Genomic DNA, 57,671 nt, shown 5'->3' with positions numbered 1-57,671 from the left:
CGCCACCCCCGCAAGTGTGACCGCGAGAATGCCGAACACTCCGACGACACCGAGCGCCCCGGAGACCAACCCGACGGCGGGTGGAATGAGGACGAGGCCGAGGCTGTTGCCCGTCAGTCGGATCGACAGCCACAGACCAACGGTCCCGGGCGGTGCCAGCAGCGATACGGTCGCCATGGTGAGCGGCTGTCCGATCCCGAGCGCAACGCCCGCCACGACAAGCACCATGCCCGCCACGAGGACATTCGTCGTGAATCCGAGAAGAAGCACCGCGATTCCCGCGATCAGCGTCGACGCGATGATCAACGTCGATCGTCCGAAGACTCGCACCATCGCGCCCAGACCGAGGCGGGAGAGCATCGTGGCGATCGAACGCACACTCAGCAGCACACCGACCATCGTTGCTGAGATACCCACCTCAACGCCCCACGCAGGCAGGTAGACCGTCAGCAGATCCACCGCCGCAAGAATGGCAATGCTCACCACGAGGGCGATCAGCAGCCTTCCTCGCGCGCGCGACGGCGCCCTCAGCGCCTCCCAGATGGACGGGCGTGAAGAAACATGACCGATCGAGCGATCGACCCTGCCGGGTGATCTCATCGCAATCGCGAGCACCAGCGCAACGACCGCGCAGCAGACTCCCACGACGAACAGCAATGTGGTGTCCGGAAACGCCGAGTGCCCACTGAACACGGTGATCGCCAACGGCCCGAGCGACTGTCCCAACGCGCCGACGAAGGTGAGAACGCCGAAATTGGAGTCGAGGGTCTTCGGGTCTCCTTGTGCGACAAGAGTCTGCTGGCTGACGACACAACAGATGAATCCCAACCCCAGGAGACTGTTCCAGGCCAGCAGGAGCATCAGGGAAGAAGACCAGAACACGAGTCCCCCCGCCGAAAGGACGGTCAACGAGGCGCCGAACACCAGTGTTCTGTGTTCATTGCCGCGATCGACGAAGTGCCCCACGAACGTGGCGATCAACGACGGCAAGAGCGAGAAGGCTGCCGCGAGAAAGCCGAGCCACGCGAAATCGATGCCCAGTTCCAATGCGCGATACGCAGAAGTCGGACGAATCAGGAATGTCGTTCCCTGCGCGAAGCCGGCCTGGAACAGGAGAGACCACGGCTGATGTCTCAATCTCCGGGTCCCTTCGCTCGGCTCTCCCTCAGCTCACTTCTCCCCCATCGCTCCGCTCACCCCACGCTCGTCGTCGCCTCGGTGTGAAGCATCCGCGACTCGTGTTCGTAGAGCGTGGACAGAATCCGAATAGCTCCCGCGAAGCCGGTGACCACGGGGATCCTCCACTCCCGCGCCTCAGACGTCAGCGAGCGGCGAAGCTCATCTGCCTCCGCGCTGCCGTCGGAGTTCAAAACGAGAACGGGGAGCGATTGGTCCCGATGCTCCCGCAGCATCGGGAGTGCCGCCGTCAGGAATCCTCGAAATCCTGCCAGATACACCGGTCCCTGCAGCATCGCTCCGAGGTTGAGGTGCACGACGATTCCGCCCGGCGCGTCGCGTTCCAACACCAGACGCAGCAAGGATTCACACAATGCCCCGCCCTCGCTCGCGAACACGCCCGCGGGAAGATCGATCGGATTCAGCACGCTTGCGCCTGGTGGAAACGGGATCGTCTCCGCCGCCCGGAGAAGCTCGTCGGACACGGGCGGCACGGCCAAGTCGGCGCGAGCGAACTGATCCGCTGCGAGAACGCTGACACCGCCACCGTTGCCCAGCAACACGACGTCCCGCGCGTTCGCCCTCGGGGCGCGCGCGAGGTCTTGAAACGCCAGCAGCGAATGCAGATACTCGTCCATCGTCTCCACGAGTGTGATCCCGAACTGCCGTGCCAACCCGCGCCACAACCGTTCATCGGTCGCGGCAGCACCCGTGTGCGAGGCAGCGGCCCGGTTCCCCTGCGCGGTCAGTCCTCCCTTGAGCACGACAATGGGCTTGGTCCCCGCGGATCGACGCAAGAGGTCGACAAATCGGCGACCGTCGGGGAGGTATTCGAGGTAGAGGCCAATCGCCGTGGTGCCGGGATCAGCGAGGTAGTATTCGGCGAGCTCGATCGGATCGACGTCGAGGGCGTTTCCGACGCTGACGACGCTGCGGAAGTCCAGGCCCAAAGATCGACCGCGACGGATCATGTCCACGCTCAGACCGCCGCTCTGCGATGCCACGGAGATGGTTCCGTCGGGTGCGGACGCGCCACCGACGAAGCTCATGCCACCGCGCGGCGAATGGGTGCCCAGCGAGTTCGGGCCAACGATGCGCGTTCCCGTTTCGCGCGCGACCCGCAGCAGCTCGTTCGCAAGATCGACGCCCACGCCATCCCCCTCGCCGAACCCACTCGAGATCACCTGCGCGAATCGTACGCGTCCCGCGCCCGAAGCGATGAGTGCCGGGACGCTGCGCGAAGGAACGGCCACATACGCGTAGTCAACCGTCTCGGGCACGTCTGCGAGCGACGGCACCGCGGCGTATCCGTCGACGCTCGTCGCCGAGGGATGGATGACGACGACAGTGCCGTCGAATCCTGCTTCCTCAAGTTGACGCAGGAACGTGTTGCCCTGCGCGTTCCCCGATGTCGACGCACCAGCGACCGCGATGACCCTGGGCGCAACGAGCGGCATGAATCTTTCCATCAGCTCGCTGTCGCTCGCTGAAATCGACGCGTGTTCGAACGTCGTCACAGTGCACCCCCGTCGGTCGGAACCACTCGAACGTCCACTGCGCAGGCTCCGTCGCGGCCAACGATCAGCGGATTGATGTCCAGCTCAGAGATCTCGCTCTGATGAGTCATGATGAGCCCGTTCTCGCCGCCGATCCTCACGATCGCGTCGACGAGGCCGCCGACGTCAACGGGATCCTGGCCGCGCGCCCCAAAGATCATGGGAGCGATCCGGAGCTCCTGCAGCATCTCGAGCGCGTCTGCGGCGGTGACGGGACAGACCCGGACCGCGACGTCGTCGAGGACATGGACGTAGATGCCCCCTGCGCCAACCATGATCATCGGACCGAATGATGGATCGACCTTCGCGCCGACGATGAGTTCTTGGCCGCTGGCCGCCATCTCCTCAATGAGGTATCCGCTCACGATGCCCGATGGAATGCGAGGCTCGTCCGTCATCTGTTGGATCGCGGCCACGACGTCAGCACTGCTATTCAGGCCGACCTTCACCCCGCCGACATCCGATTTGTGGATCGGCGTCCGCGATAAGAGCTTGACGACGAACGGCGGCTGCAGTCCGGCGACGGCACGCGACACCTCCTCGACCTGACTCACCCGTACTCCGCGGGGCACGGGCACGCCGAACGACGCGGCCAGCCCCTTGCTTTCCAGTTCGTCGACACCGACGACTGATGCGTCGTTCATTTCGTTCTCCTTTGGGGTCATGCTCGTCAGTAGCTGGTTGGCCAACCGGCCATCAAGTGCTCGCCGATGGGACTCGAGCGACGAAGTCTCAGCACGTTGCGCAGATAGGCGCGGGTCTCGCGCGGATCGATGACGTCGTCAATGGCAAAGCTCGCGGCGGCGTCGTACGCTGTCGTTTCGCGCGCGAGTTCGGCTGCCTTCGCGTCGACAGCCTCGGGATCCGACGCCTTCTCGCCGAGGAGCACGCGCGCGCCGAAGTCTGGGTTCATGAAGCTGAGCTCCGCGGTCGTCCACGCGCAGGTGTGGTCGGCGATGCCGCTGAGGCCCATGTTCCCGACCGCGGCCCCATATGACTTTCGCGCGACGATCGCCACGATCGGCACGGTGCAGAGAGTGAGCGCATGCATCCAGTTCATGACGCGTCCCGTGATGCCCTTGCGCTCGCCGTTGAGCCCGATGAGGAACCCCGGCTGATCGGCCAGGAAAACGAGTGGGATGTTGTACGAGTCGCACAGCACAAGGAAGCTGATCACCTTCGAGCACGCCTCAGCCGTGATCGCGCCGGCCACACTCATCGGGTTGCTGGCGACAATGCCGACCGACTGACCGTCGATCCGCGCGAGCGTCGTGATGACGGACTTGCCGTACGAGCGCTTGAGCGGGAACAGAGAGTCGCTGTCGACAATGCATTCGAGAACGGCATGCATGTCGTAGCTCTTGTTGAGTGACTCCGGCAGCACGTCGAGCAGCCTGGCCGCACGGCCCGCTTCGCCCTCGTCGTCGCGAGCATCGACAAGTGGAGGCGCTTCCTCGGAATTGGACGGCAGATAGGAGAGGAACTGCTTGACCATCGCGATAGCTTGTTCGTCAGTGTCCACCGCGACATCGGCGAGGCCGCTGACCTCGGTGTGCACGCGCCACCCACCGAGATCCTCGGAATCGACTGACTGACCGGTCGCGACCGAGATCAGACGGGCGCTCGCAACGCCGAGCGTCGCACCCTTCCGCATGACGGTGAAGTCTGAGATCGACGCATACCAGGCGGACGACCCGTAGCAGGATCCCAGAACGGCGGACACCCACGGCGATCGGCGGATCCGCTGGTACTGCAACCGGTCGGAGCCTCCGGCGATGCTCGTTGCGCCCATCGTGTCTGGCATCCTGCCGCCCGCCGACTCGCCGAGGAAGACGATCGGTGCGCCGACTTTTCCTGCCACGTCTTTGAGACGCCGCATCTTCCGGTTGTTGACGGGGCTGCTCGAGGCGCCGAGCACTGTGAAGTCGTTCGAGGCGACGGCGGTCGTCCGTCCATCGATCTCGCCGAGCCCGGTGATCTTCCCGTCAGCCGGAGCGTGCCGATCGGGCGCCGTGGCCAAGAGTCCCAACTCCGTGAACGTCCCGGTGTCGAGCAGCTGCTCAACGCGCTCCCGAGCATTGAGACGTCCCTGCGCGCGGAGATTCTCGAGCGCGGCAGTCGGCCCCCCAGCCAGGGCTCTGGCGCGCCGGTGCGCGAGATCGGTGTGTAGCGACTCGATTCCCATGTCAGTCCTTACTTCGATTGGCGTTGGGCCCAGCAGGCGCGTGCCTGATGGTGACAGCTGCGCTCGCGCTCACTTCATCTGCGAGCGCGTGAGCCGCGATGCTTTGGGCACTCGGGATATCGCGATCGTCCGCGTGGTCGGCTTCTTCATCCCGTGAGCGAGTGCAGATCGCTGCCGGCGACGGCGACGGCGGCCGAGGAGGAGGATGCTGATGCCCAGAGTCGACGTCACGATGCTCACCAACGCGCCCATCGCGGCCAACTGGCCGTATGTCCCTCCGTCTTTCAGATCCATCATCACGAATCCGACAACGGGAGAGCGTGGACTGCCGAGCATGACGGAGGCGGTGAGTTCACCCGCCGACAGCACGAACACGAGAATCCATCCGGCGATGAGTCCGGGCCTCATCAACGGCCCCACGATCTTGCGGAACGTTCGCCACGTTCCGGCCCTCGACATGTAACTCGCCTCCGACAGGACCGGTCCGACTTGGGACAACGCGTCGTTTGCGCTGATGCTCGCCTGCGGCATGAAGATGATGAGGTATGCGATCAGGATCAACAACACCGTTCCCTGCAGGCCGACCGGAGGGGCGGCGAGTGCGGCGAGGAGCGCCACGGCGATAACGACGTGAGAGATCGCCGCAGGCACTTTCATCGACCCGTCGATGAATCTTCCGATGAATGTGCGGCGTGCGCGCTGCGTCACGAACGCGATCACCGCACAGGCGAGGACGCCGATGGTCGCCGTAAGAACACCGAGCGTGAGACTGTTCGCGAGCGATTCCTGTGTGGTCGACCCGGGCTCGAAGATCTTCTGCCAATTGCTCAGCGTGAAGTTCTCGGCCGTGATGGCTCCAGACCAGTAGCTCTGGAAGGAAACCACGACGAGCGCCAGGATTGGCAGCATCACCATCAGAGCCATGTAGATGAGCATGATGAGGCGCGCGGGCCACTTCCACACGCCGAGAACCAGCTTGTTGCCGCCGGAGAACTTGCCTTCGATGGTCGCGTGGCGCGCGCGTCGGCTGGTGCGGCGCTCGAGAAGCCACGCTGACCCGATGACGGCGACGACGACGAGGCCGAGAACGAGTGCGCCAGACAGATCCGGCGGGTACTCGGCCGTCGTGAGCTGAACGATGCGCACGGTCAGCACATCGATTCCTGCTTGGTTGCCCATGAGGACCGGAATCGAGTACACGGCGAATCCGGCCGCCAATGCGAGGAGCACCCCGCTCAACATCGACGGACGGATCGCGGGAAGCGTCACCCGCAGATAGGTGCGCACGACACCGCTTCCGTTCACGCGCGATGCCTCTTCGAGAGCCGGATTCGCATTGCGCAGGGCCGCCGAGATCGGCAGGTAACAGAAGGGCACGAGCGTGACAACGTAGAGGAACACCATGCCCGGCCAGGTGTAGATGTCGAGCGGCCCCTCGACCGGAGGGGTGATGCCGACGGCGCTCATGGCATCGCGGATCACGACATTGAGAATTCCCGGGCCCGGAGTCGCGAGCATGACCCATCCGACCGCGCTTGCCATCGGTGGCACGAAGAGCGGCAGCACGGGCAGGCTGTCGGAGAGCCAGCCCATTCGTGCATTCGTACGTTCGGTGACCCAGGCGAAGAATGTGGCGACGGTGACCGCGCCGGCTGTGCTCAGCGAGATCAGAATCGCCGTGTCGATCAGGACCTTCCCCAGCCACGGCTTCTCCCAGATTCGCACGAAGGCTGCCGCGTTGAATCCGCCTTCCAGGAAGAAGAGACGAAAGATCGTCACGACGAGCGGCACCACGATGAGCGCGGCGATCACGACGCCCATGGCCCATCCGACGATGACGAACGCGCTGGTCTTCCTCCCCCGGCCATTCGCCGAGGAACCTGTCGCGGCGTTCATGATTCCCGCCCGAACGCGAGCAGGTCTGCAGGCGTCTGCGAGATCGTGACCTCAGCACCCTGCGAAATCTCCGCGCCGTGCGATGCCCACACGCGGATGATTCCCTCCGCAGTGCGAACGAGGTATTGCATCCGTGAACCGGCCAGATACATCGACGACACGACGATGCCGGTCAGCCGGTTGCGTCCCGGGTTCGAGCCTTCGGCGAGCGTCCAGCGTTCGGGCCGCGCCATCACGACGACGCTCTCCATCGCGTTGTCATGGATGGCGATGTCCCACTCTTGCTGCCCCGTCGTGCGTACACGCACATGGCCTGGTGAACGCTCGATCACGGAGCCCTTGAACTCGTCGACCGTTCCCACAAACGCGGCCACGTAGGCGGATGCCGGGCGCTCGTACACCGCACGAGGCGTGTCGATCTGCGCCACTACGCCCTCGTCGAGGACGGCGATTCGCGTCCCCAGCGTCATTGCTTCGTCCTGATCGTGGGTCACATACAGTGCCGTGAACCCGAGCTCACGCTGCATGCGGATGATCTCGAGGCGAAGCTTCTCTCGCACCTTCGCATCGATGTTCGACAAGGGCTCATCGAAAAGAATCACGTCCTGAGATGCGACGATCGCGCGCGCCAGTGATACTCGCTGCTGCTGACCGCCCGACAGCTGGTTCGGGAACTGCGCATGCAGGTGTCCGATACCAACGATCTCCAGGACGTCAGTCACCCGCTTCTGGACCCGGTCCCTCGCCACGCGTTGGCTGCGGAGCGGATAGGCGACGTTGTCGAATACTGTCATGTGCGGCCACAGAGCGTATGACTGAAACACCATGCTTGCGGGACGTCGTTCCGGCGGAAGATCGACGTGACGTTCGCTGTCGAAGACCGGCGAGCCGTTGAGGGAGATATGCCCGCGATCGGGCTTCTCCAGACCTGCGATCATGCGCAACAGAGTGGTCTTGCCGCATCCACTGGGCCCGAGCAGAACGAGAAACTCGCCGGGATCGACGTTGATCGACACATCGTCAACAGCCGCGACTGATGTCCCGTCCTCACGTTGAAAGCTCTTGGATATGCCTCGGATACTGATGCTCTGCGGCGCTGCGGATTCTGCGAGGTGTGAAGGTGATTCGTTCATGGTTCCCAAGTTTCATCGTTGAATCTTGCTCGCTGGACGGCACCGGCGCACGCACGTCGCGAGGTCTCGCGCGGCACGGAAAGTGTCAGGTCACTAGGGGCGGATCGTCGCGATCAATCCGTCCTCGTCGACGGAATCTCCCTCGCTGACGTGGAGTGCGTCGATGGTTCCGGCGGCACCGGCGAGCACCGGGATCTCCATCTTCATCGATTCGAGTACGACGACAACCGAATCTGGCTGCACCGCCTCCCCGATGCTGGCCGTGATCTTCCAGACGCTGGCCACCATTTCAGACCGAACTTCAATCATGCTGCTACTCCATTCAGATACATCAGGAACGTGCGCTCAGACGCGGAAAGTATGGGCGCGGGGACCGATCAGCTCGGGCAGAAGCCGATACGCTTCATCGCACCAGTTCCGCAGCACGCCGGGGGTGTCCGCGGGATCGATGATGTCGTTGATCCCGAATCGCTCCGCGGTTCGGAAAGGCGATTCGAACTGGCGGTAATGCTCGGTGAGTTCGGCGCGACGTGCATCGGGATCGTGGTGCGCGGCGATCTCACGCCGATGCGCGGCGTCCACCCCGCCCTCGATCGGAATCGAGCCCCAGTGTGCAGAGGGCCATGCAACACGCGTGCTTGCTCGCTTTGTCGGGGAGAGTATTCCGCCGCCCAGGCCGAACGCTCGGCGAAGCACGACGACACACCAGGGGACCGAACTCTGCTCGATCGCGAGCATCAGACGGAGTGCCTCTCGCGCCGTGCCTTGCTCTTCGGCCTGTTTGCCGACATAGAGCCCCGGCTGGTCGACGAGCGACACGATCGGGAGGTGGAACGTATCGCAGAGATCGACGAACCGGGTCGCTTTCTCGGCGGCGTCTGCGGTCAACGCACCGCCGACATGGAACGGGTCGCTCTGGAGGATCCCGACCGGTCGGCCACCGAGGCGACCGAGTGCGGTGATCATCGGCCTCCCCCAGTACTTGCCGATCTCGAAGACGGACCCGGGATCGAGCACCCGCTCGAGCACGCTCCGCGCCTGATACGGCTTCCGGCGGTCCCGCGGGATGATCGAGCGGAGCGCCTCGTCGCGCGCGTCGCCCGGCTCGGGTTCCGACTCGACTGGAGGAAGTTCGAAGACGCTCGACGGCATGTACGAAAGGAAGGTCTTTACCTGATCAAGTGCTTCTTCCTCCGTCGCAGCGTCGTTGTCGACGACCCCGGAACCGCGCGAGTGCACGCGGAAGCCCCCCAACGACTCCTTATCGACCGCCTGCCCGACTCCCGGCGCAACAACGAGCGGACCACCGCTGAAGACCTGACTGGATCCTTGCACCATGACCGAGAAATGAGAAAGGCACACCTTCATCGCTCCGAGCCCAGCGCACGGTCCGAGCGCGACACCGACGACGGGCACGGTGCCGAGAAGCTCCGACGTCTTCCACGCGGGGTATCCACCAAGTTTCGTCGACTGCGCCTTCTCGAGGAGTTTTATGCTTCCGCCCGCGGCATCCACCAGGCGGACCAGCGGCACGCGGTGCTCCGTCGCGTACGTCTCCGCGAAGATCCACTTATCCGGTATCGACGCTTCCGACGATCCCCCGCGAACCGTGAAATCATCGCCGGCCACCATGGTGCGGCATCCGCCGATGCGGCCCGTGCCGATGACCGAATTGGCCGGAGTCACCGTCGAGACGCGACCGTCCTCGCCGTACGCCGCAGCCCCCGTCAGCACGCCGACTTCTTCGAACGTGCCCTGATCCAGGAGATACTCGATTCGCTGGCGCACCGTCAGGTTGCCACGCTCGTTGTGTGAAACGACACGTTCTTCGCCACCGAGCGCGTACGCCATCTCCCTGCGCTCATGCAGCTCATCGATTTCGCTCTGCCACGGCGATGCAGGTGACATGGCTTCGCGGGTCGCGTGCGTTGCTGAATCGGGCGCATCGGCATCCGACTGACCTCGGTCTGCGCTCATGGCTATCCCTTTCACTACGACGTGCAAGATTCGCATTCTGGCGGGCAGGTCTCGCCAATCCCGCATCTCGATCCTCGCGGCGCCCGTCTCAACAGGGCGCCCGATTCAAGTCGACAGGATCGAGTATGCGAGGTTGCAGCGTCGCACGGAAGAGCGCCACACCGAGCGGGGCGATAAGGTACACCTATCACCTTCGATGCGCGACACCACGTACAGGCGCCCCCGTCGACGGGCACGCCGGCGACGCGTCACCAGCTGACGCCGCGGCGCGAAACGGCGAGTGTTCTGAGGATGTTCAGGAGCCCCAACGCCGGCGGAGATGGATACTCGTCGACGCGGCGAATCGCGGCGGTGATCGTCGCTGACAACGTGGCTTCGAGCGGAACGACGCGATACTTACCGCTCGCGACATCGTCCTCCGGAATCCCGATCTCGGGAAGGACAGCAAGCCCGACGCCGGCCGTCACCAACGCGCGCGCAGTGTCGATGCTCGCGGTGTGAAAGATCGCCGTGAGCCTGCCGTCGATGTTCATCTCATCGAAGATGCGTCGCAACAGGAAGCCGCGCTGGAACACGATCAGGGGCTCACCAACGAGATCTTCGGGGGTGATGACCTGTGCGTGCGCCAGCGGATGGTCTGTCGGCACGCACATGACCGTTTGGCTCGCGATCAGATCGACGGTGGTGACGGCGTTCAACGGGGCGTCCGACGCAACGCGCGAGATCAGTCCGAGATCGAAATCCCCGTTCGTGACGCCCTCCCACACCTGGTGGCTCCCCAGCTCAGTCACCTCGAACTCGATGTTCGGGTGTTCCTGACGAAACTGGTGCACGGCGGTCGGCAGGATCGTGCGGCACACCGTCGGCACCGCGCCGATGTACACGTGACCGACGCGTGCATCGCTGATCGAGCTCGCGGCCTGGCGCATCGTACGCTCGGCGCTGAGCATCGCGCGGATGTGTGGTTCCAGAAACGTCGCGGCTGACGTCGGGCTCACTCCGGTGGAACCACGCACGAAGAGGACGACGCCGAGGTCCTCCTCGAGCCGCTGGATCTGCTGACTCAGCGAGGGCTGGGTAATTCCGAGTGCTTGGGCTGCCTGGCGCATCGAGCGCGAAGACATCACTGCCGCGACGTAGCGAAGCTGGTCGATGCGCACGTTTGGATTCTCCTATCGCCGTTCAAGGCATCCTAGGCTTGCGCGGCGCCTGCGCGCTCATTGAGACTGACAAGGATTTCCCACCTGTACAGAGCTGTCCAGGATTTCTCTGGGCGGATCTACCCTTCGACAGCATGGCTGGAGGCCGCGGCGATGTTCAAACGAATCCTTATCGCCAATCGAGGTGAAATTGCATGTCGAATCATCCGAACGTGCCGTCGTCTCGGGATCGAGTCGGTAGCGGTGTACTCGGATGCCGACGTCGACGCCATGCATGTTCGAGAGGCTGACACAGCGGTGCGTTTGGGTCCCGCCCCCGCACAGTCGTCCTACCTCGACGCGGATCGGGTGCTCGTCGCGGCGCACGATTCTGGCAGCGACGCCATCCACCCCGGCTATGGCTTCCTCTCGGAGAGCTCCTCGTTTGCGCAGGCCGTTGTCGATGCCGGCCTGGGTTGGATCGGCCCGCCTCAGGACGCGATCGCAGCGATGGGTGACAAATCGGAGGCGAAGTCGACGGTCTCTGCCGCTGGCGTCCCGATTGCGCCTGGTGTCACGTTGCCACTGGTGGACGTGATGGACGCACTTCGGTACACGGCACAGGTCGGCTATCCGATCATGGTCAAGCCGAGCGGTGGCGGCGGCGGGATCGGCATGGGTATCGCAACCGACGACGCAGAGTTCGAGGCGGCATGGACGACCGCGGTCAATCGGAGCAGGTCCCTCTTTGGCGAGTCGAGCATCCTGCTGGAACGCTTCACGGAGCGCGCACGCCACATCGAGGTTCAAGTCCTCGGTCTCAACGATGGACGCATTCTGGTACTCGGAGAGCGCGACTGCTCCGTTCAGCGGCGCCATCAGAAGCTTGTCGAAGAGAGTCCGTCTCCCGGTCTCCCTACGAACGTCCGGGCCGAGATGTTCGCGGCCGCGGCGACGGTCGCAGACAACATCGACTATCGCGGCGCTGGCACCGTCGAATTCCTGCTTGATCGCGTCTCGGGAGAGTTCTTCTTCTTGGAGATGAACACTCGCCTGCAGGTTGAGCATCCCGTGACCGAGCTGGTCTTCGGAGTCGACCTCGTCGAAGCGCAGATCAGGATCGCGGCGGGAGAAGATTCGCCGGGGTTCGAGCCAGATGCGTTGGCGTCGAACGGCCACGCATTCGAGTTCCGTGTGTATGCCGAAGACCCGGACACCTACCGCCCCGGGCCCGGGCTCATCTCAGAATGGATTGAGCCTGAGGGCGATGTCCGCGTCGATTCCGGTTACGCGAAGGGCGACGTCGTCTCCCACTTCTATGATCCGCTCTTAGCCAAGGTCTGCGTGTGGGGCTCGACGCGCGAGGAAGCCCTCGACAAAGCCGAACTCGCCCTGTCGAGCTTCGTACTCGATGGGCCGAAGCAGAATCTTCCGCTCCTGCGCGAGCTGCTGCACTCGCGTGCGTTCCGAACGGGAGACTACGGGACCACACTTCTGTCTGAATTGAAGGACGAGAAGTCCTCGTCGCTATCGAAGGGAATGTCATCATGATTCGAACTCGTACGCAGGTGTCCCTCGCTGCTGTGCTCGCATCAGCCGTCGTCCTCACTGGCTGTGCAGGCGAGGACCCTGCTCCGAGTAGTGCGCCCGGACCATCGAACAGCGAGGTCGACGCGCTCTATGAGGCGGCACTCGAAGAGGGATCGGTCACGTGGTATTCGTCGGCTCCCAACGAGGCACCAGCCGCGTTCGAAGAGGCCTACCCCGGGATCACGGTCGACTTCGTCCGCCTCCCCGCCGGCCAGCTGGGCACGCGATACGCACAGGAGCGCGACGCAGGTGCCGCCCCCGGTGATGTGGTGACGATCGCCGACGAACAATTCATCAACGACGCCCGCGACGAAGGTTGGATCGACACCGACCTCTCGAACATTCCCGCGATGGCTGAGTGGCCAGAGGATGCCGTCGACGATGGCGTCGTCACGTTGGGCCGAGCGGCTTACGGCATCGTCTACAACACCGACCTCCTCTCGGATCCGCCCGCGACATGGGAAGACGTGTTGGACCCGCGGTTCGAAGGCGTCATTCAAAATGGCGACCCGGGAGTCGTTCCCGGCTACTTAGCGCTCATGCACGTGTTGCGTGAGGAATACGGCGACGAGTACCTCACGGAAGTGGCTGCGATGGGGACGACGTACGAGGCCAGCCAGGTGTCCGTGACGCAGGCTCTCGGTGCGGGCGCCGCGACGTTGGGAATGACGGGCTCATTCCAGCTGACGGAGATGCTCGCCCAAGAGGGAGCGCCTGTGAAGTTCCAGGACATGTCTCCGACGACCGGGAGCACCTTCTACACGATCGCTTCGACGGATTCGACTCATCCGAATGCCGCGAAGCTCTTGCTCAATTTCCTCACGTCCGCCGAAGGCCAGACGGCGTTCGCCGCGGACATCTCCTCACCGCTCGGCGTCGACGCCGTGCCGACGAGCGTTCCGCTGCCCGACGGATGGCAGGACTACTCGGTCGACGAGGTAGAGGCCGCAAAGTCAGAAATCCTCGCACTGCTCGAGTTGCAGTAGCCGCGGGACAGGGGCGGGAACGGTCTGGACCACCGTCTCGCCCCTTCGTGCGGTGCAGGAAAGCGACCTGAGAGCGTCCGCTCATCCACGCCCACTTGACGAAACCACTCACATATCAGGAATTGGCTGCCTCGACTTGTGCTTCGACAGCTTGCTCAGACAGCGAATGCTCGACCACGATCATGCTCGCCCCCTTGATCCCAGCATCGTTCCCCAGTCGAGCCGGCACAAGCTTGACGGCATCGGAGGCGCGGGGGAGCGCGTGGCTGAACAGCGATTCGCGCAGCCCGGCGAAGAGGTGCTCCTCGGGCTCGGCAAGATAACCCCATACCGTGATCACGTCGGGGTTGAGCAGGTTCACCGCCCCTGCGAGCACCTCGCCGATACGTCGACCCGAGTTGCGCACCTGTTCGATAGCTTCGGGGAGCCCCTGCTGGGCGAGCCGGGCCACATCACGTGCCGTCCCGGCCGCGTGCCCCTCGGCGCGGAGGTTCTCGGCCAGGGCCTTGCCCCCAGCGACGACATTGAGGCATCCGCGATTGCCGCAATTGCAGAGCCCGCCGCCGGACTGCACAGTAGTGTGTCCGATCTCACCAGTAAGGCCCTCTCGGCCCTTCACGACACTGCCGTGGATCAGCACGCCGGCGCTGAGGACGGTTCCCGCCTTCACACAGATGAGGGCACGAGAGTCGGGCCAGTGAACCCTCTGCTCTGCGAGGGCGAGCAGATTCACGTCCTGGTCGACGAATGCCGGCGCCGAGAATCGCTTCGTGAGGGTCGTGGAAACGAGTTCGGACCAGTCACTCATTGCACCGGGCTCCTCGTCGCTGCTCTCGGTGTTCAACCGAGTGAGCTCGATGACATTGGGCAGGCCGATCCCGATGCCGTGAAGTCGGCCCGTTCGGGTGTCGTTGCCGGCGAGCAGGGCCTCGAACGCATTCCCGAGCGCGGCAAGGACGGGCTCTGCGCCCAGGTCGACCCGGGTATCGACCATGACGCTGTCGATAATGTCGCCCTCGAGATCGGTGAGGGCAGCGCGCGACGCCGTGATGCCTACCTGCGCGGCGAGAATGATGCCGGCCGCGGGATTGAAGGTGTAAAGCGACGGCGCACGTCCTTTGCCGACTGGCGATGCCGATGCCGCCGCGATGAGCCCCAGGTCGAGTAGCCGGGCGATGCGGGTACCCACCGTTGATCGCGCGAGCCCCGTAGCGTCGCACAACTCGGAGATGGTGCGGGCCTCGCCGCGGTGGATCAGGCTGAATATCTCGCCAACGCGGTGAACGGGGGCTCGCGCTATGTCACGTGCGGCGAGTATGCGTCTGTCGTCGGCCATCGAACGCAGCCTAACCGGAACGAGCGGCGCTGATCCGCACCGCGGGGCGGCCGTCGTCCCTCATACCGCTGGGACTCACGAAATCACGCAGGTCTTGAGGGTGCGACGCGACAAGTTCGGTGCCGAGCGAAGCAGCTCCAGTCCATGCTGCGTGCACTCCCCGAGCACCCGCAGCACGGGCTGCGACGAGATCGGCGAGCGAGTCGCCGACGACGATCGCCTGGCTGGCGGCGACTCCTAGCCACGAGCAGGCGCGGTGGATGGCCTCGGGGTCCGACTTCGCAAGCCTCACGTCGTCAACGCTGACGATGGCGGTGAAGTAGGGCGCGAGGCCCGAACGCTCGAGAAGCGCTTCGGTGACCTCACGTCGGGCATTCGTGGCAACCGCGAGCGTGCAGTCGACCTGAAGCGATTGAAGGGCATCGACGACTCCGGGCAGCGGCTCCAGGTCAGCGTTTCGGATGCTGTGGAGGAGCACGTCGATGTCACCGCGGGCCCGGCGCACGGTCGTGATGGGGTCGCGGAGGTCGAGAAAGCTCCATGGCCGGGATTCTCCCGTGCCCCGGCAGGCATCGTCGAGGGCGGAGCGGATCATCTCCGCAGAGTTGAGGAGAGTGCCTTCGAGATCGAAGATGACAGCGAGCACGGCGTTGTATGCGCTCACTTCGCCTCTTTCGCTGCAGCGATCGAGGCTGCAAGTCCCAAATGCTCTTGCCGTCGGTGCTCGATAAGCCAGCGGCCCTCGCGCCGTGCATAGCGGTCGAAGCACAACCGCACGCCGGCAAGCTGACTCGAGTGCTCGCCCGGCCGAGCTTCGAACACGAGGAGCGCGTAATGCGCCTCGATGCACTGGTCGCGCGCGACCTCGACCGGGCTGAAGTTGACCACAGCGTGACAGGTGGTACGGCTCACATCGTTCTCACGTTCGGTGAAGAGCTGGAGGAGCTCGTCTCCGCCTACCGTCACGTCGCCGTAGCGATCGAGCACGGCGTCGTTCGTGAAGCACTCCACCGTGGCCGAGGCGATTCCCGTGTCGACGTAGCGGAAGCTGCGCAGCGTGACGTCATAGCACTCGGTTATGCCAGCGTTGTTGAGAACGCGCATGAACCGCACCACCTTTCTCGTGTGTTGAGTTTTACCCGAGGAGCGTCCGAAGAGTTCGCCGGAGATCGGCGACCTTACTCGGATCGGAGAGGGACTCGCCGTCGACCTCGAGCACCTTGACGTCGTCGAGCTCAGGCATCCCTTCGCTCGCGAACCCGGGCCGCACCGGATAGGAGAAATTGTCGGCGTAGAGATCCATGACCGCGTCGCTGAAGAGGAAATTCTCGAACAGGCGTGCCGCATTGGGATGCTCTGCTTCGGCGTTGATTCCCATGGCGCCGGCCATCGCCACGGAGCCTTCACTAGGCAAGACGAGTTCGATCGGGCGATCCTGAGCCATGTCGGCGTAGGTGCGGAAGTCGGTGACGACTCCGACCGGCGACGAGCCGGAAAGGATCGCAGCTTCGGTATCGCCGAAGCTCGACAGCAGCACGGGCTTATTCTCGCCGAGCTTTTGAACGTATTCTTCCCCGAAGTTCTCGAGCCATGCAGCGGCGGCACTGGTCGCAACTGTCAAGCTGGCGGGATCACCTGCGGTGATCTTTCCCTCCCACTTCGGGTCGACGAGGTCGGCCCACGAGTCGGGCGCGTCCGCCTCAGAGACGATGTCGGCGTTGTAGGCGAGGGCCACCAACGCCACGTAGCCTGTGCTCACCCAGTTTCCCTCCGGGTCCATGTAGTTGGAGTCGACTTCATCGGCATGCTCGGGATAGAAGGGCGCGAAAGCCCCCCTGTCGGCGAGCCGCTGAATGGTGAAGCTCGGCGTCACGTACGCAACGTCGGCCTCGAGACCGGGCCCCGAGAACTCGGCTTCGAGCTTGGCGGCGATCTTCTCGCCGGGCAGCCGCAAGAGCTCGACTTCGATGCCTGGGTAGGTGTCCTGGAACAGGTCGGCGATGGCAACCGCATTCTCGCGAGGCTCATTCGTGTACCAGACGACCGTTCCCTCTTTCGTGGCAGCGTCGACGAGACTTTCGGAGCTCGCCGTAGGGATCGGCCCCTCGCTTTCGGTCTGGTCGACCTTGTCTTGCGGCACGGCCGCGCCGACGGCGCAGCCCGACAGCAGTGCCACGGAGGCTACGGTCGCGCTCAGCACAGCCGCGCCGCTGCGGCCTCGAGTTCGTGATTTCATGGCTGGTTCCTCCTGTTTGTATTCGACACTCAAGCGAATGTCGGATCAGACGCGGGCGAGTGATGCTGTGTTGGGGGTGTAAGTCGTGTCGTCCCCCGGGTATGCCACGACATGGTCGTCATCGATCGCGACGGCGACCTTGGTGCCCTTCTGGCCCGAAGTCGATCCCGCGTCCATCACGGTCACGAGGTGTCCGCTTTCAAGGCGGACCCACAACTTGACGTCACCGTCGACGAACTCGTCTCGCTCCACTGTTCCCTCCAGGGACTGGTCGTCGGGGGTGCCGGCGATCCGCAGTCCCTGGTTGCGTACAAGCACTGTGACGTGCTCACCCACGACGAGCGGCTTCGGACACTGGCGCGGCGAGAGGGTGAGCGTTCGCGATGTGCCCTCCAGCAGCACGCCGGCGGCCTTGCCGCCTTCGACGGCGACCCCGGGCAGCTCCGCCGCCCAGTGGCTGAGGATCTCGGCGGCCGAACGCGTCGGCGGCGCTGCATAGAGGGCACGGGGTTCGCCTGAACAGAGCAGAGAACCATTCTCGAGCACGATGAGGTGGTCGGCGAGGCTCATCGCCTCGTCGCGATCGTGCGTGACGTAGACGAACGCGATCCCGGTGCTCCGCTGGAGCTCCTGAAGCTGGGTGCGAAGTCGCCCGCGCAGCGCCGCGTCGAGGTTGCTGAGGGGCTCGTCAAAGAGGATGAGTCCGGGGCGCAACGCGATGCTCCGTGCGAGGGCTACCCGTTGCTGCTGCCCGCCGCTCAGCTGAGCGGGGAGACGATCGGCGAGCTCGCCAAGACCCGTGATCTCCAATGTTTCGAGAATGCGTGTCTCACGTTCGCGCTTGCCGAGATTCTTGGCCTTGAGCGGCAACGCGACGTTCTGCGCGACAGTGAGGTGCGGCCAGAGTGCGTAGCTCTGGAACACGACGGCCAGATTTCTCTTCTGCGGTGGGACATACCGGGGACCGGCTACGACGCGGTCGTCGAGTTTGATGGTGCCATGTGAGGGGCGGATGAAGCCGGCGATGAGGCGCAACATTGTGGTCTTACCACTACCGCTTGCCCCGAGGATTGCGGTGATACCGCTTTCTCCGAGGTGTAGCGTGACGTCGTGGAGGCCACCGGCACCCACGGCATCGGAGTAGCTGAAACTAACGTTCTCAAACGATACTGACGACATTGTGTATCCCTAATCGATGTCTGCGAATGCTCGGCGGCCGGCCAGTTTGATGACGATCGTGTAGGCGAGGATGCTCAAAACAAACAGGACCGAGGACAGTGCGTACATCTGCCCGATGAGGCCTTCTTCCTTGTAGCTGAGGAGAACGGTGGCCGACACGACCGTGTCGCTCGTGATCAGCAGGATCGACGCCGACAGCTCGTTGAAGGCGAAGAAGAAGCAGATGATCGCGGCCGCGAGCACGGCCCGTTTTGTGAGGGGAAATACGACTTTCGCGAACGTCGTGCCCCCGGGAACACTATGGCTGTACGCCGCCAGTTCGAGATCACGGTCGATCTCGGCTACGGAACCGTGAACGTTCCTGCGCCCGAAGGGCAAGAAGCGGCCGATATAGGCGATGACGACGATGGCTGCCGTGTTGTAAAGCACGAGCGGCCCGCCACTGTAGGCGCTGATGAGGCCGAAGGCGAGCACGATTCCGGGGATCACGAACGCGAGGTCCGAGATGGCGTTCATGGTCTTGCCGAAGACAAAGCCGTGGCGTTCGAAGTACACCAGGGCGAGGGCGAGCAACAAGACGACAACGGTGGTGACGAGGGCAAACAGGGCGCTGTTGCCGATCGCGAGCACGGTCTGGCCAAGCTCGAAGAGCGCAACATAGGCGCTGAAATCGAGGTCGGCGAGTGAGATCGCATAGCTGCCCGTATTGGAGAGGCTGCCCAAGATAAGGGTGCTGCCGGGGATTATCAGGATGAGCAGGACGGCGATCGAGCTCCACACAGTCAGAGCGAAGTTGACACCTGTGGCGAGCCGCAGCTTCGTATGCCCTCCCGCCTTGCCGACAACCAGGGGGTGGCTGCTGCGCCGGACGTACCAGTTGGTGGCCGCGGTGAGGGCGATCGAGATGACGAGCAAGACGATGGCCATGGTCGCGGCGTGTACGAAGTCGACGGGGTATCCAAAATCCTGATAGATCGCGGTCGTGAGGAGCGGAATCCGCGCGGGAATCGCGATGACCGCCTGCACGCCGAAGATGTTGATTCCGGCGACGAACCCAAGGAAGCTGGCTGACACGAGCGCCGGCTTCATGAGTGGTGCGGTGATGCGCCAGACGACCCGAGAGGGCGAGAGGCCGTGTGCGTAGCCGGCGTCCTCGAGGTCGCTGCTCATGCTCGAGAGGGACACCGCCAGGCTGATGAAGATGATCGGGAACTCGTGGCAGGCCGTCATGAGGGCGAGCCCCCAGAAGCCATAGAGCGACGTGGGTGAGTCGAAGAGGTCGGTGAGCCATTGTGAGACGGGCATGTGAGGCCCGAGCGGGATCAGATAGGCGAGAGCAATGAGCATTCCGGGCGTGAGGAAGCTCAGGAACGACAAATGCATGAAGAGGCGGCGGCCCCAGAGTGTGGTGCGCACGACCCCCCACGCCATCGGGGCCGCGAAGAGAAGGGCGATGACGGTGGCGACGATGCCGATTGCCACCGTGTTGTAGGTGGCCTCCCACGTATACGGCATGCTCAGAACCGAGAGCATGCCCGAGAGGTCGAACATGCCGGTCGACGGCTGCGTCACGCCGGCGAGCACGACGCGGAAGATCGGGTAGACGACGGCGATGATGACGGACAGGATCGTGGCGGCCCAGGCGACGCGCGCCCATTTGCCATGCACACTGCGCCCGACAGGCGTGCGGAAACCACGGTGGCCGATGTCGACTCGCTGCCGAGGTGGGACGGGCCTCTTCAGGTCGGTGTCATTCATAGGACGTCTCAGACTGTGCTTTCGCGTCCCGGGCATAGCGCGGGTGGAGACGCTCACGACTCTGGAGGGCGTCCTTGCGCCGCGGCGGGGCGAGGACCTCGACATCGACATGCACGTCGAGCACGACGGGCTTGCTCGAGGCGAGTGCGTTCGTGTACGCGATCTCAAGCTCCTCGAGAGTGCGAACGGTTATGCCCGTCGCGCCCATGAGTTCGGCGATTGCCGCGAAATCGGGATTGTCGAGGTCGCAGGCGTAGAAGCGTCCCCCGAGGAATCCGAGTTGATTGGCTCGCTCGGCTGCAAGTGAACCGTTGTTGAGCACGACAGAGATGACGGGCGCGTCTTCGGCGACTGCGGTGAGCACCTCCTGAAGGCCCGTTCCCCACGCGCCGTCCCCGCTGATAGCGATGACGGGTCGTTCGGGTGCGGCGACCTTGGCTCCGATGGCGTTTGCGAACGCACCTCCCATCGAGCCGAAGGTGCCGGGCATCATGAGGCTGCGGCCGCGCGTGAATTCGAAGTAGGTGGTGACGAAGCTTGTCGCGTTTCCTGCGTCGGCTGTGACGATGGCATTGTTCGGGGTGAGCTCGGCGAGCCGCAAGAGCGCTGCCTTGGGCGAGAGCACCGAGGCCGGCCCGGACGCTTCATCGCTGAGGGTTCGCCACCAGGCATTCTTTCCCTCGGCGATCGCGCTCACGGTGGCTGTTTCCCGATCGGGGGCGATGCCCCGCGACTCCAGAGCGCTGACGAGAGCGTCGACGGTCAGCGCACAGTCGCCGACGAGGCCGACGTCGATGGGGTGGTTGGCCCCGATGTTCAAGGGGTCGGCGTCGTTGAGGATGAGGCGTGCGTCGGCAGGCCAGAAGTCGACGTCGTATTGCGGCGAGGTTCCCGTGGGGTTGAGCCGCGTCCCCAGGGCGAGAACAACATCAGCGTGCGACGAGTGCTCCATCGCGAACTTCGATCCGCTATAGCCGAGCGGTCCGACGTAGCGCGGGTGTGAGTTGTCGAAGGCGTCGTTGTGGTTGTATATCGTCGTCACTCCCGCGTCGACGAGGTCGGCGAGCTGTCCCACCTGCGGGAATGCCTCTGTCTGGGCGACCCCGAGTCCGCACACGATGAGGGGCCTCCGTGCGGTCGCAAGCAACTCGACCGCAGCGTCGATGTCGGACTGCGCCGGTTGGGTGAGCCCGGAGTGCCGGTAGCTTGCGGGCGCCTGTTCGTCCCAGTCGAGCTCGTCGTAGAAGAGGTCGCGCGGGATGTCGACCTGTGCGGGTCCGCGCTTTATGAGCGCGCTGCGGAACGCCGCACGCATGGCCCACGGGATGCGGTCGGCCCGCGCGACCTTATGCTGAAAAACGGTGACTCCCGACAGCAATGCCATCTGGTCGACCTCTTGCACGATGTGGCTGCCACTCTGCATCGTGGTCACGGACGGTGTGACCACGATCATCGGAGTGTGGTTGGCGTAAGCCATCGCCACACCGCTCACGAGGTTGGTGATACCGGGGCCATTCTGACCGATGCAGACCGTGATCTTTCCGGATGCCTGTGTGTAGCCGTCGGCCATTCCCCCGGCGTTCTGCTCGTTGCGCACCTGAATGAAGTCGATCCCCGCCGCCGTGAATAGGTCGAGCGGGTCAACGATGGCCGAGCCGTTGATCCCGAAGACAGTGGACACTCCTTCGAGTCGGAGGGATTCTACGAAGGCTTCACTTCCACGAACTCGCACTGGATGCACCTTTCCGGTTGCGTCTCTTCATTGAGCCCCGTCAGTCATTGAGGCCGCCAGACGTAGGTGGCGGTCAACCTTGCGGTGAGGCGTTTGTCACTCTAAACATATTTATTTCGACTGTCAACACATTTACGTTGATTGATGAATTAATAAGTAGGGATGGGAAGAACGAGCGGCAGACCAGGGAGAGTGAGTGCGCTACAGCATGTCTCCCCACGGAAGAAACCCCAGGTCACATGCCAGTGGATCCATCTGAAGCGCCCAACGTGAGCCGGGACGGCCCCCGCGACCCGACGCCAATGGCGTCTTACGCCGAGCGTCGCGCCCGTCGCCGCACGACGGCGCGGGAGATGAGCCACGCCAGCGCCACGACCCACGCGAGCACGAAGGATCCCGCGAGCACCGGGAACGGCGGCGGCAGGAACCGCACGGTCACCTCGTCCCCCACAGACGCCGAGGACACGTCGACGGTCACGAGATAGTCGCGCACCGGATCCGCGAACGCCGCGCCATCGACGGAGTAACCCGGGAACGGCAGGCGGCTGAGCACGACCCGCGGATCCGCCCCCACGGCATCCACGGAGAAGGTCACGGTGGTCTGCGTCTCACCCGAGACGGAGACGGACGTCCCCTCCCCCGTCCACGTCACGCCACCCGCGGACGGCAGCGGCTCGGTGCGCTCGAAGAACCAGTTCCACTCGCCCTCGTCGGCGAGCTGCCATCCGTCCGGCGAGGAAGGCTCAGACGGATACGTGTGCTTGGCCGCCACGATCGTCGACACACTCAACAGCGAAGCGACCTCGACCCCGGTGTCTTCGTCGGTGCTCCACAGCGTGCCGAGGGCATCGGCGCACGTCAGCCCGCGCAGGTCGGCGCACAGATCGCTGGCGTAGGCCGTGAACGGCAGCACGGTGTACACGCTCGAGACGTTCGTGTCACTGAGGTACCAGAGGTTCGCCATGAGGCGCTCGTCCCAGCTGTCGGGGTCGAGCGCGCCCTTCATGTAGTTGCCGACGACGATGGCGTCGCCCGGAGCGTCCGAGAGCACGTCTTCGAGCTCGTCAGTGCTCGTGGGGGCGCCGACCGACGGCAGCGGAGACTCGCGCCACTGCAGCATCTGCGCCGCGCCCACCCCGATCGTGACGAGCATCGAGCACAGCACAACGGCGGCGGTCTTCTTCGCCCACGGCGGCGTGCGGCCGGCCACGAACGCGTAGTCGCGCCCGCGCGCGATCAGCACGATCGCCACCAGTGCCACGATCTGCAGCAGCGCGCCGGCGAAGATCGACTTCCACGACCACATCTCGCCGACCCAGCTGATGTAGGCCATCGCCGCGATGACCGCGACCGATGCCCAGGCACGCCCCCGGGTGATGCGCTCCGGGTAGGCCCGCGTCGCGGCGACCGCGAGCACGATGATGACCGCGATCGCGAGGTACGGCATCATCCGGATCGGCCAGCGGATCGCCCCAAGATCACTCGGCGCCAGCACGAACACGGCCATCACGGATCCGTAGACCCAGACCGGGATGAGACGGCGCACGGCCTCGCGCGGGATCGGGAGGAACAGGGGGAACAGCGGCACGAGCCACGCGATGTAGACGAGCGGGCCATCGACGATGCCGTCCCACGCGCGGATCGACGCCGTCGACATCGGCGACGCGACCGAGAACAGGTCGGCGACGTCGGCGTTGAGGAAGCCGGTGTTCTCGTAGGGCGAGTCGCCGCGGACCGTGACGGAGGACGTCATGATCGCGGGGAGGTACACGACAATCGACCAGAACCCGCCCCACGCGCTGGCGGCGAGCGCGCGCACGATGCGGATCCGATCACGCGCGACGATCGCGCGTACGAGCGTCTCGACGAGCAGCACGACGAGCACGAGGACCCCGAAGACGTATCCGAACGTGATGAGGGTGAAGCTCGTGATGAGGTACGGGATCGGGGATCGGCCGGCTTCCACGCCGCGCCTGAGCGTCCACCACACGAGCGGCAGCAGGCACGCGTCGAAGAGGCCGGTGGACCACGAGGCGGCGTCCATGAAGACCGTGAACCCGGCGGCAGGGGCGAGCACCCCGGCGAGCGCGGCCCACGGACGGGACGCCCCGAAGTCGCGCGCGATGAGGTACATCCCCGCGGCGAACACGGCGAGGAACCCGATCTTCCACGCGGACACGTGCAGCACGGCGTCGGGCGTGACGTACGCGGTCAGGCCGATGAGCCACGTGACGGGGCTGAGGATCCCCCACTGGCCTTCCGCGAAGTAGTTGCCGCCTTGCCAGGCGGACGGATCCAGGATCGGCAGCGTGCCGTTCGCGAGGTACTCGCCGAGCGCCCACCACTGCCCGAAGGATCCGCGCTCGGTGTCGTCGGCGAAGTAGAAGCGCGGGGTGATCGCGAGGCGGCCCGCGGCGAGCGCGATCGTGACGAGCACCGACAGCAGCGGCCAGCGCAGCCTGGTCCACGTCGCCTCACGCGATTTCGTCATGCCGGTCGGTCCTCCCCGTCGTCGCCTCCGCAAGGCTAGCTTCCCGGTGCCTGACGGCCGCGCATGACACGATGGATCCCATGAAGGGCATCATTCTGGCGGGCGGCAGCGGAACGCGCCTGCACCCCATCACCCTCGGGGTGTCGAAGCAGCTCGTTCCGGTGTACGACAAGCCGATGATCTACTACCCCCTGTCGACGCTGATGCTCGCGGGAATCCGCGACATCCTCGTCATCACCACCCCGCACGATGCGCCCGGTTTCGAGCGCCTGCTGGGCGACGGGTCGCAGTTCGGGGTGTCGATCTCGTTCGCGCAGCAGCCCTCCCCCGACGGTCTCGCGCAGGCGTTCACGATCGGCGCCGACTTCATCGGCGATGACGCGGTGGCGCTCGTGCTCGGTGACAACCTGCTCTACGGCCCGGGGCTCGGTACGCAGCTGCAGCGCTTCACCGACGTCCAGGGTGGCGCGATCTTCGCGTACTGGGTGGCGGATCCGTCGGCGTACGGCGTCGTCGAGTTCGATGGCGACGGGCGCGCACTCTCGCTCGAGGAGAAGCCCGAGCACCCGAAGAGCAGCTTCGCGATTCCGGGGCTGTACTTCTACGACAACGACGTCATCGAGATCGCCCGCGGTCTCGCGCCGTCGGCGCGTGGCGAGTACGAGATCACCGACGTCAACCGCGCCTACCTCGAACTCGGATCTCTCAGCGTCGACGTGCTGCCCCGCGGCACGGCGTGGCTCGATACGGGCACGTTCGACGACATGATCGGTGCCGGCGACTTCGTGCGCACGATGGAGCACCGCACGGGCCAGAAGATCGGCGCGCCCGAGGAGATCGCGTGGCGGCGCGGCTTCATCGACGACGACGGTCTGCGCTCGCGCGCCGAGGGCCTCGTGAAGTCCGGCTACGGCCGTTACCTGCTCGACCTTCTGGAAAGGGGCCGCTGATGGCGCGCCTGCTCGTGACCGGCGGGGCCGGTTTCATCGGATCCAACTTCGTGCACCACGTGATCGAGAACACGGATCACGTGGTGACCGTGCTCGACAAGCTCACGTACGCGGGCAACAAGGACTCGCTCGCGGGGCTTCCCGAGGATCGCTTCGAGCTGGTCGTCGGTGACGTCGCGAACGCCGCGCTCGTGGACGAGCTGTTCGCCGACCACGATGCGGTCGTGCACTACGCGGCCGAGTCGCACAACGACAATTCGCTGGACGATCCGCGCCCGTTCCTCGACACGAACGTCATCGGCACGTACACGCTGCTCGAGGCGGCCCGCCGCCACGACATGCGGCTGCACCACATCTCGACCGACGAGGTGTACGGCGATCTCGCGCTCGACGATCCGGAGCGGTTCACCGAGACGACCCCCTACAACCCGTCGTCGCCGTACTCGTCGACGAAGGCGGCGAGCGACCTGCTCGTGCGCGCGTGGGTGCGCTCGTTCGGAGTGCGGGCGACGATCTCGAACTGCTCGAACAACTACGGCCCGTTCCAGCACGTCGAGAAGTTCATCCCGCGGCAGATCACGAACGTCATCCGCGGGATCCGCCCCAAGCTGTACGGCACGGGCGAGAACGTGCGCGACTGGATCCACGCCGACGACCACTCGTCGGCCGTGCTGACCGTGCTCGAGAAGGGCGAGATCGGCGAGACGTACCTGATCGGCGCCGACGGCGAGGAGAACAACCGCGACGTCGTCGAGATGATCCTCGAGCTGATGGGCGAGCCGCGCGACGCGTACGACCTCGTCACCGACCGCCCCGGCCACGACCTGCGGTACGCGATCGATTCGTCGCGCCTGCGCACGGAGCTCGGCTGGCGCCCGCAGTTCCCGGTCTTCCGCGAGGGACTCGAGGCGACGATCCGCTGGTATCGCGAGAACGAGTCGTGGTGGGCGCCGTCGAAGGACGGGGTCGAGGCGTTCTACGCGTCGAAGGGGCAGTGACGGTGCAGGTGCACGAGACCCCCATCGCGGGGATGCTGCTGTTCGATCTCGACGTGCACGGCGACAACCGGGGCTGGTTCAAGGAGAACTGGCAGCGCGAGAAGATGGCGGCGCTGGGCCTGCCCGACTTCGGCCCGGTGCAGAACAACATCTCGTTCAACGGATCCGCTGGCACGACGAGAGGGATCCACGCCGAGCCCTGGGACAAGTGGGTGTCGGTCGCGACCGGCCGCATCTTCGGAGCCTGGGTCGACCTGCGCGCGGGCGACGGCTTCGGGCGCGTGTTCACAGCCGAGATCGATCCGTCGACGGCGATCTTCGTGCCGCGCGGCGTCGGCAACGCGTTCCAGGTGCTCGAAGATGCGACGGCGTACACCTACCTCGTCAACGACCACTGGTCCCCCGACGCTTCGTATTCGTTCCTCAACCTCGCCGACGAGACCGTCGCGATCGACTGGCCCATCGCGCTCGAGGACGCCGAGCTGAGCCAGAAGGATCGGCAGCACCCGCGACTGGCGGACGTCACGCCGATCGCTCCGAAGAAGGTCCTCGTGCTCGGTGCGAGCGGGCAGCTCGGACGCGCATTGCGCGACGAGTTCGCGGACATGCCCTGGGCGGAATACGCCACGCGCGCAGACCTCGATCTCACCGCCGATCTCGCCTCGGCGCGACGGTGGCGCGACTACGGAGCGATCGTCAACGCCGCGGCCTACACCGCGGTCGACGCGGCCGAGACGGATCGGGCCGCCGCATGGGCCGCGAACGCGACGGCGGTCGGATCCCTCGCCCGCGTTGCGGCCGCGAACGGCATCACGCTGGTGCACGTCTCGAGCGACTACGTGTTCGACGGATCCGCGACCGCGCCGTATCGGGAGACCGACGCGTTCTCGCCGGTCGGTGTGTACGGGCAGTCGAAGGCCGCCGGCGACGTCGCCGCGGCGACCGCGCCACGGCACTACATCCTGCGCACGTCGTGGGTGATCGGCGACGGCGGCAACTTCGTGCGCACGATGGCGTCGCTCGCAGGCCGGCGCGTGGATCCGCAGGTCGTTGACGACCAGGTGGGCCGGCTGACGTTCACGAGCGAGATCGCGCGCGGCGTGCGCCACCTGCTCGACATGGGCGCACCGTTCGGCACGTACAACCTCACCGGATCCGGCCAGCCGCGCTCGTGGTTCGAGATCGCGCGACGCGTGTTCGAGCTGACCGGGCACTCTCCCGAGCGGGTGTCGCCGGTGTCAACGGCGGACTACTTCGCGGGCAAGGAGGGCATCGCGCCGCGCCCCGCCAACAGCGTGCTCGACCTGTCGAAGCTCGAGGCCGCAGGGTTCTCCCCCGCCGACCACGAGGCGTCGCTCGAGGAGTACCTGCGCGCGGAGTAACGGGCTCGGGCTTGCGGGCCGTTCACTTCCGGGTGAACACCGGCCACACGAAGGCCGCGTCGATCGGCTTCGAGCGCGAGGCGGCCCAGGCGATCGCCCACGGAACGACGAGCGCCGCCACCAGTGCGCCGCCGAACACGGGCCAGGGATCGAGGCCGGTAGTCGCCAACGCCTGAGCAGAGAGCGAAGCGACGGGCCAGTGCACGATGTAGAACACGATCGACTGCACGCCGACGTAACGCAACGGTGCGAACGCCGGCGTCGAAGCGAGGGGACGCACGACACCCGCGAGCCCCACGATGAACATCAACACGATCGGCAGGTTCCACGGCGCTTCGGGGAGGACGAGAATCCGCGTGGCGTGGCCCGTCGACAGGGCGACCGCGGTGATCAGCAGGGCGAGTGATGGCCAGAAGCGTCCGATCGCGCGGTCGAGTGCATCGCGATGCCCGGCGAGCACGACACCGGCGAAGAAGAAGGCCGCATGCCCCCAGAATCGCGTCCACTCCCCCTCGACCGGCAGTGCGGCGACGGCAATCACGGCGAGGAGGAGATGCGGGGCCGGGATCCATCGCATCAGCATCGCGAGAAGGAAGTACAGCAGCAGGTAGGCGAGGAACCAGAGGTGCTCGATCGGGGTGTAGAAGATGCGCCAGAACACCTCCCAGCCGAAACCGAAGCCGGTGAGGCGCTGATCGAGGTCGAAGACGACGATCAACAGCACGGACCAGAGCAGGTACGGCCACGCGATGCGCCGCAGCTTTCCGGCGACATGCGTGGCGGACCCCTTCGCGAGCGAGCGCGGCACGAACAGGCCCGAAAGGAGGAACATCGCGGGCAGTCGCAGCGGCGTGACGATGATCGATGCCGTGCCGAGTCGCGTGAACTCGTGCCCCGTGAACAGCTCCGTGCGCTGCATCACGTGCACGAGGATGACCAGCAATACGGCGCTGCCGCGGACAACGTCGATCCAGTCGAGACGTCGGGTTGCGGGCATCCCGCGATCCTAGGTCGGATGCGTCGGTGTCGCGAGTCAGCCCGTGGTGTCTCCCGGCACCAGCGCCGCCTTGAACGTCTTGAACAGGATCACGAGATCACTCATGACGCTCCAGTTCTCGACATACGAGAGGTCGAGGCGCACGCTGTCGTCCCACGACAGCGATGAACGGCCCGAAACCTGCCAGAGCCCCGTGATGCCGGGTTTGACGAGGAAGCGGCGATGCACGTGGTCATCGTATTGCTCGACCTCGCGCTGAATCGGCGGGCGCGGACCAACGAGACTCATGGAGCCGCCAAGCACGTTGAAGAGCTGCGGCAGTTCGTCGAGTGAGTATTTGCGCAAGACCCGTCCGATCGGCGTGATGCGCGGGTCATTCTTCATCTTGAATTGCACGCGATTGCCGTGGTCCTGGGCATCGAGCAACGACTGCAACATGCCTTCGGCATCGGGGATCATCGACCTGAACTTCCACATGCGGAACTCGCGGCCGTGGCGGCCTATGCGCGCCTGCTTATAGATGACAGGGCGGCCCGGCGTAAACAGGACGAGCAGAGATATCACCAGGAAGGCGGGGCTGAGGAGCAGAAGCATGAAGAGTGACCCGAAAATATCCATCATCCGCTTCACGAAACGTTGCGCTGGCGAAAAACGCGGCGTCTCCACATGCATGAGTGGGAGTCCGGCGACCGGACGGGTGTGGATGCGTGGGCCAGCGATGTCGGTGATGCTGGGCGCGAGCACGAGGTGTTGTTTCCCCGCTTCAAGCGTCCAGGAGATCTGTTTCACGCGCGTGGGGCCAAGCTCGTCGGTGCTCGTGATCACGACTGTGTCGGCGCCAGTCAGTTTCAACGCGCTCTCGACCGAGCTCACGCCACCCATAACTGGGATGTCCGAGCCGTCCAGAACCTCAGCCGACCGATGCGCCGGGATGCACGCACCCGCAACGATATATCCCGCCGAACGGCTGCGTCGCAACTCGTCAGCGGTGTGCTTCACCGACCTCTCGGAGCCGACAAGCAGAACCCGCGCGCTGTATTCGCCTTTCCTCCGCTTTGCGCGCAACCAGACGCGCCAGAGGTACCGTCCGAGCAACAACAGCAGCACGCCCGCTGGCAGTGCAATAAGTAGATAGCCTCGGGAAGCTTCAACCTGGAGGAGGAATGCCGCGATGGCGATAAGACCGAACAGCATGACGCTGCTGTTGAAAACGCGCTGATACTCGACCGGTCCGACGCCGATGACGCGAGCGGATCGCGTGTCCGCGACGGCTAGCGCGAGAAGCCAACTGAGGACGATCAAGCACGAGAGCGCGGTGTAGGACGAGACACCCGGCCAGGTCTGCACGGGCATCGCGACCTGCGTATGAAAACCGAGCCACCCAAGCTGGGTACCGAAAACCACCCCAACGATGATGACGAAGTCCGTGATCCGAAGAGCCCGCGCGTATCGCGCACGCCAGTTTCGCGCGCCGTTCGGGACCGCGCGCCCCGAGGGCACCGAGCCGGTCGCGGTTCGCACGACCGCTGGGAAATCGGCCGTCGACGCGCGCGACGTCCCTGCCGACACAGCTTCGACGACACCGCTGACGGTCCCTTCCGCCATCGGACCATGCGTCGTACCGCTCGACAAGCGCTGGCCTCCCCGTATTCGCCCTCACGTACAGGCACAGAGCATACCGCACAGAATTTGCGCACGACGAGGTATCGCCGGTTCTCGCACGGCGGGTCCGTGCAGGCTACACGAACGACGACAGCCTAGAATATGCGGATGCAGAGGTACGGAAATGACGCCGCCACACGTCCGTGGTGGAAACGACGTCCGCGGCTCAAACCGACACTGTGGTCCGCCGTTGCGGTCATTGCTTTCTGCATCGTCGTGATGGGCGTGAGTGCTTTCGTCGCGAAGTCTTCGGTGGACTCATTGACTGCGAATGCACGCCAGCTCGCCAAAAACTTCGGAGACCAAGAGAAGGTCGCCGAACACGCCGAGAACATGCAATCGTCTGCACGCAACGCGCACATCGCAACGGCGCATCCGGTCTGGCGCGCGAGCGAGGTCCTTCCGTTTATTGGGGATGACCTCCGCGCGGTGCGACTGCTCGCTGCCGCCGCGGACGAGCTTGTCAATGATGTCGCCGCACCATTGCTCGAATTCGACTTCAGCTCAATTGGGCCCATCGATGGCGCTCTCGACGTCGACGCCGTCGCGAAGTTGGGGACCAAGGTCGAACAAGTGGCACCTGCGGCACAAGAAGCCCGGATACGCCTCATCGCAGAAAACATCGATACGACCGCGCTCATCTCGCCGCTAGAGGGCCCCGTCAACCAGGTGCTCGAGACAGTTGATACCGCAGCCGAAATGCTGCGACGGGGGGCGATTCTCTCCCCGCAACTACCAACGATGCTCGGAGCCGATGAACCGCGCGATTATCTCGTGCTCGTGCAGAACACAGCCGAGATGCGCACGCTAGGCGGCAACCCGGGGAACATGCTCATGCTGACATTCGACAACGGTCGGATGAGCATCACGCAGCAGGCAAGCCGGTTCGACGTCAACACGAGACGAGACAGCCCGATCGTGCCACTGAACCCCTGGACCGAGGCTTTGTACACGGACCGCGTCGGGAAGTTCATCCAGGACACAACCATGACGCCGGACTTCGCGCAGACCGCTCACCTGGCGCGCGCTTTCTGGTCGGAAACGCTCGGCGATCCGGGCGCCTCGGTCCTCGCGATCGACCCGATTCTCTTGAGCCACCTCCTCAAAGCCACTGGCCCAGTGGAGGTGACGAGCGGAGAAACGCTCAAACCCGGGAACGTCGTCGACCAATTGCTCAGCCGCGTTTATTGGCGTTTTCCTGGTGGGACGGAAGAGTCTGCTCGTCAGCAGGACGATTTTTTCACGGACTCGGCAGCAGCAATCTTCAACGCCGTTACCAACGCTGATGGTGGCATTACCGCTCTTGCACCACAGCTTGTGAAGGGGTTCCAGGAAGGCCGTATTCTTTACGCGCCCACCGACCCGACGGAAGCGAAGGCGGTCGCGGGGACCCGCTTCAACGGCCCACTCTTTGAGGCTAACAATGCCGAGACCACAGCGCTTGGTGTCTTCGTCAATGACAACACCGAAGGCAAACTCGACTATTACACAGACATGAGCGTCAACGTCACAAGTGATGTCTGCGAAGCTGACGACGACGCGACCTTCACCACTAGCGCTACGTACAACTACAACCTCGATGCGGGAGAGGTCGCAGAGCTTCCCCAGTACGTGTCAACGGGCCGCTATTTCCCCAAGGGAATTAAATCGACGAATCTCGTTTTTTACGGCCCAGTGGGTAGCAGCTACGTCTCTGCGAAGGTCGACGGGCAGGACTTCGTGCCGCAGGCCGGCACGACCGACCTCGGAAGAGCCGCCGTGCTGATCAATTTCGAGAGTGAGCCGTCGAGCACGCACACCGTCGAAGTCACATTTTCCGCCCCAGCCGATGAAGATTACGGACCGCTGGCGATCAGGCACACACCGATGATTGAGAAGGTTCCCACCAAGATCGATGCGCCAGGTTGTGGGTAGCAGTGTCCGGCATCATCGTCCATGAATGGCTCTCCCCTGCGGGCGGCTCGGAGAACGTCTTCGAAGCGATTGCGCGAGCGTTTCCCGATGCCGAAAGATGGTGCCTTTGGAACGAGTCGGACCGGCTTCGTCCGATCCACGAGACGGTGCTCGCGCGAACGCCGCTCAAGGGGCGTAAGGCCCTCGCACTGCCGTTCATGTCGGCCGTCTGGCGGAACCTCCCCCGTCGCGACGCCGACTGGGTTCTGACAAGCACACACCTCTTCGCACACCACGCACGATTCAAAGGCGCCGCCCGTGATGCGCCGAAGCTCGTGTACGCGCACACCCCCGCCCGGTACATCTGGGTGCCCGAGCTGGACGTGCGTGGCGCCAGTCTTCCAGCGCGCCTCGCATCCCGCGCGCTGAAGCCGTTGGACCGCCGGCGCGCCCAGGAGCCCGTCGCGCTCGCGGCGAACAGCGAATACATCGCACAGCGGATCTCCGACGCGTGGGAGCGCGAGGCCGAGGTCATCTATCCGAACGTCGATGTCGAGCGGATCTTCGCCAAACCGGTCCTCTCCGCCGATGACGAGGAACGCCTCGCTCAACTGCCGTCGGAGTTCATCCTCGGCTTCTCGAGGTTCGTGCCGTACAAGCGACTGGACGCCGCGATCGATGCGGGCCGCGTCGCGGGCTTGCCCGTCGTACTGGCTGGCGGCGGAGATGGGGAATCCGAGTTGCGTGCGTACGGCGAGCGTGTGCATCCGGGCATGGTGCACTTCGCGATCAATCCATCCGACCAGCTCCTTTCGGCCATCCTGCGACGTGCCATGGCGCTGGTCTTCGCGCCGATCGAAGACTTCGGCATCATCCCCGTTGAGGCGATGGCGGCGGGAACGCCAGTTCTCGTCAATGCAACGGGCGGAGCCGTCGAGTCCGTCGTCGACGGTGTGACCGGCGCGCACGTACACGACTGGTCCGACGATGCCGAGCTCCGCGCCGCCGTCGATACCGCGGTCGGCTGCAGCGCCGATGCGTGCCGAGACCGCGCGCGCGATTTCGGAAGTGACGTCTTCGACCGCCGCATCCGTGAGTTCGTAGCGAGACACACGTGAGCACGGAGATTCTTCACGGCGACGTACGCGCGCGGGTTCAGTGGATCGACGCGGCCCGCGCACTGTGTGTACTCGCCGTCGTTGTCATGCACACGACGATTTCGCTGCTCGTCGTCGTGGAGCACACGCAGGTCGACGTCGTCTGGCGCCAGGTCGTCGATGCGATGACGCCGTTCCGCATGCCTGCGCTGTCGCTCCTGAGCGGCATGCTGCTAGCACGGCGGATTCGCGCCGGGTGGTCAGACAGATCGGTTCGCGCCTCGGCCGCGCTGTCTTATTGGATCTACGTCGTCTGGCTGTTGGTCTTCCTGTTGATCGCTGTTGGCGTGGGCTGGTCAATGTGGCTCGGACCGCTCGGAGCAGGAACCCCGTATCAAGGCGCGCGGGCGTTCGTTGACCAGCTCATATTGCCGACGAGCGTGCTGTGGTACGTCATGGCTTTGGCGATCTGGACGGTCGTACTGGCCGCCGTTCACAAGGTATCTCCCGCCGCCGTACTGATCGTGCTCGGCACGATCTCAGTGATGTCGTTCTATCTGCCAGGCGACGGCGGCGACCAGTACCGGAACGTTCTTCGATACTTCGTGTTCTTCGCAGTCGGCGTCTACGCTGCTTCCAGATTCCGCGGAGAGGTGTCCCACCGTCCGGTTCGCGCGGCAGGTATCGCTGTCGCGGTGTTCACCGGAGTGGCATTCATTGCAAAGTTCGGTGTCGATGGCAACGTCGGCAATATCCTGACCGTTCCGCGAGACATCTCGGGCGCCGTCATCGTCATGGTCTTGGCGCTCGCGCTCACGAAGGTGCCCGGCTTGGGGCGCGCACTCGCGTGGACGGGACGCCGCACTCTTCCGATCTACGTCATGCACGTTCCGCTCCTCGAGCTCCTGACGATGTTTCCCACGTGGTGGCTCGGAGCGCTCGACAACGGGATCGTGCACGCGCTCGCTCCCGTCGCCATCACACTTGCGATCACGGCAGCTTCGGTCGGCACCCATGCACTCGTTGTGCGTACGCCTGCGCGCGTTGTGTTTATGCTCCCGGAGGCATGGCGCCGCCGCATTCTGAGGGAGGGACGTTAATGGACCTGTGGGTCGACACGCGGTGGGAAGGGCGCCACGGGATCGGGCGCTACGCGCGTGAAGTAAGTTCACGACTCACCTTGCAGTGGCGCCCGCTCGACCTCAAGGGTTCCCCCGCGGCATCCACAGGGGCATTGAGTCGAGTCCCGAACGGCATTATCTACTCACCTGGTTACAACGCATTCCTACGCGCCAAGCGCCAAGTTATAACGATCCACGATCTCATCCACCTGCAGGCTCCATGGCCCGGACGTGCGAAATATCTGGCGTACTATAACGCCGTCTTGAAACCGATAGTGAAGCGCAACGGTGTTGTAATCACCGTGTCTGAAACTTCGCGCCAAGCAATCGCAACCTGGTTGAACGATCCGTCTGTCGACATCGTGAATGCCGGCCTCGGGGCGTCCGCCGCGTTCAGCGTCGAGATGAGCCCAATCGAATCGAGCACGCCGTATCTGCTTTACGTTGGAAATCTGCGTGCGCATAAGAACATCTGCGTGGCGCTCGAAGCGATGTCATTGCTCCCGAACGCTCGCATGCGAATGTTGGTACCTGCATCCGAGCATGCGGAAGTACTCCGGCGTTGCTCTGACCTAAATATCGCCGACCGTGTCGAACTACTTCCGGAGATGACCGATCCTGAACTGGCGCGTCAATACCGCGGTGCGGCGGCGACCGTCATGCCGTCGATTCTCGAAGGGTTCGGGCTCCCCGCACTCGAAAGCGTGATGAGCGGAACGCCGGTGCTGTTCTGGCAGGGATGTGCGGCAGTCGCAGAGACGGTCGGCGCGCGCGGTACTGCCGTTCAAGGCTCACACGACGCTGACGAATGGGCCTCGGTCATGAATGGCGCACTGAGCGACCCGCAACGGGTCGAGCCGCCGTCTGGTTCGTATGACTGGGCGACCACCGCAACCGCGGTGGAGCGCGTTCTATCGTCCGTCGGCCCCTGATTGCCCGCTCGATGAGACGTACCATCCCCGCGCAGCGTCCGCCACGCTCGAGCAGGATGTGTGGTGGAGCGTTGACGTATTCTGGGCCGGGCGATCGTTGACTAGAGGGGGAGCCAAGTGACCGCAGTAGGTGGGAAGATGCCTGCGCCCAGAACCCGAGCTGCACCTCGTTTGGACATCCAAGGGCTGCGGATGCTCGCCGTCGGCGTGGTAATTGCGGACCACCTCTTTCGCTGGCCCAGCGGCGGTTTCGTCGGCGTCGATGTCTTCTTCGTCATCTCGGGCTACCTCATCACAGGCTTACTGCTTCGCGAATGGGATCGTTCAGGCACGATCTCGTTCTGGGGCTTTTACCGCCGCCGCATCAAGCGCATCATGCCGGCAGCACTCCTGGTGGTGTTCGCGACCGTCATTGCCGCCTACTTCACATTCTCGACAGTTCGCTTCGCCCGCACCGTCGACGACGGCGTGTGGGCCACGTTCTTCGCCGCAAACTGGAATTTTGCGGTCGCGGGGACCGACTACTTCGCCGCAGACAATGCGGTCTCGCCGCTGCAGCACTACTGGTCGCTCGCCGTCGAAGAACAGTTCTACCTCGTCTGGCCGTGGCTGATGTTGCTTATCTTCTGGATCGTCGGACGTCGTCTCAAGGGCGCGCCGGCGGTCAAACGAGCTGCTCGACGTTCGGTCTTCGTTGCAATCGCGATTCTCACTGCAGCGTCGTTCGCATGGGCGCTATACGAATCATCTGCGAACCCGACGGTCGCCTACTTCTCTACCTTCTCTCGCGCCTGGGAAATGGGCGTTGGTGCTCTGCTGGCGTGCACGACTTCCGCCTTCAGGCGCATTCCCGATGTGTTACGCCCACTTCTAGCTTGGTTTGGCATCGCGGGCATCATCGTGAGCACGTTGGTGATCACTGGAGCGTCAACTTTTCCAGCTCCAGCTGCAGCGCTTCCCGTCCTCTCGACCGCTCTCGTCATCATCGCAGGAAGCGGGACCAACCAGACGCGATTCCTCTGGCCGCTAACGAACCCTGTCTCACGCTACGTCGGAGACATTTCCTACAGCCTCTATTTGTGGCACTTCCCAGCGATCATATTCGCTGGACAAATATTCCAACCCGGCGCCAAGCGCTACTATGCACTCGCGCTCGCCATCACCGCGGCGGGTGCAGTCGCCTCCTACCATTTCGTCGAGAACCCCATTCGACGCTCCGCGTGGCTCGAGCCAAACGTCATTCCGCGTCGCCGGACACAGATCGTCTCGATCGGAGGCACAACTGTCGCTGGAGGCCTCGTCTTAACCTTGGTCGGCTTCGCACTTAGTTCAGCGTCAGTCAATGGCTCATCACAGACGGACCATTTGTCGGGTCCACTTCCGGAGACGACGCATGAGCAATTGCAACGTAGCCTTGCTGGCGCGAGCAATACTGATACTTGGCCAGAGTTCACGCCGCCCGAAACCGCTGTAGTCGAGGAGCGGCCTGCCACCGCCGACCTCTACGGCTGTGAATCGGATGCTTCACGCAGCGTCGCGAAGGATTGCGACGCGATCACTCCGAGCGACCCCACACGTACCGTAATCGTTGTTGGGCACTCGACAGCCGCGGCATATTTGCCAACGATTCGCGCGATTTACGATCGCGCCGGCTGGGAAGTTGTCTCGCTAGTGCTTGCAGCTTGCCCGTTCGTTGAAGGCCTCACAACAGCGGACGCCCCGGGGTGTGAAGAGCACAAACAAGAGGTCATCAAGACGATCAATCGCATAGAACCGGCCGTCGTGATCGACAGTTCGATGTACCGCGACTTCTTCCAAGAACCTGCCGGAAAGGCTGGCTACGCGACGCTACCCGAACAGCGCGTGGGAGCGCACAGTGCCATTATTGATCTCGTCGCGGACTCGGTGGGGACTTACGTCGTATTGGCGTCACCTCCAAAGACCAAGGACATCGCAGTATGTCGCACGCCTGGGAGCAGCCCATCAGACTGCGCGGCTCCGGTCCCGGAGTTCTGGATCAAAGCGTCCTCGTTGCAGTCTGATCAACTCGAAAACCATACGAACCGCGTCTTCATCGACACGCTCGATTGGTTCTGCGTAGATAACGTCTGTCCCGCGTTCGCTGGCGACACCCTCATGAAGCGCGACGCCATACACCTCTCCGAGGCGTACGCGTACTCACTGTCGCCGTTGCTTTACGCGAAGCTCAATGAAATCGGTATCGCGCCAGGATTGACGTCCGATGATGCTCTCGAGTAGCGAACGCAGCGCGCCGATCAGGACACGATGGGCGGGCACACGTCGACATACCGCCACAAAGGTCCCCGCCGACAAGTGCGCGCACCTCGCCCCCAGTGCATCAGTCGTTACTGGGGTGGCATCGATTTCATGGTGATCGCGTGGCGATACACCTCAACATAGCGCTTCGAAACATCCCCAGGGCTCCGCCGAGAAAGGTTCGGTACGGCGTCGGAATCAAGCAACGGCGCGGCCTGTTTGAGCGCCTGTTCGATGTCGTGCGCGTTCAGTTCGTCGTCAAATCTCTGCACCCAGGACTCACCGACTTCTTCAGCAAGATCACGATTTACTTCGTTGTTTGGCACAAGCACCGGTCGCCCTAGCGACAATGCCGCAAGCGCGGCTCCCGAATTATGCATTTTACGGTACGGAAAAACGACTAGCGACGCGCGCTGGATCTCGAGTGCGAGCTCATCATCGGAAACATATTCCAACTTGCATGATATTCGCGGAGACTCTGCCACAGCATCGTCGATAATCGCACGCCATTTGGGGACAGGCGATCCAACGATGCGCAAGGCGTAGCTTGCGTCGTCGACTCTCGAAAAAGCATCGAGTAAGTTGTCAACACCCTTGTAGTCACGAATGAGCCCAAAATATAGGATGCGCCCTGCGACGGCCGGTTCTGAGCTCCGCTCCCCTAGCTCACGACGATAATGAGGGTGCGCGATCACAGTTCGGTCGGCGTCGCCAGGCACCGGGGTCCACCGATTGAGTGCCACGAAGGCATCCGTCTCACGGTCGATGTGCGCGAGGAGTCGCTGCTCGCCGCGCGGCCCGCTCTCATGTGGAGCGATATTGTGTAACGTGCGCACGGTGGCGACCTTTGAACGGCGTAGTCGGACGAAAAGGACGCGCGCCGCCAGTCGTTTTCCGATCCGATGTACGGCGGTCCGCCCTCTAATCAGGCGTTCCGGCCAATGCACGTTGAGCACATCCATCTCGAGTCTAAGCGCGCGCCACCAATTGAATGTAGTGTGCTCGACGCCGGAGTCCGAGATCAAATCCACATACGACGTGGTGTCGGCCCTCGGCGGGGCCACATGCATGATCCTTAACGTCCGACCGTCATCATCTGCGGCCGGGAGGGGCCTCGGGCTGTTTTTGAGGTTGCGCACTCGGCGGGTGAGATCACCGTAATGGCGACCGAGCGCCTTCACAGCGAGCAGCTTCACGGCCGTGGTGGGATCATTCTTCAGGTGGCGGAAGAGATCACGCCACCTGACCGCATCCTTTACCCGGGTGATAACTAGTGCCATCGACGCTCTATCCTGTCCGAGCCGGACAGCCGTGTTCACGGATCCGAGGTAGACCCGGCGATACACCCACCGCTGTAATTTCTCCCGCGTCGGCCCACTCGCGCCTTCCTCGAGCGTTGCGACCGTCCGCTCAACAATGTCGCGACACTCGAATTTACAAGTGACGTCGGTGCTTACCGACCTACTCACGGACCCTTCACGCGCGACGTGTGTGTAAAGCACGTCCGGTATCGCCTCGACGACCTTCGCGCGTGCCAATACCGGTACAAGCCCTCCGAGGTCTGACTGAAACTGCATCGATGGGAACGGGTCAGTGCCAAGCAATGCACGGCGAATCAGCTTCGACCAAAGGTAACCGAATATCTCGCCGTCAAGTAGACGCGTCAATGCATCCGGCCCAGTCATCGACAGTCGAGAAGCGAGTCCATCAACGACAGACGTGGCGGAGTCACCTTCACGAAGATGCGCATTGCAAATGACTACATCCGCGTCGGATTGGCGCGCGATTTCGAGCATCCTGCGTGCAGCCTCCGACGTCCATTCGTCATCCCAATCCACGAACCACACATACGCGCCGCGGGCGGTCGCCACGGCAGCATTCCGTGCCCGCGCCACGCCGCCGTTGCGAGGACTCGATAAGATCACGACATTTCTGAGATGCCCGGTGGCCTCAAGGACTTGCTGGAGCGTCCCATCCGTTGATCCATCGTCAACGATCACGACTTCCTGATTATCGTTGACGGCCGTCAGTGCTTCGAGGCGCAGGCCAAGCGTGCCACCTTCTGCGTTGTATAGGGGGAGGACGATTGAGACCTCGATGCCGTCGGTCGCCGACCGCCGCACCCATTCCGCGTACACGGCGTCTTGGAAGTTGTCTGCCACTTCGCTATTGTCCGCCTCGGCGCCTCGCGCGGCAAACTCGACACCTCCCGCGGCGAATCAGGCGGACCGAGAACACGCCTGCGCGTCGGGCCATCACAGACCGCGCTGACGGCGCGTCGGGCCGACCCTAGTCAGACATGGAAGTGCGCCACGCAGCTTCGCGCGCAGGGCTAGAAGTGGGTACTCCTCGTCGCGAAGAGGAGCTGCACCGAGGCTCGCACGCGATACGGTTATAACCATGTCATTCGACTCAAGGCGCTAGCGCATCAGCCTGAGGTCGTCCGCCGAAAGAAGGGCACGCGTGTCTCGCGTTCGATTGAAGACGTGGTCAGTGATCGCGCTGACGGGCGCCACCGGGTGCGTGATTGCGGGCGCGATATTTACACCGCAATTCGTGTTCGCGGCGCTCACAATTCTAGGCTTGGCCGTGCTCGTGATCTACTACGTGTTCGCATGCTCTCGGCGCGTCCCAGGCGTTGCTGTCGTCATTCTCCTCACGGCACTACTCGAGCGGTCTGTGCGAGACCTTCTGGGATTCGCGAACATTCCCTTTGCGCCTTACCTGTCCTATCTTGATGACGCGGTGCTCGCGCTTGCGATTCCCTTCACTGTCGCTCACCACGTACGAGCATGGGCCCGGACCCGTCGCGCCTCCAACCGGGGTGTGCATCCAATCCGGTCTCGAACCCCGCTCAGCGCGCTCGAAGCTGTGCCCGGCCTGACGTGGCTTGGGTTTGCAATTTTTGCGACCGCTGGCGTATTAAGCCAGTTCGTCTTCTGGACCAATCCTCAGGGCTTCATCACTGGCACGTGGCTCGCGCTCAAACTTCCCCTTACCCTGCTCATTGTCGTAAGCCTGCAGTGGAATCGTCGGGCGGTACAGTCGATCATTACGGCTGTCGTGATCGTATTCTTCCTTCACAGCGCTGTAGCCGTTGTCGAAGTCATCGCTCCATCTGCCGTGCACGCCGTCTTCGATGGCTCGCACGCAACCGAGCGTCTGGGCCTTTCGAGCCTCAAGGGCATATTCAGCCATCCCGTTCAGTCTGCGACCTTCTGCATGTTCGTTGTCGCGTTTCTCGTCAACGGGCCTGTCGGTCGATTTCCGCGCGCCATCGGGTACGCCGCCGCCGCGCTTGCTGTTGCCAGCCTCCGCGTAAAGTCGTTGTTCGGTCTTGTTGCCGTGTTTGCCGTGCGTTTCACCGTGGGCGGCGGCAGGCGTACACGGATCTGGGCGCCATTGACGGTCGCAGTCATCGCTGGCGCCGTCACGCTTGTCGGTTGGGACCTCATCTCGAGTCGCTTCTCCTCTGTCATGGGCGCAGACGGGTCGCCACGGTCTGAGCTACTGACTGCCAGCATCCACGTGACGCTCGATCACTTCTTCCTTGGCGGCGGTTTCGGTTCCTTCGCCTCTGAGGCTTCCCGGGCCGCGTACAGCCCCTTGTGGGAAAGGTATGGCCTCTCGGATCAGTACGGCTTCGTCGAGGGCAACGCGCTCTTCGCGACAGACCTGTCTTGGGCAACAGTGATCGGCGAATCTGGTTTCTTCGGCGCCGCTGGAATGTCGCTAGCGCTGCTGGCGCTTATCGCTCGCATCGTTCCCGCTGCATGGCGGCACCGCACAACCACATGGCACCTCGCTGCTGTCGCGTTTCTCGCCACGGTGGTCATCGATTCCTTGGCGAGCCCTCGGATTTTCGATGGCTTCGCCGCCGCGGGCCTGAGCGTGCTTGTCGCCCTCACATCGACCTCATGCAATGGAGAGTCAATGGCGATCGGCGACGCTCGGCCGTGACATTTGAGAGAGGTCGCGACAAATACCCGATCAGGCGCTGAGTTTTTATCAACACTCGCCCCAGGAACATGCGACCTACAGATCTCCCGCAGGTATACGCCGAGATTGCACAACCAGACATGAATCATGCATGCTCGCTTATGCCCGCTCTGCCTCATATGATGAGTCCGTCGGCGCTCGCCGACGGCAGCACCTTCGTCTCAAGATATTGAGGAGCCCATGGTCTCTCCATTAATCCACGTCGGATTACACAAGACCGGAACGACCTGGCTGCAGGCTGAGTTTTTCCAACGAGAGGCCGCTGGATATCATGATCTATCGCGCTCCTTCGGAATGCCTGAAGTCTTAGACTTCTTCGTGCGCACCCCGGACCTCGAATTCGATCCGCAAGAAGCTAAAAAGAAGTTCGCCGCAGAGATCGCTTACGCGAATGAGCACGACCTCGTCCCGGTACTTTCACACGAACGATTGTCAGGCTACCCGCCCGGAGGCAGCTTTGACCGCACGTTGATCGCACACCGCATCGCTGACACCTTTGAGGATCCTCGAATACTCCTCACCATACGTGAGCAGAACTCTCACATCGATTCAATGTACGGCCAGTACATAGCAGATGGTGGGCATCTTTCACTCGCCAGATTTGTGCGAGGAAACACGCCGTACCTCGCACGAAAGCCAGAATTCCACCTGGGGATACTGCGTTACGACGCGCAAATTTCGTTTTACCGAAAACTGTTCGGCAACGAAAATATACTCGTACTCCCCTTCGAGCACATGCGGTCCGATCCTCTCAGCTTCGCGCAGAGTGTCGCTGATTTCGCGGGGGCAGCGAAGGTTAATAAGCTGCCCGACAAGTCCAATAAGCAGAATCGTCGCCGTCCAATGACAATGCAGAGCACCCGACGCATCGCAAACCGCTTATTGACACGCTCCGAACTCAACGAGAACGGAATTCTCCGCTTAAACTCACTCAACAAGGCCTTCTGGCACGCGGGGAGCGCGTTCCAACGAATCACACCCTCGAACTTGGATTCGCACCTCGCTCGTCGCCAAAGTGCCGCGATTCGAGATTTCGTTGGCGACTATTATGTCAAGAGCAACCGTCACGCTTCGCGGTTGCTCGATGTGGACCTCGGCGCGCTCGGCTACTCTGTCTAGGTTCTCCCGCGCGTAGACGCCCCTCGCGCGGAGCTGCCTATGTACTACGCGGAGCGTCACCGTCCGCTACACACGAGGTAATTCGCGTAAGTGCGACAGTCACGCAGACTTCAACGAGGCACGCACCGGATCGGCTCAGCTGGCGACCCCCCGTTCGCGCAGCTCCTCGATGGACGGAAACTCCGCCGTCTCGATGAGTTGCTGGATACCGTCAGGCACGGCAGGCTCGACCGATGCCAACGATTGCTTGAGGCCTACAGGCTCATGCCACTTCAGCCCCACAGACGCGAAATAATCGCGGTATTTGAACTCCGGCTCGGCCGTCCGAGGCGCGACGAGCACGACCGGACGCTCAAGAGCGTGGGCAAAAATTACACCGTGCAACGATGAGGAATACACACGTTCGCAACGGGCAATATTTCGCGCGAACTCAAGCGGTGAATCGTCGACATCGATCAGGTCGTAGCGCGTTCCGGATCGATACTGAGGGCCCTCTCGATAGTGAGGAACGAACCCAACTCGACCAGGTTCGGGACTCACGTCATCGAGTTCGGGAAATATTTTACGAATGAGAAGGCCAGGGTCGAGTATGAATCGCAGTTGACTCACGTCGTGGCCGGCGTCGCGAAGCGCAGCCAGGGTAAGCGGGCCACGGACCCCGTACACCTGCAGGTTTGCTTCCGCTGGGCTAGGCACATCAACAGTACCGCGCGCTCCAACACCCGCGATGACGTCGCCTTGACGAGCTTTGTCCATGATCGACCCGACCATCAACAACCGTTTGCCGTTGTTCTTGTCGTTTTCTGGTTCCACGCCATAGAGATGACGAACAAGGTCGACAGTATAAATGTCACCCGCGTTCCCGACACGCCACGGAACGCGGCGACGCTTGATCCAACGCACGCGATTCTGCGTCTTCTTCATCGGATGATTCCAGTAATACGTTCTGACCGTCAACCCGGCGTCCTCTCGATACGATTTCGCATGCGCATGCGGTGGACCAATTCGACACCGCGATGTCTTAGAGCTTAGAGTGCCAGCGCAGTCGATCTAGCCACGCCTCAGCACTCCCTGCGTGATGACACCGCTGCTCTCACAACAGCCTACGCGCGCCGACGTATCGAACTTTCACGAGACAGCCAAAGCCCGCACGCGATCCTGCGGCGTATCCTCGGTACATTCTCACCGATCGTTCTCGAGAACGCTACGGTGCGCAACGCCGAACACCGGCGTCTGTACCGTTCGCTGGCTGTCCTGCAGCATCTGGACTCACACAGTAGGTAGGAATGTCAATGCGTTTCACGTAGCGGTCACGCGCGATACAACGCCTCGTATTGGTCCATCACGACACTTGGGGAATATTTCGTACGATATCGGTTCGCATTCCGATTCCCTGTGGAGGCGGCACGATCGGCGTCTCCTAGAAAGCGTGTCAACGCCGATGTGAGTCGTGCAGCATCCCCTGCTGGGATGATCTGCGCAGAATCATTCAACATCTCTGAAATCTCCCCCACATCAGTGGCGACGACGGGCAACCCCGCTGCCATTGCTTCCAGGATGGCCATGGGGAAGGCTTCGGCTCGGCTCGGAAGTGTAAACAGCGTCGCCCGTTCGAGTGAGCGACGAACTCTCGCGCGGCTTACTTTGCCGTGAATCTCGATGGTCGGTTCATCCGGCGGTGTGACGTCGACTATCTCTCCGAAGACGTGCAGTCGGGCCTCTGGATGGTGCTGGAGCACGCCGGCCCAGGCTTCGAACAGGACGTCCGCGCCTTTCCGCGCAGCGACCACACCCGCGTAGACCACTTCGTGCGTCGGCACCGGCGCCGGATTAGTGGCATCGGGCTGTTCGATCGACACGGCGTTCGGCACGCGAGTAACATTCGCGAACCCCGACGAGCGCAGGACTCGCTCCGTCGGCGCGGTCAGGACGGCGATATCGTCCGCTCTCCGCAAGACCGCCCGCACCAGTCGTGCGTGGGTGCCCATAAATTCTACGAAGTCCGCCCCATGCAGCGTCACGACGGTGCGGAGCTTCAATATCGATGCGAGCAGCACTAAAGCGCCCTCGCGGATGAACGAACCTCGCTCGGACAGGTGAACGTGCACGACATCGATGTTGCGCCGGTTACGGAGGAGCGACCGGGCTGCGATCGCGAATCGTTTGATACCGAACATCCGTGGGTCCGAAGCGTACGTGTCCACGAATGCGTGGTGACTCGTAGGCCAGGACCACGCGTGAAACTCACGCAAGACCGAGGAGATGCCGCCGGCATCGTCACCGAAATTGCCGAGTTGTAGGACCTTCACGTCGCCCCCTCTTCCACGGTCGGAAGCTTCCAATCCCGAAAGTCACCGCTCAAGAGCGCTTCGTCCAGTTCGTCGACGTCAGCGTACGTTGCAATTCCGCGCGCCGCTAGCTCGCGGGCCACTTCGAGCTGGTGGTCATCGACGTGCTCGCCGTGTGCCTGCGACCGAGGCACAAGGATAGGACGAATACCGTTCTGAAGCGCCATCAAGGCGCTGCCGACGCCAGCATGAGACACCACGACTGTCGATTCTTTGATCAGCGTCTCGATCTCATCGGTCGATGCAAAGTCGAATGCGCGTCCTGGCAATGCTGCAGGGGGCGGCGTCGCTCCGAGCTGCCACACAACCTCTGCGTTGGCCGGAAGCGATGCGGCAACTCGTTGCACAAGACGAATGAAGGGGAAGTCGAGCGTGCCAAGCTGCACGAACAGCCGCGGCTGGTCGCACCGCGGCCTCCTCGTCAGCTCACCGTCCGGATCAAAGCTGTCGAACACCGAGTACCCGTACTGCCACGTGCCGTCCGACCAATTGGTGTGTTGTGTATACGTTGCGATACGCGGAAGACGTGCGATGAGCTTTCCGGTCGCGCTCGGTCCGTCCACTCTTGCCGCCGACTCGATGTATGTCGCGCTGGCCCCGAAGAAGCGACCAAAAGGCAGAAACGACAACGCGACGCCGGCGCCCGTGCTCACAACTTGGCGCGGACGGTGCTGGCGCAGGATCCGTAGCGATCGCGCAAAGTTCCTCACGAGCGCCCCCCATTGCCGAGGTGCCATAAAGGCGATGAAATGCACCCTCTCGCCGTGAAGCAGCGAACGACTCTGTTGCGTATCGAACGTCACCCACACGCGCTTATCCGGGTCCGGCTCGATATGCGGTGCGAGTTGTACCAACTCAGTAAGGTGCCCGCCTGTACTTGCCACGAGCAACGTCGTCTCAGTTGTCATCCGTAGCACCCCGCGCCGAGGGCCACATATCGCTCATGTCACGACCAAGAACGTCTCCTGTACGGCGCGCGCTCTCGCGGAACCGCGCAACCACCTCCGGTGCGATGTCAGTGTGGTCCTCATCTGACGCCCTCGTGGAGTTCTTACGCGCGAACCGTACGAACTGCCGCAGCTTCTCGGGTGCGAGCCGCCGCGCAGCTCGACGCAACTGGTCGGGCGGATACAGGATACGAGTGAGAAGCTCGTTCCTTGGAGTGCCTCCGGAATTCACCGAATTCGAAGTCAGGAAGTCAACGGGTGCGGGCACAGCATCGACACCGAGGAATCCGCCTACGCCGTGGAGCACTCGGGCAGGGTCAGCCTTCAACTGCTCGTTCGTCGTCACGAAGACGCGCTCACGACCGAAAACCTCAAAATATTCCTCAAGGCCGGGCGCATAGTCACTCGCCTTCTCGAACCACCACATCGGTCCGTAACCAGCAGCACGCCGCTGTTCTTCGAGTGCCAACGCAGCCTCGAAGTCCTGTTCCTTCTCACGTCCATTAACCCGCAGATACGAATGCGCGGACCGCGCGCGAGCCATGGGATCTCGCAGCACCAGAACGATCTTTACGTTCGGCAGGCGTTCGTGGATTGCGGGCGCCGTGCCTGGAATCGCCAGATACATAACGGACGCTTCGCCCGACACGGTTGCATCCGACTGGCAGAGGCCGAGATACGCGTTCCAATCCCCGACGTTCTGTGACGCAAACCACTGGTCGCCCGGGCCCGAATAGTCGAGCGAGCCGAAAAGGGTGGCGAAGTAGCTTGGTTCCTTCGGGTCGGTGATCGCGATGTCCGGGTGCTCGGCGAGCGCTTCAGCGAGCGCTGTCGAGCCAGCGCGCTGCGCTCCAGCGAGTATGAAGTCAGGCAGGCGAGTCATGCGTTCGCGCCCCATCCACCGGGCACATCGGGGAGGAGCATGCGCAACTGTGCGAGCGGGGAGGAGAAGTACCTGTCGAGGCGCTGCCGCGACTCTTCAGTCATCCGCTCCTGCTTCCTCCGTGAGTTCACCTTGTAGTAGAAGTTGAGAAGACTGCGTTTGAGCTTCGGATTCTGACGCCAGATGCGCTCTCCGACCCGATTGACCCCCAACGCCAAGCGCTGAAGTGTCGCATTGCTGATATCTACTGAGACGTTGCTGTCATTGCGATCGGTATTCGTCACGTCGATCCTGAGGTGTGTACCGATTCTCTGGAGAGCCTCAGCGTGGTTCGCGTAGAAGTCATCGCTGTACATCACGAGGAGATCGTCGCCGAACGTCTGTTGCCATGCAGGTAGCCACTGTTCGTATCGACCGCCGCTCAATCCGCGCCAGCCGACTTGATCTTCCTCGTCCTCCGGCGCGAGCCCGAGCGGCTCGCACCGATTGAGATACTCCTCAAACGTCATGTCCTGAGGCAAGAGTAGCCGAGTACGCGCGAACCGATACCACGAAAATGCCCTTGCGCCGGGTTCGCGCAAAATGATGGCCACTCTACTTTGAGGGGACACTTCACGAAGCTTCTCGGCGAGCACTCTCCCACCGTAAAAATACCCCGGGGTCGCTTCAAAAACCACGTCGTCGGTTGACCGCGGTTCGAAGAATTTCTCGTACTCAGCAAGCGGTGGTAGCTCGCGCCCGTACTTCAACGGGTCGAAGAAATGTGTCTCTTTCGTGTTCGATGCGCACACGTTCGGCTGCCGACTGAGCGAGTTGAAAACCGAGGTAGTGCCGCTCTTGTTTACGCCCACGATGAACGAACTTGGTGTCACCACCTTAAACCTCCCAGTTAGGCTCGACCCCGCGTGGTCAAATAACCAGTGCACGATGCGAACACGGGCGACGCCCGATCTTACTCGATAGGCGCGCCCCCGCACGTACGCGCCATCACAGTTGGGGCCCCAGCCCACGAAGCCCGGCCCGTTCGACAACACTAACGCGCGCTCCAGGGTCAACATCTACCGTTTACGAAGCCGCTTTACTTTCTTTCCGAACTGCGCGACGGCTCGTGCACCAATCCGCTGAATCGGGCTGGAAACGCCGTTGTCAGCTACCTTCAACGAATCAGCAATGTAACGCTCTCGCCATTCGGCGTTGCGCCGTCCCCTCTGCTTCTCGAGCCTGTCCGAAGTCTGTTGAGGTTTCGCCTCCACGTCCAGCACCGCAGCAACTGTGGCGTGCGGGGCTGCAACCACTTCGTCATATTCGAGCCGCGTCGGGTGGAGATTGAATGCCGCCTCGAACGCATCCATCCGGGCGTTCTGACGCGCCAACTCCTCGACCATCTTCGTGATGTGTTCGAAGTTGTAAATCGCGTCGCTACGGCCCGCGTGATTCGAACTCCATCGCCCGCTCTGCTTGGCAATCGACAACGAGATAGCCTGAGAGATTGTATCACCGCGATTGAGGCGAATAGCTCTGACAGGCAAATCAGTCAAATGACGGGCGAAGAGAGCATAAATCGGCACGTGCGAACCGTGCAAATTGATCCCCAACCTGCCGTCGGCACCTGTACGGTATCGCCGAAGTTCTTGGATATAACGGCGCGCATCGAGACGTCCAGCGCTATCAAGACAGCCCCACCTCTCGGCGAGTGCGGGTATACCGTATTTGGAATTGAAATACTCGTGCGTGACGAAGCCGCCGTGAACGCGGAATTGCTCGCTTAGAAAAGTGCTGCCGCTCCGCGGCGTACTGAGGAGAAGAATGACCTCTCGCGCATCTGACACAGACGCGTCAAATAGATCGCGCCCGAAGCTCTCCAAGGGCATCCGTTCGCGCGCAATCTCGAGGTCTGCGTGCGAGAATGACATCGGAAATCGGTCGTCATCATGGATTCTCATCAATGCCACTCACAATTCGCTGTCAGTTGTTTCGGGGACAATATTGCGCCGCAAGCTGCGAACGACCGGCAAAAGTTTGCGACGTACTGCCCGATACACCTCGTGCAAGAAGGCTCGCGGCGAATAACAAGAGAGAATACTGGACAGTGAACTCCGCGTCGGCGTAATTGCAAACGCGCGCCCGAACCGATCGTTCCAAGGGCGGATCACGCCGGGCAAGCTCTTTAGCGAATGATTCTCGCCGGTGTCCACGTGATAGACGCCCGCACGGAAAGGTAAGGGCATAACAGTTCGCCCCTGTTCGGCATGCCATTCTAATGCGTTGCGATGCGCGCCAAGAATATTTGGCAAAATCTCACCGAAGGAACTCATGAGATCCTGCTGGGTTGCGTCAACATCGAGATCCTCCGGTACTTCATAAGCAGCATAAGGAAGGACGAAAGACGTGCCACAGGTTCGATTGAAGCGTTCTTGGGCCCGATAACCATTGCGGCGCGCAGAGTATATCCATCCACGCTCTATATACCACCCACCTGAGGCGGTGCGAGAGTTCACGAATGCGGCCAACTCACGATGCACGAAGTCATCCGCATCGAAGATCATTACTGAATGCGGAGAGTACTCACGCGCAGCGATCAGCCCGATTGCGATCTTCGTTCCTTTATCCATGACGAAGCCCGAGCGGTCAGCATGTAGCCCGTTAACGGGTAATGGTGGCGGGAAATTAACCTCGACGAAATGTGCACCCGGCGGCAACACGAAGGAGGGCGCCTGATTGCCGACGATAATTGTGACATGGTCGTCGTCCGATTGTGCTTCAATCGAGCGGAGTGACTGGCGTAACAGCTTCTCGATATGGTCGTAGTCGGCGGCATTATCTGGATGTCGAAGGCTGGTAATGAACGCGATCATCGGTCCATTCCCTCCAAGATTCGTCGTTGCGCGTCGGGAACGGTCGTACTGTAGTGAGCGGTGCTGAACATGCCGGTATAGTCGTCGTAGATTGCGCCGAGCTTACGATACTTATTGTCGACCATCACGTGGTTCTTGCCCAACAGGACACCGAACACGTGACCATGTAGGCGGTCGACGAGCACGTCCGAAGCCCGGTCATAGAGCTTCAAGCCATGCTTCACGTTCTCCTCATTGATAGCGATTAGAGCGAGCTTCATCCAGGATTGCGGGAGGCGGAAGCCCGAAACGCGTATTCTTAAGCGGCGCCGAAGCCGATGACGTGCCCTCATCATGAACGCCTGCACACGAGTGACGCCGCGAGCAACACGCCACCTCACGGTTTCTGCGCTGTCGAGCCACCAATCCGTAACGTAGACATCGGAGGGACTAGCCCAAGACGTTCCAAGATCACGCAAGTTGGTCGCAGACTCGTGATCTGCGCGGGCGATGACGAGGATGTGTTTCTGGGGCTCCCGGCCGGTGCGTCGTGGCGGTTCATAGCCCAACGCCATATCAGGGCAAAACACACAATTCAGATCCGGCAGCTGATCTTGCGCGCGTGAGATCGATTCGTTATCGCGCAACAGAATCGTTAAGTCTGGGTGACTGGACATCGTTTCGTTCGCCCGAATCGCGAGCGCACGACTTTCAAAGTAGACGGATTGTGGCAATTGAACGATTTTAAAATCACGCAACTCATCCGCGACCTTCTCACGTAGCTTCTGATGTCCAGGCCACAGGTCGCCAAGGTTTCCGCCCCCGTGCAGGAGGACCACGCCTCCGCGCTTGAGTGATGCGCGCACATCCCCCGCATCGTAAGTACGCAGATCACTGATGTGGCGGATACGATAGCCAAGCCGCTTAAAATAGGCGAGCTCACCTGCCCAGATCAGGGAGTCACCAACGTTTCGCTGGTTCGGGACGTCCAGAATGGCGATGTCCCGCATGTCCCCGATGATTTCCCGGAGAGTCGTTTCCGTCTGCTCGCGAAGTGCTGCGAGGTGTTTTGAATCGTGTTGGTTGCGCAAGACCAGGGGCGCCCTTCCTCGCGATGAACTAACCATAATACAGGAACGCGCGTGCAGGCGAGGGGTGCCCGAACGCTTAGCCGCCAAGACCAGCAACCTTCGAGTCGTAACGGCCGTTCACGTCGCGGACCTCTTCCCACGACGTCCGAGCTTTAGCGTCCGGCGGATCGCTGCGCGGTTCCGGCGCCCGCAGACCAACCACAGCGTGCCGTAGTAGCTCAAAAGCATCATGATCGACATCGGGACAGCGAACGTCCAGAACGCAGGAGTTGCTTGTCGCCATGGCGTATATGTACACAAGAACAGTAGACCAAGTGGCACGATGAAGGCGGCGGCGAGCATCACCGTATTGAGAATATAGGGCACGATCTGAATACTGGCGTATTTTTTCAGAAGGTAAATCCGGTACGGCCAGGTCAGAATAATCCGGAGTGCGCGTCCAACCGCAAGCGCGATCAGACCGAAGGGCGCCGCAATCATCAAAAGCGCGACGCCAACGATATTCTCGATCAGTCCGAGTGCGAAAGCCCGCGCAGGCCGACCGACTGCCAGAAGTGTCTGCTTATCGAAGCGACAGATTGCGGCCATAGACATAGAGACGGCGAGAATCTGCATGATGGGGACAGCGCGTTCCCATTCACCAGCGCCTGACATGTAGGGCATAATAATGTCCCCCAGGGCAGCGATAATTCCGAGGACCGGAATAGCGATCCCGCCCGCGGCGAAGGTGAGTTGCAGAAAAGCGCGGTTGAGGCGCTCGCGGTCATCCTGCAATTTCGAGAATGTCGTCAGAGCGATCTTGCTGATCACACTTGACACAAGCTCACTGACAAGCTTCATTGCGCGTTGCGCGACGAAATAAATTCCGCCGGCTTCCGGACCAAGGAGAACGTTGACGAGGACCTTGTCGATATTCTGCTGCGTACGGTTTAGGATCTCGAGCCCAAGAACGCTGACGCCGAAGGACATCAACTTGCGTAAGGCCGGTACGGAGTAGCGGAACGTCGGTCGCCAACTGGTACTGAACCAGAGAGCAATTGTGCCCGCAACAAGCGTGGCAAGCATTTGCACGATCAGTGCCCACACGCCCATTCCAAACAATGCCATCGGCACAGCAATTGCTGCACCAACGACTGTGCCGAAAATGCTGCGTAGTCCAAGTGACTTGAAGTTCATGTCGCGCTCGAGAAGAGCAGCCGGAACGCTGCTCATCGCCGAGGCAAACAGCGAGAGACCCAGCACACGAAGCATCGCAGAGAGCTGCTCCATCTCCATCCAACTCGCGATGAGCGGCGCCGTGAAGAAGATGAGGCCGTATATCACTACGGCGATCGCTATTGACGTCCAGAACGCTGTTGTCGCGTCATCACCGCCGAGTTCTCGTTTCTGGATGAGGGCCTTGGCGAAACCAGCGTCGACAAACACCAGAAGCATCGATGTGATCGCCGTGGTGAACGACGCGAGGCCGAACTCGCTAGCGTCGATAGTCCGGAGCAGAATCACGAAAACGACGAGCGACATGAGGCGTATGCCCCATTTCTCGACGGCGCTCCACCCGATGCCGTGCAGCACAAGCCGTCGGAGGTCCTTCGGTCCACCACCGTCGGCATTCATCCCGATATCACCGCATCGCCAGGTCGCCCTGCCGCGACAGCGCCCGCGAGGACGCCCGCGACGGTCAACCGCAATTCATCGCTCTTCACGCGTTGTCCTCTGTCCTCATCACCCGAGAGGTCATCTACGTACGCCGCGTCCGCAGAGACTCCATGCCACTGACCGTGGCAGCTCGCGCAGGCGAGCCGCCGACGAGCCTAATCGACGTAGCCGATTCTCCCTGAGAGGAAGGAGCCTGTAGCACCGAGCCGCTCAGCCGGCTTCACTCTTGTGGTCCACTTGGTGCAGCTCAGCTGGCCACCCATGGACCTATTGCACGAACGAGGGAAAGTTGTGACCTGCCACATGGTTTGGTTACCGGTCATTCGGTGGAAATCAGGCGCGGGGTGGATGTGGGATCTAAGCGTAGCTCGAACTCGATGGACGCAAGAATGCCGACGCCCAAGTGACTCGGCGGCGGTTCTAGAAGACCTCGATGTACTCAACGGTCGCGTTCACGAGCTCGACTCTAGTGTACCAGTGTTTCCGAGCGAGGGGCGCGATCTGCATTGGACGACCAGAACGATTTCATCATCGCGCTGTCGAGCTCCTCGCCAGCGGTCCCGAGCGAGGTCATGAGCCCGGCGGAGCGGATGTTGTCGCCGAAGACCCGAAGACCCCTCATATGAATTGCGTACGCGTGGTCCGCGTGGACCGTGCCGCCCGGTGCCGGATCGCGTGCCTTCAGCGCCACGTCGCGTGCATTGATGACGAGGCAGGTATCGGCGCTGGAGTCAACCGACCAACCAACGATGTGGTGATTGTAGGCATCCACGAGACATCTGGGAGCTTGAAACCAGCAGAAGGTCGCGACCGTGTGAGCTACGAAGGGCCACGCCTTTGACGGTGGCGGCACTTCGTAGCGCACACGGTGCTATTCCGCGACGTTGATCGTGCAGGCCGCGACGGTGGCGTTCGTAGACTCGTCGATCAGAATGAACGAACCCATCGACGGGTTCAGCCGGTACGAGTCGGCGACGAGCGGCGACGTCATTCGCAACGTCACGCGACCGATCGCGTTGAGCGACAGCTGCGTGACGTCGGTCTTGCGGCTGAGCGTGTTGACGTCGAGTTCATACTGGATGTCCTTGACGACACAGCGCGCCTCGCGGCTGTTATGCAGCACGGCGTACTTCTTGCCTTTGACCAGCGGCTCTTCATCCATCCAGCAGATGGTCGCGTCGATGTCCTGCGAGACCTGCGGTTGGTTGCCGGGGCGCGCGAGCACGTCGCCGCGCGAGACGTCGATCTCGTCTTCCAGACGCACGGTCACCGACATCGGCGGGAACGCCTCGTCGATCTCTTCGCCCGCCATGTCGATTGCCTTGATCTTCGACGTCATGCCGGAGGGCAGCACGATCACGTCGTCGCCCTTCTTCATGTGGCCGCTGGCGACCTGACCGGCGAAGCCGCGGTAATCGATGACGTCCTTCTGCTGCGGCCGGATCACGTACTGCACCGGGAAACGCACGTCCTGCAGGTTGAGGTCGGCGCCGATGTGCACCGTCTCGAGGTGGTGCAGCAGCGACGACCCCTGGTACCACGGCATGTTCTCGCTGCGCGTGACGACGTTGTCGCCCTCGAGCGCCGAGATCGGGATCGCGGTGATGTCGTCGATGTCCAGCTTCGTCGCGAAATCGAGGAAGTCTTTGCGGATCCGTTCGAACACCTGTTCGTCGTAGTCGACGAGATCCATCTTGTTCACCGCGAGCACGACGTGCGGTACCTGCAGCAGCGACGCGATCGTCGCGTGACGGCGGCTCTGCTCGATGACGCCCTTACGCGCGTCCACGAGCACGATCGCCAGCTCAGCCGTCGAGGCGCCCGTGACCATGTTGCGCGTGTACTGCGCGTGGCCGGGCGTGTCGGCGATGATGAACTTGCGCTTGGGCGTCGCGAAGTAGCGGTACGCGACGTCGATCGTGATGCCCTGCTCGCGCTCCGAACGGAGGCCGTCGGTCAGCAGCGAGAGGTCGACGTACTCGTTGCCGCGGCTCTCACTCGTCTTCTCGACGCTGGCGAGCTGATCTTCGAAGATCGACTTCGAGTCGAACAGCAGCCGGCCGATGAGCGTGCTCTTGCCGTCGTCGACCGATCCAGCGGTCGCGAATCGCAGCATGTCCATTTTAGAAGTACCCCTGCTTCTTCCGGTCTTCCATCGCCGAGTCGCTCACGCGGTCGTCGCCGCGCGTCGCGCCGCGCTCTGTGATGCGGGTCGCCGCGACCTCCTCGATGATCTTCTCGAGTGTGTCGGCGTCTGACTCCACGGCGGCCGTCAGCGTCGCGTCGCCGACGGTGCGGTAGCGCACGCGGCGCGTGACGACGTCCTCGCCTTCCTTCGGCTGCGCGAAGCGGTTGGCCTCGAACACCATGCCGTCGCGCACGAACGTCTCGCGCTCTTCCGCGAAGTAGATGCGCGGGATCTCGACGCCGTCTTCCTTGATGTACTGCCAGATGTCGAGCTCGGTCCAGTTCGAGATCGGGAAGACGCGGATCGATTCTCCCGGGTGCACCCGGCCGTTGTAGAGGTTCCAGATCTCCGGACGCTGGTTCTTCGGGTCCCACTGCCCGAAGTCATCGCGGAAGCTGAAGACGCGCTCCTTGGCACGCGCGCGCTCCTCATCGCGGCGCGCGCCGCCGAGCATGGCGTTGAAGCCGTTCTGCTCGACAGTCTCGAGCAGCACCGGCGTCTGGATGCGGTTGCGCGAGCCGTTCGGTTCTTCCTTGACGAGACCGCGATCGATCGCTTCCTGCACGGATCCGACGATCAGCCGCAGTCCGTGCTTCTCGACGAACTGGTCGCGGAAGGCGATGATCTCGTCGAAGTTGTGTCCCGTGTCGACGTGCACGACCGGAAACGGCAGGCGTGCCGGCGCGAAGGCCTTCATCGCGAGGTGCAGCATCACGAGCGAGTCTTTACCGCCCGAGAACATGAGCGCGGGCTTCTCGAGCTGCGCGACCACCTCACGGATGATGTGAATGGACTCGGCCTCGAGCTCCCTGAGCTGCGAGATCGAGAATTGGGTCTCGGCAGACACCGTTCTCCTTTCCGTCCGCCAGCGCTCAGAGCGCCGCGCGGATCGCGGTCATCACGTCGTCCCGGATCTCAGGTCGGCACACGACCAGATCGGGAAGGTACGGGTTGGGCTGGTTGTAGACGAGGTCGCTGCCGTCGAGGCGCGACGTGTGCAGGCCGGCCGCGCGAGCGACGGCGACGGGTGCCGCACTGTCCCACTCGTACTGGCCTCCGCCGTGCACGTAAGCGTCGGTCTCGCCGCGCACGACGGAGCAGATCTTCACGCCGGCGGATCCCATCGGCACGAGCTCGGCACCGAGGCTCGCGGACACGTGTTCGACGAGCTCCGGCGGGCGACTGCGACTCACGGCGATGCGAATAGGGCCGTCGCTCTCCGCGGCTCCGCGGGCGGTGTCGACGCCTGCGTCGGTTGAGACGAGGATCTCGTCGGGCCCGCCGAGCGCAACGGCGCCGAGCGTCAGTTCATCACCGATCTGGAGGGCGATGTGCACGGCCCAGTCGTCGCGGCCCTCGCTGAATTCACGGGTGCCGTCGAGGGGGTCGATGATCCACACCCGCTCGGCGCCGAGTCGCGCGTCGCTGTCCGCGGCTTCCTCACTGAGCACGGCGTCGCCGGGCGCGAGGGTCGCGAGCCGCTCGGCGAGGACCGCCTGTGCGCCCTGATCACCGAGATCCTTCAGGGCCTTTCCGTCGAGTTCGGGGTTCTCGGCGCGGATTTCGATGAGGCGCTGGGCCGCCAGGCGCGCGAGTTCGCGCGCGATGTCGGCATCGGTTGTGTCAGTCACGAAGCGGTGATCCCCTGGAAACGGTCGTCTGCAGGGGAGGCGCACTCCCCCAGTTCCTCCGTGACTTTACCCCAGTCGCCTGCAAAATCTGTTCCGCGGGCCGTCATGGAGCGTGACAGGGACGGTTCTCCCGCCTCGCGCTGATAATCTTTCTCCCCATGGATTGGGCTATGGTCTTCGCCGCCCTCGGCATCGGTGTCGTCGTCGGACTCACCGGCATGGGCGGCGGCGCCCTGATGACTCCGATGCTCGTGCTCGGCTTCGGCGTCAGCCCGTTGACAGCGGTGTCAAGCGACCTCATCACGTCCGCCGTGATGAAACCGGCCGGATCGATCGTGCACGCACGCTACGGCACCGTGCACTGGCGGCTCGTGCTGTGGCTCATGATCGGGTCGGTGCCCGCCGCGTTCTGCGGTGCGCTCATCATCTCCGCCGTCGGCGAGCTGACCGGAGTGCAGGCGTTCGTCAAAACCGCCCTCGGTGCGGTGCTCCTGCTCGCAGCCTCGCTCCTCGGGTTCCGAGCCTTCATCGGCATGCGCAACCGCGCCCGCGAACGCCGCGACGGCACGTCGACGCAGCGCAGTGACACCGCCGACGTGCCGGTGAAGATCGTCCCGACCCTCATCGTCGGCGTCGTCGGCGGCCTCATGGTCGGTCTCACCTCGGTGGGCTCCGGCTCGTTCATCATCATCGCGCTGATGATGCTCTACCCGCTGCTGTCGATGAACCGCCTCGTCGGCACCGACCTCGTGCAGGCCGTGCCCCTCGTGTTCGCGGCCGCGATCGGCCACCTGTTTTTCGGCGATGTGCACTGGGAAATCGTGATCCCCCTCATGATCGGCAGCGTGCCGGGTGCACTCATCGGAGCCCGGTTCTCGTCGGTTCTGCCCAGTGGCATCGTGCGCCGCGCCCTCGCCCTCGTGCTGCTCGCCGCCGGCCTGCGCCTGCTCAATGTCGACATCACCTGGACCATCGCGGCCGTCGCGGTCGCCTTCGTCGCCGCGACGTTCGGCTGGATGGGCCTGCGCAAGGCGAACGGCCTCGAGCCCACATGGCATCAGGAGCACAAGAACCACCCCGAGGAGAACTCATGATGGACGTGCCCGCCACGCTCTCGGCCGCCCAGCTGCGTCAGGTCGAACTCGCCCTCGCGGGTCTCGACGAGGGTCAGTTGCGCCTCGAGCTCACCGGGATCGACGTCACAGACGGCGACACCGTCGTGCTCCACGATGAAGAGGGCACCGACGTCGCCGAGATCGCGGAGATCACGGTCGAACACGTCGACCCGCCGCGTGA

Annotated in this window: 47 protein-coding genes (2 of these 47 cut by a window edge); 14 read left to right on the top strand and 33 right to left on the bottom strand. The window is 62.9% G+C overall.

All coding sequences use genetic code 11. From position 1 onward, the window contains the following. The 9 genes from IEW87_RS05015 to IEW87_RS04975 form a co-directional block, all read right to left on the bottom strand. On the bottom strand, positions 1-1,137 hold the 5' portion of the coding sequence (locus IEW87_RS05015; protein WP_188711181.1) for an MFS transporter. It extends 27 nt beyond the left edge of the window; only the first 1,137 of its 1,164 coding nucleotides appear in the window; its start codon is at positions 1,135-1,137; its stop codon lies beyond the left edge, outside the window. A 56-nt stretch (positions 1,138-1,193) separates the two neighbouring features. Beyond that, a complete protein-coding gene (locus IEW87_RS05010) occupies positions 1,194-2,693 on the bottom strand; it encodes a CoA-binding protein (protein ID WP_188711180.1) in 1,500 nt (499 codons plus the stop codon). Then, positions 2,690-3,376, bottom strand: a complete 687-nt coding sequence (locus IEW87_RS05005) for an acetate--CoA ligase family protein (RefSeq protein WP_188711179.1) — start codon at positions 3,374-3,376, stop codon at positions 2,690-2,692. Before IEW87_RS05005 ends, IEW87_RS05010 begins: the two co-directional genes overlap by 4 nt. Positions 3,377-3,402: 26 nt before the next feature. Continuing rightward, complete coding sequence (locus IEW87_RS05000; protein ID WP_188711178.1) at positions 3,403-4,917, bottom strand: acyl-CoA carboxylase subunit beta; 1,515 nt, start codon at positions 4,915-4,917, stop codon at positions 3,403-3,405. A gap of 69 nt (positions 4,918-4,986) precedes the next feature. Then, the gene (locus IEW87_RS04995; RefSeq protein ID WP_188711177.1) at positions 4,987-6,813 is read right to left on the bottom strand and encodes an ABC transporter permease; all 1,827 of its coding nucleotides are present in this window, start codon (positions 6,811-6,813) and stop codon (positions 4,987-4,989) included. Continuing rightward, a complete protein-coding gene (locus IEW87_RS04990; protein ID WP_229731173.1) occupies positions 6,810-7,946 on the bottom strand; it encodes an ABC transporter ATP-binding protein in 1,137 nt (378 codons plus the stop codon). The genes IEW87_RS04995 and IEW87_RS04990 overlap by 4 nt, the downstream gene beginning before the upstream one ends. 93 nt (positions 7,947-8,039) lie before the next feature. After that, positions 8,040-8,255, bottom strand: a complete 216-nt coding sequence (locus IEW87_RS04985) for a biotin/lipoyl-binding carrier protein (protein WP_188711175.1) — start codon at positions 8,253-8,255, stop codon at positions 8,040-8,042. A gap of 36 nt (positions 8,256-8,291) precedes the next feature. Next, positions 8,292-9,923 carry an acyl-CoA carboxylase subunit beta gene (locus tag IEW87_RS04980; RefSeq protein WP_229730964.1) on the bottom strand — a complete coding sequence of 544 codons (1,632 nt, stop codon included), beginning with the start codon at positions 9,921-9,923 and terminating at the stop codon, positions 8,292-8,294. Positions 9,924-10,171: 248 nt separating this feature from the next. Then, positions 10,172-11,083: a LysR family transcriptional regulator gene (locus IEW87_RS04975; RefSeq protein ID WP_188711174.1), complete on the bottom strand. Its 912-nt coding sequence runs from the start codon at positions 11,081-11,083 to the stop codon at positions 10,172-10,174. A 153-nt stretch (positions 11,084-11,236) separates the two neighbouring features. Between IEW87_RS04975 and IEW87_RS04970 the strand changes: the two genes are divergently transcribed. After that, positions 11,237-12,613: an acetyl-CoA carboxylase biotin carboxylase subunit gene (locus IEW87_RS04970; protein ID WP_188711173.1), complete on the top strand. Its 1,377-nt coding sequence runs from the start codon at positions 11,237-11,239 to the stop codon at positions 12,611-12,613. Continuing rightward, complete coding sequence (locus IEW87_RS04965) at positions 12,610-13,638, top strand: ABC transporter substrate-binding protein (RefSeq protein ID WP_188711172.1); 1,029 nt, start codon at positions 12,610-12,612, stop codon at positions 13,636-13,638. Before IEW87_RS04970 ends, IEW87_RS04965 begins: the two co-directional genes overlap by 4 nt. A 115-nt stretch (positions 13,639-13,753) precedes the next feature. On the opposite strand, the gene IEW87_RS04960 is transcribed toward IEW87_RS04965, so the two are convergent. The 8 genes from IEW87_RS04960 to IEW87_RS04925 all read right to left on the bottom strand — a co-directional run bounded on the left by IEW87_RS04960 (position 13,754) and on the right by IEW87_RS04925 (position 24,370). Continuing rightward, the gene (locus IEW87_RS04960) at positions 13,754-14,974 is read right to left on the bottom strand and encodes an ROK family transcriptional regulator (protein ID WP_188711171.1); all 1,221 of its coding nucleotides are present in this window, start codon (positions 14,972-14,974) and stop codon (positions 13,754-13,756) included. A 10-nt stretch (positions 14,975-14,984) separates the two neighbouring features. Continuing rightward, on the bottom strand, positions 14,985-15,638 hold the full coding sequence (locus IEW87_RS04955; RefSeq protein ID WP_188711170.1) for an HAD family hydrolase: 654 nt from the start codon (positions 15,636-15,638) through the stop codon (positions 14,985-14,987). Then, entirely contained in the window at positions 15,635-16,078 is a 444-nt protein-coding gene (locus IEW87_RS04950) for a nuclear transport factor 2 family protein (protein ID WP_188711169.1), read from the bottom strand. The genes IEW87_RS04955 and IEW87_RS04950 overlap by 4 nt, the downstream gene beginning before the upstream one ends. A gap of 31 nt (positions 16,079-16,109) precedes the next feature. Continuing rightward, positions 16,110-17,174, bottom strand: a complete 1,065-nt coding sequence (locus IEW87_RS04945) for an ABC transporter substrate-binding protein (protein ID WP_188711168.1) — start codon at positions 17,172-17,174, stop codon at positions 16,110-16,112. A gap of 81 nt (positions 17,175-17,255) precedes the next feature. Further along, on the bottom strand, positions 17,256-18,389 hold the full coding sequence (locus tag IEW87_RS04940; protein ID WP_188711167.1) for an ABC transporter ATP-binding protein: 1,134 nt from the start codon (positions 18,387-18,389) through the stop codon (positions 17,256-17,258). 9 nt (positions 18,390-18,398) lie between these two features. Next, entirely contained in the window at positions 18,399-20,147 is a 1,749-nt protein-coding gene (locus IEW87_RS04935) for an ABC transporter permease (RefSeq protein ID WP_188711166.1), read from the bottom strand. Next, positions 20,140-21,879, bottom strand: coding sequence for a thiamine pyrophosphate-dependent enzyme (locus tag IEW87_RS04930; RefSeq protein ID WP_188711165.1), 1,740 nt, complete (start codon positions 21,877-21,879; stop codon positions 20,140-20,142). Before IEW87_RS04930 ends, IEW87_RS04935 begins: the two co-directional genes overlap by 8 nt. Before the next feature lie 310 nt (positions 21,880-22,189). Further along, on the bottom strand, positions 22,190-24,370 hold the full coding sequence (locus IEW87_RS04925) for a glycosyltransferase family protein (RefSeq protein WP_188711164.1): 2,181 nt from the start codon (positions 24,368-24,370) through the stop codon (positions 22,190-22,192). Positions 24,371-24,450: 80 nt separating this feature from the next. Between IEW87_RS04925 and rfbA the strand changes: the two genes are divergently transcribed. Genes rfbA through rfbD form a run of 3 tightly spaced genes read left to right on the top strand, consistent with a single transcriptional unit; the run spans position 24,451 to position 27,700 of the window. Then, entirely contained in the window at positions 24,451-25,320 is an 870-nt protein-coding gene (rfbA, locus tag IEW87_RS04920) for a glucose-1-phosphate thymidylyltransferase RfbA (protein WP_188711163.1), read from the top strand. Continuing rightward, positions 25,320-26,318, top strand: a complete 999-nt coding sequence (gene rfbB, locus IEW87_RS04915; protein ID WP_188711162.1) for a dTDP-glucose 4,6-dehydratase — start codon at positions 25,320-25,322, stop codon at positions 26,316-26,318. Before rfbA ends, rfbB begins: the two co-directional genes overlap by 1 nt. A gap of 8 nt (positions 26,319-26,326) precedes the next feature. Continuing rightward, a complete protein-coding gene (gene rfbD / locus IEW87_RS04910) occupies positions 26,327-27,700 on the top strand; it encodes a dTDP-4-dehydrorhamnose reductase (RefSeq protein ID WP_373285090.1) in 1,374 nt (457 codons plus the stop codon). A 22-nt stretch (positions 27,701-27,722) separates the two neighbouring features. On the opposite strand, the gene IEW87_RS04905 is transcribed toward rfbD, so the two are convergent. Beyond that, a complete protein-coding gene (locus IEW87_RS04905; RefSeq protein WP_188711161.1) occupies positions 27,723-28,697 on the bottom strand; it encodes an acyltransferase family protein in 975 nt (324 codons plus the stop codon). Between the two features lie 36 nt (positions 28,698-28,733). Then, positions 28,734-30,302 (bottom strand): sugar transferase, encoded by a 1,569-nt coding sequence (locus IEW87_RS04900; protein ID WP_188711160.1) that lies wholly within the window; start codon positions 30,300-30,302, stop codon positions 28,734-28,736. Between the two features lie 165 nt (positions 30,303-30,467). Between IEW87_RS04900 and IEW87_RS04895 the strand changes: the two genes are divergently transcribed. The 5 genes from IEW87_RS04895 to IEW87_RS04875 all read left to right on the top strand — a co-directional run bounded on the left by IEW87_RS04895 (position 30,468) and on the right by IEW87_RS04875 (position 37,661). After that, positions 30,468-32,273 (top strand): DUF4012 domain-containing protein, encoded by a 1,806-nt coding sequence (locus IEW87_RS04895; RefSeq protein WP_188711159.1) that lies wholly within the window; start codon positions 30,468-30,470, stop codon positions 32,271-32,273. Between the two features lie 2 nt (positions 32,274-32,275). Continuing rightward, the gene (locus tag IEW87_RS04890; RefSeq protein ID WP_188711158.1) at positions 32,276-33,370 is read left to right on the top strand and encodes a glycosyltransferase; all 1,095 of its coding nucleotides are present in this window, start codon (positions 32,276-32,278) and stop codon (positions 33,368-33,370) included. Further along, positions 33,367-34,449 carry an acyltransferase family protein gene (locus IEW87_RS04885; RefSeq protein ID WP_188711157.1) on the top strand — a complete coding sequence of 361 codons (1,083 nt, stop codon included), beginning with the start codon at positions 33,367-33,369 and terminating at the stop codon, positions 34,447-34,449. The genes IEW87_RS04890 and IEW87_RS04885 overlap by 4 nt, the downstream gene beginning before the upstream one ends. Continuing rightward, entirely contained in the window at positions 34,449-35,402 is a 954-nt protein-coding gene (locus IEW87_RS04880; RefSeq protein ID WP_229730961.1) for a glycosyltransferase family 4 protein, read from the top strand. The genes IEW87_RS04885 and IEW87_RS04880 overlap by 1 nt, the downstream gene beginning before the upstream one ends. Before the next feature lie 138 nt (positions 35,403-35,540). Then, the gene (locus tag IEW87_RS04875) at positions 35,541-37,661 is read left to right on the top strand and encodes an acyltransferase family protein (RefSeq protein ID WP_268234605.1); all 2,121 of its coding nucleotides are present in this window, start codon (positions 35,541-35,543) and stop codon (positions 37,659-37,661) included. Positions 37,662-37,768: 107 nt separating this feature from the next. Here IEW87_RS04875 and IEW87_RS04870 read toward each other — a convergent pair whose 3' ends face one another. After that, positions 37,769-39,841 (bottom strand): glycosyltransferase, encoded by a 2,073-nt coding sequence (locus tag IEW87_RS04870; RefSeq protein WP_188711154.1) that lies wholly within the window; start codon positions 39,839-39,841, stop codon positions 37,769-37,771. A 331-nt stretch (positions 39,842-40,172) separates the two neighbouring features. On the opposite strand from IEW87_RS04870, the gene IEW87_RS04865 reads away from it, so the two are divergent. Further along, positions 40,173-41,639: a hypothetical protein gene (locus IEW87_RS04865; RefSeq protein WP_188711153.1), complete on the top strand. Its 1,467-nt coding sequence runs from the start codon at positions 40,173-40,175 to the stop codon at positions 41,637-41,639. Between the two features lie 219 nt (positions 41,640-41,858). Further along, positions 41,859-42,797: a hypothetical protein gene (locus IEW87_RS04860; protein WP_188711152.1), complete on the top strand. Its 939-nt coding sequence runs from the start codon at positions 41,859-41,861 to the stop codon at positions 42,795-42,797. 135 nt (positions 42,798-42,932) lie between these two features. On the opposite strand, the gene IEW87_RS04855 is transcribed toward IEW87_RS04860, so the two are convergent. The 13 genes from IEW87_RS04855 to IEW87_RS04795 form a co-directional block, all read right to left on the bottom strand. Next, positions 42,933-43,721 carry a polysaccharide pyruvyl transferase family protein gene (locus IEW87_RS04855; RefSeq protein ID WP_188711151.1) on the bottom strand — a complete coding sequence of 263 codons (789 nt, stop codon included), beginning with the start codon at positions 43,719-43,721 and terminating at the stop codon, positions 42,933-42,935. A gap of 386 nt (positions 43,722-44,107) precedes the next feature. Continuing rightward, positions 44,108-45,001, bottom strand: coding sequence for a glycosyltransferase family 4 protein (locus tag IEW87_RS04850; RefSeq protein WP_373285126.1), 894 nt, complete (start codon positions 44,999-45,001; stop codon positions 44,108-44,110). A 101-nt stretch (positions 45,002-45,102) separates the two neighbouring features. Then, positions 45,103-46,053, bottom strand: a complete 951-nt coding sequence (locus tag IEW87_RS04845; RefSeq protein WP_188711149.1) for a glycosyltransferase — start codon at positions 46,051-46,053, stop codon at positions 45,103-45,105. Continuing rightward, positions 46,043-46,975, bottom strand: a complete 933-nt coding sequence (locus IEW87_RS04840) for a sulfotransferase domain-containing protein (RefSeq protein WP_188711148.1) — start codon at positions 46,973-46,975, stop codon at positions 46,043-46,045. The genes IEW87_RS04845 and IEW87_RS04840 overlap by 11 nt, the downstream gene beginning before the upstream one ends. Continuing rightward, a complete protein-coding gene (locus tag IEW87_RS04835; RefSeq protein ID WP_188711147.1) occupies positions 46,972-48,033 on the bottom strand; it encodes a sulfotransferase family protein in 1,062 nt (353 codons plus the stop codon). The genes IEW87_RS04840 and IEW87_RS04835 overlap by 4 nt, the downstream gene beginning before the upstream one ends. Beyond that, positions 48,034-48,888, bottom strand: a complete 855-nt coding sequence (locus tag IEW87_RS04830; protein WP_188711146.1) for a Stf0 family sulfotransferase — start codon at positions 48,886-48,888, stop codon at positions 48,034-48,036. 39 nt (positions 48,889-48,927) lie between these two features. Continuing rightward, positions 48,928-49,830: a glycosyltransferase family 2 protein gene (locus IEW87_RS04825; RefSeq protein ID WP_188711145.1), complete on the bottom strand. Its 903-nt coding sequence runs from the start codon at positions 49,828-49,830 to the stop codon at positions 48,928-48,930. Continuing rightward, on the bottom strand, positions 49,827-50,819 hold the full coding sequence (locus tag IEW87_RS04820; RefSeq protein ID WP_188711144.1) for a polysaccharide pyruvyl transferase family protein: 993 nt from the start codon (positions 50,817-50,819) through the stop codon (positions 49,827-49,829). Before IEW87_RS04820 ends, IEW87_RS04825 begins: the two co-directional genes overlap by 4 nt. 198 nt (positions 50,820-51,017) lie before the next feature. Continuing rightward, positions 51,018-52,514: a lipopolysaccharide biosynthesis protein gene (locus IEW87_RS04815; RefSeq protein ID WP_188711143.1), complete on the bottom strand. Its 1,497-nt coding sequence runs from the start codon at positions 52,512-52,514 to the stop codon at positions 51,018-51,020. 508 nt (positions 52,515-53,022) lie between these two features. Next, positions 53,023-53,328: a hypothetical protein gene (locus IEW87_RS04810; protein WP_188711142.1), complete on the bottom strand. Its 306-nt coding sequence runs from the start codon at positions 53,326-53,328 to the stop codon at positions 53,023-53,025. Between the two features lie 99 nt (positions 53,329-53,427). Then, entirely contained in the window at positions 53,428-54,678 is a 1,251-nt protein-coding gene (gene cysN, locus IEW87_RS04805; protein WP_188711141.1) for a sulfate adenylyltransferase subunit CysN, read from the bottom strand. A gap of 1 nt (position 54,679) precedes the next feature. Further along, on the bottom strand, positions 54,680-55,591 hold the full coding sequence (cysD, locus tag IEW87_RS04800; RefSeq protein ID WP_188711140.1) for a sulfate adenylyltransferase subunit CysD: 912 nt from the start codon (positions 55,589-55,591) through the stop codon (positions 54,680-54,682). Between the two features lie 25 nt (positions 55,592-55,616). Next, a complete protein-coding gene (locus tag IEW87_RS04795; RefSeq protein ID WP_188711139.1) occupies positions 55,617-56,375 on the bottom strand; it encodes a 3'(2'),5'-bisphosphate nucleotidase CysQ in 759 nt (252 codons plus the stop codon). 158 nt (positions 56,376-56,533) lie between these two features. On the opposite strand from IEW87_RS04795, the gene IEW87_RS04790 reads away from it, so the two are divergent. Next, positions 56,534-57,469 carry a sulfite exporter TauE/SafE family protein gene (locus IEW87_RS04790; protein ID WP_229730959.1) on the top strand — a complete coding sequence of 312 codons (936 nt, stop codon included), beginning with the start codon at positions 56,534-56,536 and terminating at the stop codon, positions 57,467-57,469. Beyond that, positions 57,466-57,671, top strand: the beginning of a protein-coding gene (gene cysC, locus IEW87_RS04785; RefSeq protein WP_229730957.1) for an adenylyl-sulfate kinase. The gene runs 925 nt beyond the window's last position; 206 of the gene's 1,131 nt are visible here — the first part of the coding sequence; the start codon lies at positions 57,466-57,468; its stop codon lies beyond the right edge, outside the window. Before IEW87_RS04790 ends, cysC begins: the two co-directional genes overlap by 4 nt.

Source organism: Microbacterium faecale (assembly GCF_014640975.1).
GTDB lineage: Bacteria > Actinomycetota > Actinomycetes > Actinomycetales > Microbacteriaceae > Microbacterium > Microbacterium faecale.
Note: the sequence above shows the minus strand (reverse complement) of the source record. Positions and strands in the feature narration are given on the sequence as shown.

Bases quoted from the DNA above. Each gene is read 5' to 3' on its own strand.
- IEW87_RS05005 (WP_188711179.1), bottom strand. From the start codon at position 3,376: ATGAACGACGCATCAGTCGTCGGTGTCGACGAACTGGAAAGCAAGGGG.
- IEW87_RS05000 (WP_188711178.1), bottom strand. From the start codon at position 4,917: ATGGGAATCGAGTCGCTACACACCGATCTCGCGCACCGGCGCGCCAGA.
- IEW87_RS04995 (WP_188711177.1), bottom strand. From the start codon at position 6,813: ATGAACGCCGCGACAGGTTCCTCGGCGAATGGCCGGGGGAGGAAGACC.
- IEW87_RS04990 (WP_229731173.1), bottom strand. From the start codon at position 7,946: ATGAACGAATCACCTTCACACCTCGCAGAATCCGCAGCGCCGCAGAGC.
- IEW87_RS04985 (WP_188711175.1), bottom strand. From the start codon at position 8,255: ATGATTGAAGTTCGGTCTGAAATGGTGGCCAGCGTCTGGAAGATCACG.
- IEW87_RS04980 (WP_229730964.1), bottom strand. From the start codon at position 9,923: ATGAGCGCAGACCGAGGTCAGTCGGATGCCGATGCGCCCGATTCAGCA.
- IEW87_RS04970 (WP_188711173.1), top strand. From the start codon at position 11,237: ATGTTCAAACGAATCCTTATCGCCAATCGAGGTGAAATTGCATGTCGA.
- IEW87_RS04965 (WP_188711172.1), top strand. From the start codon at position 12,610: ATGATTCGAACTCGTACGCAGGTGTCCCTCGCTGCTGTGCTCGCATCA.
- IEW87_RS04960 (WP_188711171.1), bottom strand. From the start codon at position 14,974: ATGGCCGACGACAGACGCATACTCGCCGCACGTGACATAGCGCGAGCC.
- IEW87_RS04950 (WP_188711169.1), bottom strand. From the start codon at position 16,078: ATGCGCGTTCTCAACAACGCTGGCATAACCGAGTGCTATGACGTCACG.
- IEW87_RS04940 (WP_188711167.1), bottom strand. From the start codon at position 18,389: ATGTCGTCAGTATCGTTTGAGAACGTTAGTTTCAGCTACTCCGATGCC.
- IEW87_RS04935 (WP_188711166.1), bottom strand. From the start codon at position 20,147: ATGAATGACACCGACCTGAAGAGGCCCGTCCCACCTCGGCAGCGAGTC.
- IEW87_RS04925 (WP_188711164.1), bottom strand. From the start codon at position 24,370: ATGACGAAATCGCGTGAGGCGACGTGGACCAGGCTGCGCTGGCCGCTG.
- rfbA (WP_188711163.1), top strand. From the start codon at position 24,451: ATGAAGGGCATCATTCTGGCGGGCGGCAGCGGAACGCGCCTGCACCCC.
- rfbB (WP_188711162.1), top strand. From the start codon at position 25,320: ATGGCGCGCCTGCTCGTGACCGGCGGGGCCGGTTTCATCGGATCCAAC.
- IEW87_RS04905 (WP_188711161.1), bottom strand. From the start codon at position 28,697: ATGCCCGCAACCCGACGTCTCGACTGGATCGACGTTGTCCGCGGCAGC.
- IEW87_RS04900 (WP_188711160.1), bottom strand. From the start codon at position 30,302: ATGGCGGAAGGGACCGTCAGCGGTGTCGTCGAAGCTGTGTCGGCAGGG.
- IEW87_RS04895 (WP_188711159.1), top strand. From the start codon at position 30,468: ATGCAGAGGTACGGAAATGACGCCGCCACACGTCCGTGGTGGAAACGA.
- IEW87_RS04880 (WP_229730961.1), top strand. From the start codon at position 34,449: ATGGACCTGTGGGTCGACACGCGGTGGGAAGGGCGCCACGGGATCGGG.
- IEW87_RS04875 (WP_268234605.1), top strand. From the start codon at position 35,541: ATGCCTGCGCCCAGAACCCGAGCTGCACCTCGTTTGGACATCCAAGGG.
- IEW87_RS04860 (WP_188711152.1), top strand. From the start codon at position 41,859: ATGGTCTCTCCATTAATCCACGTCGGATTACACAAGACCGGAACGACC.
- IEW87_RS04855 (WP_188711151.1), bottom strand. From the start codon at position 43,721: ATGAAGAAGACGCAGAATCGCGTGCGTTGGATCAAGCGTCGCCGCGTT.
- IEW87_RS04845 (WP_188711149.1), bottom strand. From the start codon at position 46,053: ATGACAACTGAGACGACGTTGCTCGTGGCAAGTACAGGCGGGCACCTT.
- IEW87_RS04840 (WP_188711148.1), bottom strand. From the start codon at position 46,975: ATGACTCGCCTGCCTGACTTCATACTCGCTGGAGCGCAGCGCGCTGGC.
- IEW87_RS04835 (WP_188711147.1), bottom strand. From the start codon at position 48,033: ATGTTGACCCTGGAGCGCGCGTTAGTGTTGTCGAACGGGCCGGGCTTC.
- IEW87_RS04830 (WP_188711146.1), bottom strand. From the start codon at position 48,888: ATGTCATTCTCGCACGCAGACCTCGAGATTGCGCGCGAACGGATGCCC.
- IEW87_RS04825 (WP_188711145.1), bottom strand. From the start codon at position 49,830: ATGATCGCGTTCATTACCAGCCTTCGACATCCAGATAATGCCGCCGAC.
- IEW87_RS04820 (WP_188711144.1), bottom strand. From the start codon at position 50,819: ATGCGGGACATCGCCATTCTGGACGTCCCGAACCAGCGAAACGTTGGT.
- IEW87_RS04815 (WP_188711143.1), bottom strand. From the start codon at position 52,514: ATGAATGCCGACGGTGGTGGACCGAAGGACCTCCGACGGCTTGTGCTG.
- cysN (WP_188711141.1), bottom strand. From the start codon at position 54,678: ATGGACATGCTGCGATTCGCGACCGCTGGATCGGTCGACGACGGCAAG.
- IEW87_RS04790 (WP_229730959.1), top strand. From the start codon at position 56,534: ATGGATTGGGCTATGGTCTTCGCCGCCCTCGGCATCGGTGTCGTCGTC.